The following is a 57,370-nucleotide window of genomic DNA, read 5'->3' as shown; positions in this document are numbered from 1 at the left end:
TGCCGACGGGCAGGTGGACCCGGTGGCTGTTCAGGCATACCTGGACGCCGACCCGCTTGAACCGTTTGGGTTCTCCGGTTGGGTTGGGCCCGAGCCCCACGGCGCGCCCCTGGCCAACGCGGGCATCCGGCGGGATGCGCTGATCGCCAACCGGGTGGTTGCCTGGCTGGAGGACCGCTATGCCCGAAGGTCTGCGGGCGACCCTGCAGCGCAGCGGCCGTTCCTCCTGGTGGCAAGTTTCGTCAACCCGCACGACATTGTGCTGTTTCCCGCCTGGGTGCGGCGCAACCCGATGGAGCCGTCGCCGCTGGACCCGCCATCGGTACCTCCGTCACCAACCGCCGATGAGGACCTGTCCACGAAGCCTGCCGCCCAAATTGCCTATCGGGCGAGCTACCCGACCGCGTACGGACCCCCGGCCCTGATCGAGCGGACCTACAGCGCCAACGCGCAGCAGTACCGGGACTTGTACTACCGCCTGCACGCCGAGGTGGACGGGCCACTCGATCGGGTGCGTCGGGCGGTGACCGACGGCTCGGGCAGCAACGAAGCAGCCGCCGACGCATCGGGTGGCACCGTGCTGGTGCGAACCTCCGACCACGGCGACCTGCTCGGCTCGCACGGTGGCCTGCATCAGAAGTGGTTCAACCTGTACGACGAGGCCACCAGGGTGCCGATGGCCATTGCCCGCATTGGTGTGGACGCCACGACGGGCCGCACGGTCGATGACATGCCCACGTCGCACGTCGACCTCGTGCCCACGTTGCTGGCGGCGGCGGGCATCGATCCGGTGTCGACGGCTGCTCGGTTGGCTGCAGACTTCTCTGAGGTCCACGAGCTGCCGGGGCGCGATCTGATGGGGATCGTCGACGGCACCGCCGAACCCGATCCGCAGCGTTGCGTGTACCTGATGACCCGAGACAACGTGTTGGAGGGTGACAGCGAGCTGTCGGGGTTGGCCCGTCGGCTTGGCCGCACCAAGGTTCCGGCGCCGTTGCGGATCGAGGTACCCGCCCATGTGGCGTCCAACTTTGAGGGGGTGGTGGCCCGGGTCGGGGACACCGACGCCGAGGGTGGGAAGGGCCACCTGTGGAAGCTGGTGCGCTCCTTCGACGACCCCGCCACCTGGACCGAGCCGGGAAAGCGCCACCTGGCGGCAAACGGCGCAGGTGGCCCCCGGTATCGCACCGAGCCGCTGGCCGATCAGTGGGAGCTGTACGACCTGACGGCCGATCCGATCGAGGCAAACAACCGGGCCCCCAGGCCGGGCGGCACCGACCGCCGGCCGGCAGCTGAGGATGCGGCCGTGTTTGCCCATCTGCGTCAGGTACTGAAGGCCCAGCGAGCCGCCTCGGTGCCGGAACGCAACGAGCCGTGGCCCTACGCCGAGCGGCAGCCGACGGTTCCCGCTGCGAAGCAGCCACCGCCCCCGGCGCGCCTGCTGCGTCGGGTGGTGCAACGCCTGGGGATGCATCCCGTCGATCCGGCAGGCCCGATCGACGGCGGAGTCGAGTTGCTCGGGCGCAAGGCCTTGATCGTGTGCACCAACCACGGTTGGCTGGACGTCGGCAAGCCCACCGGCCTGTTCGCCAGCGAGATGACCGTGCCCTACTACGCGTTCCAGGACGCCGGCATGAACGTCGACCTCGCCAGCCCCAAGGGCGGCCTGATCCCCGTCGACCCGCTGTCGCTCAAGCCTGTGCTTCGCAGCGAGTCCGACGACCGGTTCCTGGCCGACGACGAGCTGCGGGCTCAGGTCAACGACTCACTGGCCATCGGTGACCTCGACGTGGCCGACTTCGACCTGGTGTTCCTCGCCGGCGGCTGGGGAGCGGCGTTCGACTTCGGCTTCTCCAAGCCGCTCGCCGAGGCGATGACCACGGCCAACGCGCTGGGCAAGGTGATCGGGGGCGTGTGCCACGGTCCGCTGGGGTTGATCAACGCCAAGGCGGCCGACGGTACGCCGTTGGTGACAGGCCGCCGGGTCTCGTCGGTGACCGACAAGCAGGTGTCCGAGCTTGGCATCACCTCGACCCCGCATCATCCTGAGACCGAGCTGCGACGCGTGGGAGCCCGATTCGAATCTGAGACCCGATTTCGGGACCCGTTGTCCAACCATTGGGTGGTCGACGGCAACCTGGTGACCGGCCAGAACCAAAATGCCGGGCCGATGGTGGCCCGCGAGATGATGAGCCTGCTCCTGGCGGCACCGGGTGCCGACGCCTGAAACCGGGTTCCCGGGTGGTTGCTACTCCTCAGCGTTCAGCGACGCCAGTACTTCCTTGCAACTGGGGCACACCGGGTAGCGATCGGGGTCGCGGCTGGGCGTCCACTTCTTGCCGCAGAGCGCCGTGATGGGTTCGCCGGTGACGTAGGCCCGGCTGGCGTCGGCCTTGGACACGATATGGGCGTAGCGGTCGTGGTCACCGTCGTCGGTGGAGGGGGTGACGTCGGTGCGTGGCGCCTCGGTCTCGACCGGTACAAGCGTTGGCGCCGCTGGGCCGGACGACCTTGTGGGCAAAGCAGACATGGTTGGCATCAACGCCCACGCTATCGAGTGGGCGTCTGGTCGGTTGGTTGCAGCGGGACGTTGAACGTCGCCCGCTGTTCCGCATTCAGTTGCGGGTCCGCCTGACCCGGTGCGCCGGCTCCCAGCGGTTCCGCCTTCCACCTATCAGGCGTGGTGGGCAGCGAGCGACCCCACGTGGATGTGGGGCTGCGGCTTGATGTCCGCGGTCAGGCCCGGCGGCTGGTGCTTCGGCGCAGTCGGTCGAGTTTCGGCAGTTGTCGAGCGGCTCGGCGGACTGTCTTGGATACCGTCGGCCGAAGCAGGCGGCTGACGGTCGAATCGACTCTGGGCATCACGGTGTCGCCAACGGAAATCTCACCCGGCTGCGTGACCAGCGCCCCGATCGCTGCCAGTCCGGCACGTTCAGCATTGAGCCGCTGTAGCACATCGAGGTCACGAGCAAGCCCCGGCTGCGGTCGCGTCACCATGACGCAGCGGCCGATGTGTCGACGCACGTCCAAGGTGACACCACCGATCACGAGCGATTGCCCCACCCAGCCGTCCTCGGTGCTCTCGGTGCTCTCGCCCACGGTGCCGTCCTGGTCGAGCACCACGTTGGCGCGGAACCTCCGTGGGTCCTGTCCGGCCAGCGTGGTTGTACTGATGAGCGACACCCGGGTGCGTTTGCTGTCGTGGAACGCCCCCGGAGGGCCGGTCCATTGCATCCAGTTGCAGCTCGACTCGTCAAGGTCGTCGAGTGGTGCCTCGAAGGTCCCGCCGGAGTTGTGGTCGGCGGCGCGCAAACGAACCCGGCGTCCAAGCCAGTCCGACAGTTCATCGTCGCTCCGCAGCACGTCGTCGCCAAGGTGCACCTCGGCGCTGCCGTCCTCGGCGAGTCGACCCGCTGCCAACAGCAGCGTTGCTTCCCGGCGGGCTGTGAGCACCCTGCCGGTTGCCACGTCCTCGATGCCCCAGGAACGATCACCCACCAGACCAAGTTCGGTGACCGCTGAGGTTTGCAGGCGCTCGCCGCCCAGCGACTTGATGGGGTACCGCCACAGCTCCACGATGCGCATCCGCGCATTCTCCCATGGGCGTCGACATGGAGTCGTGTATCGGCGGTCGTGCAGCAGCGGTCGTGCACAGGTCCTGGTGCATCGGCGGCCGCCGGCCGGCTCGCTGCCTACGATGCGGACATGGAAGACGACGGGGCCAACTCGAAGACGGAGCTGAGTGACCAGCGCAAGGTGGCGCTGCTGTCTGGAGCGGACGACTGGCACACCGAAGCCGTCCCTGAGCTCGGCTTGGAAGCGGTGATGATGGCCGACGGCCCACACGGCCTGCGCAAGGTGATGAGCGCGTCGCTGGCCGACCTCCAGGCCAGCGAACCGGCGACCTGTTTCCCGACCGGAAGCGCGCTCGCCGCCACCTGGGATCGCGTCCTGGCGGGCGACGTGGGGCGGGCGATCGGCCGGGAGGCTGTGGCCGAGGGAGTCGGTGTGGTGCTTGGCCCGGCCGTGAACCTGAAACGTCATCCGGCAGCAGGCCGGAACTTTGAGTACTTCTCCGAGGACCCGTTCCTGGCCGGGGAGTTGGCGGTGGCCTGGATCGACGGCGTGCAGGGGGAAGGGGTGGGGGCCTCGCTGAAGCACTTCGCCGTCAACAACCAGGAGGCCAACCGCATGGTGGTCGACGCCGTCGTCGACCCGGCGACGTTGCGAGAGTTGTACTTGGGCGCGTTCGAGGCGGCTGTTCGTCGCAGCCGACCCTGGACGGTCATGTCGGCCTACAACCTGCTGAACGGCGTGTACTGCTCGGAAGACCCATGGTTGCTCAGCGAGTTGCTTCGAGATCAGTGGGGCTTCGACGGGCTGGTGGTGACCGACTGGGGAGCCAACGACGATCGGGTGGCCGGTATCCGCGCCGGTCAAGACCTGGAGATGCCCGGCGGCCACGGCACCCACGACGCGGCGGTACTGGCGGCGCTGGCCGATGGATCACTCCATCGAGCCGACCTCGACGGGTGCGTGCGCCGGGTACTTGCCCTGCTGGAGCGCGCTGACGGCGCACGGTCAGGTCGACCGGGCAGTGCCATGGCATCGCCCCGGCCGGGCGCGGATCCCGACGCCCTTCACCGCGAACATCACCAACTGGCTCGCCGGGCGGCAGCGGCGGGAACGGTGCTGTTGACCAACGACGGCACATTGCCGCTGGCACCCTCGGGGCACGTGGCGCTGATCGGGGAGTTCGCGGCGCATCCCCGGTTTCAGGGTGGGGGCAGCTCGCAGGTGAAGGCCACCCGCAGCGACAACCTGCACGCCGAACTACGCACGCATGTCGACGCGGCTGGAGGTCGGGTGCAGTACGCGCCCGGCTATGTGCTGCGTGCCCGTGACGACCGCCCGGGAGAGCCCGCCCGACGGGTCGACGAGGCCGTGTCGATCGCCCGGGGTGCCGAGGTGGCGGTCGTGGTGGTCGGGCTGCCCGACGCCGTCGAGTCCGAGGGCTTTGACCGCGATCATCTCCACCTTCCCGAATCCCACAACATCCTGGTTCGGGCCGTGTGCGCGGCCAACCCCAACACGGTGGTGATCGTGGTGGCGGGGTCGCCGGTGACGATGGACTGGGTCGATCAACCGGCGGCCATCATCCACGGTTACCTCGGAGGTCAGGCGGCCGGTGGTGCATTGGCCGACGTGCTGGTGGGCGCCGCCGAACCGGGCGGGCGCCTCGCCGAAACCTTCCCGGTGCGCTCGGCTGACGTGGCATCCGACCGGTGGTTTCCGGGGGAGCCGCATCAGGTGACCTATCGGGAGGGTCCCTACATCGGCTACCGCTGGTTCGACGCCTCCGGCGCCACACCGTTGTTCCCCTTCGGCCATGGTCTCAGCTACGCCGAGATCACTCTTGGAGTGCCGACCCTGAGTGCCCAGCACGTTGATGCCGGCGTGCTACTTGGTGGCACCGACGTAGTGGCTCCCGCAGAGGTGCCGCCTCCGGGCGCCGGGCCGGTTGCATTCACGGTGACGGTCCCGCTCACCAACGCCGGCGATCGGGCGGGGAGCGAGGTGGTGCAGGTGTATCTGGAATCGCCGGATACCGGTCGCCCCGCCGCGCACCGCCACCTTGTGGGGTTCGCCAAGGTGAACCTCGAACCAAACTCGACCAGGGAGGCGACGGTGGATGTGCACGCCCGGGCGCTGTGCCATTGGCACCCTGCCGACAGGGGCTGGGCGGTCTCGGCAGGCACCTGGGGTGTGGCGGTGGGGTGCTCCTCCGGCAACCTTCCCCATGGTCTGATGGTTGAGGTGGCCTCGTCGTGGTCGGCCCCCGAGCCCGACCCCGCCCTCGATCCATACCGAAACCCTCGACCCGACGACTGGGACCCGGGTGTTGCGGCGTTCGAAGCGTTGCTTGGCCGGTCGGTACCCGAGCCCACCCCGGTGCGGCCGTTCACCCGCAACACCACCCTGGGCGAGCTGGGGGAGACCCGCCTTGGTCGCCCGTTGCTGGCCCTTGTCCGGGCGATCGTTGCCCACACCACTGGTGGCGCTCATGATGAGGGTGGCCTGGGGGCGATGATCGACCGGTCGTTGGGCGAACTGCCGCTCCGCAACCTGGCGGTGATGAGCCAGGGGCGGGTGCCGATGTCGGCGATCAACCGCTTGATCGCGCTGGCCAATCGGATGCCCGGTCACCCAGCCGGTCACCCACCCGGCCGCCCGCCGGGGCGCAGTGTTGGGTTCACTCGGCCAGGCAGGAGAAGATAGGCCCATGACCGATACACCCTGGCAGGGCGATGCCTCCTCGCTCGTGGACGCGTTCCGAGCGGGCGAGCGCTCGCCCGTCGAGGAAACCGAGGCGACGCTGGCGGCCATCGGCAACTCCAAGCTGAACAGCTTTTCCTTTGTTGACCCTGAGCGCGCGCTGGAGGCTGCCAAGTCGGCCGACGTCAGCCTGCCCTTCGGTGGCGTGCCGACCGGCATCAAGGAACTGGAACAGGTGAAGGGGTGGCCTGACACCGGTGCCTCGTTGGCGTTCGCCAACCGGGTGGCCACGGTGAACAGCAACTCGAACAAACTGCTGTTCAATCGCGGTGGCGTGGTCCCGGTGGGGCTGACCACCGCCAGCGAGTTCGGCGGCCTCAACGTCAGCATCACCAAGCTGAACGGCGTGACACACAACCCGTGGCGTCACGGTCGCACGGTGGGTGGCTCGTCCGGCGGCGCAGCGGCCTCGGTGGCCGGTGGGCTGGTCAGCCTGGCTACCGGTGGCGATGGCGGCGGGTCCATTCGTATCCCCGCCGGCTACACCGGCCTGCTGGGGATGAAAGGCACTTTTGGCCGCATCACCCGCGGCCCGGTGGCGTTCAGCCGTCCCAACACCGTGGTGCAGGGCAACCTGTCCAGATCGGTTCGCGACGCGGCTCGCTTCTACGACGTCTGCGCGGGCGTCGACCCCTACGATCCCACCAGCCTGCCGTCGGCGGGCGACTGGGAGGCCAACCTGGGCACCCATGATCTGGCAGGTCTCCGCGTGGCCGTGGTTCCCAACCTGGGCGGCGTCACCCTCGAGGACGGAGTGGAGCAGCGCATCCGCGACGAGGCGGCAGCTCTCATCGCCGACAACAACATGGTGCAGGTGAACGTCGACGTTCGTCCGCCCAACCTGGCTGCCCAATGGATGATGGGCAACCTGTCCACCCTGCTGGTCGAACTGGGGGACATGTGGCCCAAGTGTGCCAAGGACCTCACCGATGAGGTGGCGATCGGCCTGTACCTCAGCCAGTCGATGTACAACCTGCGCACCGCGGCGGTCGCTGAGGAGATGCGGGTCGAGGCCAACCAGGCGATGGCTCGGGCCTTCGAGCAGGTCGACCTGATCATCGCAGCGTCCAACCCCGGCCCGGCGTTCCCGGCCGAGTCGTCGATGAGCAGCACCGAGAACAACCTGATCGAGAAGGCCAAGTCCAGCACCGCGGCCAAGGGGGCGCTTCGCACCGCCCTGTTTGGCACCAAGCTGGCGTCCACGTTTGCCCCCAAGCTGCCGAGCAACCTGTTGGGCCGGGTCTCGGAGAAGTTCCCCGAGATGGTCAACATGGGCGCGCTCACCATCATCGCCAACATCTACGGCAACCCCGCTGTGTCGATCCCGGCCGGGACGGTGGGCGGGCTGCCGGTGGGCATGCAGGTTCTGGCCCGCCACCATGAGGACCCGCTGCTCTTCGACGTGGCCCTCGCCGTCGAGCGGGAGCGTCCTTGGCCCATGGTGGCACCGGCGGTCACCGACGCCGCGTAACCTCGGCGCTCCTCTGAGGCTTCACCGGCCATCTCCTGAGTGGGTGCGCCGAAAGGTGAGTTGATGAGCCCGTGCTTGGGCAGTGATTTCAGTTGGTTGGTCGTGGTGTCGACACCTTGTAGGTGAGCGTGCCGCGCACGGCGAGGTTGCCGGACTCGTCGGCCACCACGGCTTCGCAGAACACGATCGACCGGCCTCGTCGTGTGACCCACCCGTGGGCGATGGCATCGCTGCCGAGGATGCCGCCGAGGTAGGAAAGGCTCAGGTTGAGGGTCAGCATGACCGGCACCTTCTCGTAGGCGCAGGCGATCGCAGGCACCACCACGGTGTCCACCAGCGTCGCGAGCGCGCCGCCGTGCATCATGCCCGCAGGTTGGCGTATCTCGGGCCTCCACGGCACCCGCATGCGGGCATAGTCGGCTCGTACCTCCTCCAGTTGGAGGCCGACCAACTGGGCGAAGTTGGCGCCCCCCATGTGGCCGGGGAATGTTCCCCACTTCTCGGTGGCCTCGGATGGGAGCGCCGCAAAGTCGGTCGGGTTGGGAATGCCGGTGAAGGTCACGGACCAACGGTACCGCTGGGTCCCACCGGTTGGGTGGGTTGAACCTCCCCGGACGTCGCCTCCCGCTCTCGGCGTGTGAGGTCGGCCACCTCACTGAACACTCCCGTGATGGCCCCACCAACCCCGGGAACAGTGCTCCGCTGTGTGGCTTATGCCGCATTCGGCATAATGCGGCAAACACCACCGTTGGAAGCGGGGAAGGATTCTCGTTCTGCCAACTGCTGGTGGCATCTGGCGGACGGGTGGTGTGTGTCAGACCGATGCGTGCCTTTCGCCGGCGGGTAGGTCGCGATTCGCGCCGGTGCGATGTCGGGCTCTCCCAAGATTTATCCTGTGTTCAGCTCGTGTTTACCTGGGGGGAACCCAACTGTTAACTCGCCTCCGTACCGTTCGTCTCGTCCAGAAGATCCCCGCCCAACATCCGGCGGAACGACTACAGAGGCGACGAATTGAAGCAAGGAATCGGTCCGACAACCCTCCGACTTGCGGCCTTGGCGCTCACCGGCGGCCTGGTGGTGAGTGCCTGCAGCCCAAGCAACAGCGGAACGGGTGCGGGCGTCGCCGGAGGTGAGATCACCATCTCGGGGTCGTCCACGGTGGAACCAATTTCAGTGCGAGTCGGTGAGATGTTCGCCAAGAGCGGTGGGGTGCTTCCGTCGGTGGAAGGCCCGGGGACGGGCGACGGCTTTAAGAAGTTCTGCGCCGGTGAGACGGACATTTCGGACGCCTCACGGGCGATCAAAGACGAGGAGCAGGCTGCCTGCGCCAAGGCCGGGATCACCTTCACCGAACTGCGGATCGCCAACGATGCCATCACGGTGCTGACCAACGAGAAGAACGACTCGGTCGCATGCCTCACCTTCGAGGACCTCTACGGGCTGGTGGGGCCACAAGCCGAGGGCGTGAAGACGTGGTCCGACGCCAAGGCCAAGGGCGCCACCTCGAAGCTTCCCAACATTCCGCTGGACATCTTTGCCCCCGGAACCGAGTCGGGTACCTACGACTCCTTCTACGAACTGGCCATCAAGGACATCGCCGAGGCCAAAGGTGTACCGGAGAACGAGCAGATCCGTCCCGACTACGGCGGACTGCCCAATGACAACGAGATCATCTCCGGGCTCCAGTCGGTCGACTCCGGATTCGGTTGGGTGGGCTTCGCCTTTGCCGAAGCGTCGTCCGGCGCGCGGGAATTGAAGGTCGACGGTGGTGAGGGATGCGTCGCCCCGTCGGCTGCGACCGTCGCCGACGGCACGTACCCGCTGGCCAGGCCGCTGTTCATCTACATCAACAACGAGAAGCTGGCCGACGCCCCCGACCTGGCCGACTTCGTCGACTTCTACCTGTCTGACCAGGGTATGAGCGCTGTCTCCGAGGTGGGTTATGTGCCCCTGGCACCAGCGGATCTGCAAGCGACCCGAGCTGTGTGGCAGGACGCCAAAGCCGGGATTGCCAAGGATGCGCCGGCCAAGGATGGGGTTGCCAAGGATAGGGTTGCCAAGACCGCGACCGACACGCCGTGAGCGTCCAGTTCTCTCTCGACGACCTGGCGGGGTCCAGGCGCCGCAACCGGGTTGAAGCGGCGGTGAAGGCGGTCGTCGGCTCGGCGGCCTCGCTCAGCATCGTGATCAGCCTGGCGATCCTGGCCGTGCTGGTCGTGCGCTCGGTTGGCTTCCTGGCCCACGTGAACTGGTCGTCGCTGGCGAGTTCGTTGGGCTGGTTTCCGCGCAGCAACCGCTTTGACCTGGTCACGCTGCTGTTGGGTTCGCTCTGGGTGACCGGGATTGCGCTGATGGTGGCCACACCGATCGGGGTCGGCGCCGCCGTCTACCTCGCGGAGTACTGCTCGGCGCGGGTGCGTCGGTGGCTGAAGCCCTCGGTGGAGATCCTGGCCGGCCTGCCGTCGGTGGTTGTGGCCTACTTCATCCTCCAGGTGATCTACCAGACCGCGCTCGAAGGTGTGCTTGACAGCAAGTACACACTGTTCGCCGCAGGGGTGGGTGTGGGCATCCTCACCATCCCGATCATCGCCTCGGTCACCGAGGACGCACTTTCCGCGGTGCCCAACTCGCTGAGGGAGGCCAGCGTGGGCTTGGGCGCCCGGAAGGCGGGCACCACCGTGCGGGTGGTGCTGCCGGCCGCCGTTTCGGGGGTCACTGCGGCGCTCATCGTCGGCGCCAGCCGGGCGCTGGGCGAAACCATGTTGGTCACGTTGGTGGCCGGGGGCGCCAACGGGTCTGCCAGGGCGCTGGGCCCGGCGTCCGCATCGGGCGGCATCACCATGACGTCGGCCATGGCAAACCTGGCGGCCGGGTCGGACTCGGTGGCGGTGGGAACCGGGGTGACCCTCAACCCGGTCAACTCGCTCTACGTCGTTGGTCTGGTGTTGTTCCTGGTCACGTTGGGCCTCAACTTCGTCGGCGACCGGCTCGTGCGCCGGTTTCGCCAGAGCTACTAGGGGCAGACGTCATGACGATCGCGTTCTCACGCCGCCGCCAACGCGAGGCCACGGTGGATGCCGTGCGCCAGGCCATCACCCGAGGCAAGGTCGACACCGCCGGGCTGGTGTTCAAGGGCCTGGTGACCGGATGCCTGCTCATCATCATGGGCCTGCTGATCTGGCTGTTCGCCGACGTGGCCATCGAATCCAAGCCGTACGTGTCCAACCGGGGCTTCTTGGGGTTCCTCGGCGGAACCCTGTCCAGCGAACCGGCCACCTATGGGGTGTCGCAGGGCATCATCGGCTCGGTCTGGATCCTCATTTTCGTCGCACTCCTGACCTTCCCCGTTGGCGTGGCAGCGGGGATCTACCTGGAGGAGTACGCCCGGGACACCCGCTTTACCCGGATGGTCAACCTGATCATCCGCAACCTCGCCGGCGTGCCGTCGGTGGTCTACGGCATCCTCGGACTGGCTGTGTTCAAGGAACTGCTGGGCGGCGCCGGTTCGTCCGACGCCGCGTGGTGGCAGTTCACGGGCGGACCCACGCTGATCAGCGCCGGGCTGACGATGGCCATCCTGGTGATGCCCATCGTCATCATCACCTCGGCGGAGGCCATCCGGGCGGTGCCCAAGAGCCTCCGCGAGGCCGGCTTTGGTGTGGGTGCAACCCACTCCGAAGTGATCCGCAGCCACGTCCTGCCCTACGCGGCGCCCGGGATTCTGACCGGTACCGTCCTCTCGTTCTCGCGGGCGATCGGCGAGGCTGCACCGCTACTGATGGTGGGTGCCATCACCGGGCTGTTGCCCACCTACGACAACGTCCCGGATCAGCTCACCGGCAACTTCACGGCCCTTCCGATGTTGATCTACGGCACCCTGAAACGACCCGAATCGCAGGGTTGGCCCGCTGTGACCGCCACGGTGATCGTGGTGCTCATGGTGGTGCTGCTCATTGCCAACGCAGGGTCGATTCTGGCCCGCAATCATTTCGAGAGGAAGCGTCAATGATCTTCACAACTCCGCGCCCCACCAAAGGCCCCAATCCGGGGGTCTCCCCGAACCCTGTCGGGCCCGCAACCGACACCTCAGTTCCCGACCGTGCCGTAGCCGACGCCGTCGACGCCGCCGCACGTCCTGGGGAGCTCGACCACCTGCCGGATCTGCTCACCTCCCCGGTCTTCGAGGTGTCGGAGTTGTCGGTGTACTACGGCGTGTTCCGGGCGGTCAGCGACGTGTCGATGACCATCAGAAGCGGTGAGATCACTGCGTTCATCGGACCGTCGGGCTGCGGGAAGAGCACCGTGCTGCGCTGCTTCAACCGCATGAACGACCTGATCGAAGGGGCACGGGTCACCGGCGCCGTCAATTTCCGCGGTGTCGACCTGTACGACCCGGCGGTCAACCCGGTGGAGGTTCGCCGTCGGGTGGGCATGGTGTTTCAGAAACCCAACCCGTTTCCCAAGTCGATCTACGCCAACGTGGCATACGGGCCCAAGGTGGGCGGCGCCAGGAAGGCCGACCTCGACGAGATCGTGGAGACCAGCCTGACCAAGGCCGCGCTGTGGGATGAGGTGAAGGACCGCTTGGGCGATTTGGCCCTCGGGCTGTCGGGAGGCCAGCAACAGCGCCTCTGTATCGCTCGGGCCATCGCATCGGGACCGGAGGTGGTGTTGATGGACGAGCCGTGCTCCGCTCTCGACCCCATCGCCACCGCACGCATCGAGGAACTCATGCGTGAGCTTCAGAGCGAGTACACGATCGTCATCGTCACCCACAACATGGCCCAGGCCGCGCGCGTCAGCGACAAGACCGCGTTCTTCTCCACAGAACCGACCGACGTGGGCGATCGCCGCACCGGCATCCAGGTGGAGTTCGGCGATACGGAGAAGATCTTCTCCAATCCGTCCGACGAACGCACCGAGAACTACATCACGGGTAGGTTCGGATGAGTGGCCGGATGGATGAGCCGGGCGCAGGTGGGATACTTGCGGGTGTGGTGGAACCGCACGATATTCGCAAGTCGTTTCACGATGACCTGGACGACATCACCACCCGGTTGGTGGGCATGGCTGCGGTGGTGACCGAGACGATCCCCCGGGCCACCGAAACTCTGCTGGCCATCGACCTGGCCGAGGCGCAGGCCATCATCGACGACGACGACATCCTCGACAGCCTGATGTTGGAGTTGGAGGAGGCCTGCTACCGGGTACTGGCGCTGCAACAGCCGATGGCCGGCGACATGCGGGCCATCGTGGCGGCCATCCGCATGGTGTCGGAGATCGAGCGGTCGGGCGATCTGGCCGTCAACATCGCCAAGGCCACCCGGCGTCTGTACGGCATCACGATCACCCCTCGGTTGCGCGGCTTGATCGCCTCGATGGGCGAGGAGGCCACACGGCTCTACAGGCTGGCCATCCAGGCCTACGCCGAGGCCGACGCGCCGATGGCGGCGGCGCTGGACGACCTCGACGACCGGCTCGATTCTTTGCATCGCGACTACATCGCCGAGATTTTCGCCGCCCATGACGAGGAATGCCTGACCTTGCAGGAGGGCGTGCAGTTGGCGCTGATCGGCCGCTATTACGAACGTATCGGTGACCATGCGGTCAATATCGGTGAACGGGTCCGTTACATGGTGACCGGTTGGATGCCCGAGCAGAAGGGCGCTGCACGAGCCGCTCAGCGATCTGCGGGCGCGGTCGACGGGCCGTGAACCCGGGCTGCTGGGTGGCGTTGGCCATCCTGGCGGTGGTGTGTGCATACCTGGTGGGTGCGTTGCTGCGCACCAGATCGCTGCTTGCGGCGTCGCAGCAGCGAGCATTGCTGCCGACGAACGAGTCGCAGCCGGGGACCACAGACGAACGGTTGGGTCTTCAACGGGTGATCGATGCGCTGCCGGTGGCGGCGATCATCGTTGATGCCTCGGGCATTGTTCGCGTGAGCAACGCCGCTGGTGAACACCTGCTGGCGCCGCGTATCGAGTCCGCGTTTGTTGGGCGGGCGGTGCGGGGGGCCTTGGCGGAGGCAACGGAGGGGCGCCGGGTGAGACGCACCGAGGAACTGATCGGACCACCACTTGAGCGCTACCTCATCACGGCGGTTCCCCTTGATGGTGGCGGCGCGATGGCCGTGGTGCAGGACGACTCCGACGTGGCCCGCACCGAGGCGGTGCGGCGCGATTTTGTGGCCAACATCTCCCACGAGTTGAAGACGCCGGTCGGGGCGGTCGCTTTGCTGGCCGAGATGATGGCCGACGAGCCCGACCCGGCCACCGCCCGCCGCTTCGCCGCTCGAATCGAGGCCGAGGTGACACGACTGGGTAGTTCGGTCGACGACCTGCTGGAGCTCACGCAAATTGAGTTCGGGCTACCCGACGGCTCGGTTGTCGTCGCACTCGATGAGGTGATCGACGAGGTGCTCGCCCGCATCGCCTCGGTGGCAGAGGAACGCGAGCTTTCGGTTTGCGGTCCGGCCGAGCGGTCGGGGCTGTTGGTGCGGGGCGACCATCGCCAGTTGGGCTCGGCGCTGTTCAACCTGGTGGACAACGCGGTGAAGTACTCGGCCGACGGTGGGGATGTGGCGGTCGACGTTTACCGAAGCCACCCCGGCGACATCGTCGTCGAGGTGTCCGACTCGGGCATCGGCATTCCGGGCGTCGACCTCGAGCGGATCTTCGAGCGTTTCTACCGGGTGGACCGCTCGCGCGGACGGGACACCGGAGGCACCGGGCTGGGCCTGGCCATCGTGCGCCACGTCACCCAGAACCACGGCGGTTCGGTGGAGGTGACCTCCACCGAGGGTGTTGGCACCACCTTTACCGTGAGGTTGCCGGCGGTCCGAGCGGAGCGCCCATGAGCAGAGCGGAGCGCGCGAGCCAGGCGGTGATCCTGGTTGTGGAGGACGAGGAGTCCTACGTCGACGCGCTGACCGTTGGGTTGGGACGTGAGGGCTTTGAGGTGGTGGTTGCCCGAACCGGTGCTGAGGCCCTGACGCGTTTTTCCGAGGTCAACCCCGACCTGGTTCTGCTCGACGTGATGTTGCCCAACGTGTCGGGTCTGGACGTGTGCAGGGAGATCCGGGCGTCCTCGAACGTGCCGATCATCATGGTGACGGCCAAGAGTTCGGAGATCGACACGGTGGTCGGGTTGGAGGTGGGTGCCGACGACTACGTGACCAAGCCCTACCGTCTTCGGGAGTTGGTGGCCCGCATCGGTGCGGTGATGCGTCGACGTTCGCCGACCCCGGTCGATGGCGAGCGTGACACGGACGGCGCGATGCATGATCCTCTGGCCGACCGTCTGGTCGGCGGGGACGTCACCGTCGACCTCGACCGTCATGAGGTGACCGTGCGGGGAGAGCCGGTGAACCTGCCGCTGAAGGAGTTCGACCTGCTGACCGTGCTGCTTGAGAACCCGGGCCGGGTGCTGTCGAGGGCGACCCTGATCGATCGGGTGTGGGGCGGGGACTACGTGGGTGACACCAAGACCCTCGATGTGCACATCAAACGTCTACGCAGCCGGGTGGAACCCAACCCGTCGACCCCGGAGCGCATCGTCACCGTGCGTGGCGTCGGCTACAAGTTCCAGTCGGTGAGCTGAGCTCAAAATCGGCGAAACGGAGGGACTGCTCACGCGGTATTCCGTCATCCCAGCCTTGTGTGGCCCGGTTAGCCGTGCTGCCAGATGCGCTGTTTGATCGTGCGCTGGCCTGGCAGCGCCAGGTTGTCGAGCACGTCGATCTCTTCGGGCGTCAGGCTCCATCCGAGCGCGCCTGCGTTCTGGGTGGCCTGCTCAGCGTTCTTGGCGCCGGGGATGGGCACGGCGCCCTTGGCGATCAGCCAGGCGAGCGACACCTGGGCCGGGGAGCGATCGTGGGGTTCGCCGATGCGGGCCAGTTCGGCGGTGATCCGGTCGACCTGTTCCATCGGGTGGGCGGAGAACGTGCGCGACTTCGGTGGCGGGTTGGACGCTGAGTATTTGCCGGTGAGGCGACCCTGCCCAATGGGGGAGTAGGCCAGCGGCACGACGCCAAGGCGTCGGCAGGCTTCGATCAGCCCGGTGGTTTCCGGGCGGCGCCGCAGCAGCGAAAATTCGATCTGGTTGGAGGCCAGCGGCACACCGCGGGCGGCCAACTGGGCGTGCATCGAGCCCATCTCCCCCACCGAGTAGTTGGAGACGCCGACGGCGTCGCACAGCTTGGCCTCCACCACCTCGGCCAGCGCGTCGGCCAGCGCCGAGTGCGAGCGGAGGCTGACCGGCCCGTGCAGTTGGTACAGGTCCACCCGGTCGACGCCGAGGCGCTCGAGTGAACCCTCCAGCGCAGTGCGCAGGGCGGTGCGCACGTTGAGTTTCCAGGGGGACGGCATGAACTTGGTGGCCAGGATTGCCCGTTCGCGCCGGGCCTGGTCGTTGGCCAGCAGGCGGCCGATGATGCGCTCGCTCTCCCCACCGCCGTACACCTCGGCGGTGTCAAACAAGGTGACGCCCGCCTCCATTGACGCATCGAATGCTTCGGAGATCGTCTGCTCGGTCAGGTTGGTGTCGTAGCCGCCCATGCCCCAGGTGCTCATGTCGCCCCACGCCCAGGTGCCGACGCCGAGGGGGGCGCACGACCGGGACGATCCAGGAAAGGTGATCTGGGCCTGGGCGGACGGCTGGGAGGGGGGTTGCGTGGCGGGCATGGCCCAACGCTACCCAGAAGACCTGCGGGTCCGGTTCCGTGGGTCGGCTCTGTGGGGGCTACCCGGTCGAGGCCGCCTTCCAGAACGCCCGGTAGCTGGGGTAGGTGATCTCGGGGGTGATCCACCCGGCTGCCTCAAGCTCGGCGTGGTAGCGCGGCAGGTTGCGCCACGGCACGCCCATGTCGGTGTGATGGGCCAGGTGCCAGCCGGTGTTGTAGGGCGTGATCCAGCAGTCGGCAGTTCGACTCTGGTGGATGTGGTGGGTGGTGCGACGTCGGTCCTTCGACCGCTCCATGCCGCCGTGCTCGGCGATGGCCCGGAGCCGATTCAGCACCCGCCACAGCGTCATCCATGGCCCCAGCCACAACACCGGGTACGCCCACCATGCGCCGGTGGCAAGCGCGGTGACCACCCAGATCGCAGCCTGAACACCCAGGATCGAGCCGCCGATGCGGCGGCCCTCTGCGCTGCGCATCGACCGTAGGAGGGGCTTCAGGTTCTTCCAGCCCGAACTGCCCAGCGCATCGCGGGTCAGCTTGCGCCGCAATGACGCCCGGCTGATCGGGTAGCCGGCGTACAGCGCGATGTCGGGCTCGTCGGGACCGAACTCGTCCCGGTGGTGAGCGAAGTGGCTGCGGCGATACAGGGAGAACGGCACGAACCCGGGGCAGGCCAGCAGCCAGTTGCCGACGACGTCATTGGCTTGGCGGTTGCGAAACAACAGCCGATGAGCGGCCTCGTGGGCCAGGATCGCCAACCGGGCGAACATCGGGCCCATGAACACGAAGAGCGCTGCGAAACCCACGGGAGCGTCCCACCAGAACGCCGCTACCCAGGCGCCGACGATGACGGCCCACAGGCCCATGACGGTGCCGATGTTGCGGTAGGAAGCGACTCGGCGGAGGTCGTCGCGCAGCGGAGGCTTGGCTTTGCCCGACGCTGCCAGCCGGTCGGTGGGAAGGACGTCGGGTAGGGCCGAAGCCGGAGGCACCATTGAGTGGACCGGCCCGGCGGTCGCTCCGCCGGAGTCGGTGGGTGGCGCGGTCTCCATGGAGCAATGTTACGGGTACCGTAGGGAGATGCCGCTCATCGGAATGTACGTGCCCAGCCCCTGGGAACCGATCGCCACCCAGGTGGCCCAGTATGAGTCCAGCGGAGGTGAGGAGGGCGGCGAGATGGAGGGGGCGCCATGCGTGATCCTCACCACGCGTGGCCACAAGTCGGGCAACCTGCGCAAGACGCCCTTGATTCGGGTGGAACACGACGGCAGCTACGCGGTCGTCGCCTCGATGGGTGGGGCGCCGAACCATCCCGAGTGGTACCACAACCTGGCCGATGAGGCCGAGGCGACCATCCAGGACGGAGCCGAGGTGCACGAGTTGGTTGCCCGGGAGAGCGGTGGGAAGGAGAAGGCCACCTGGTGGAAACGGGCCACCGACGTGTGGCCGGCCTACGACGACTATCAGGCCTCGACCGACCGGGTGATTCCGCTGGTGCTCTTGGAGCGTGTCCAATGACGATCAAGGTGATCCAGTGGGCAACCGGCACGGTGGGCGAGCATGCCGTTCGGGGCATCGTCGCCCATCCACAGCTGGAGCTGGCAGGGCTGTGGGTGCACTCGGAATCCAAAGAGGGCATCGACGCCGGTGGGCTGGTGGGCATCGAACCCACCGGCGTGATCGCCACCCGCGATGCCGACGAGCTGCTGGCCTCCGACGCCGAGGTGGTCTGTTACACCGCCAACAGTGATCTTCGCCCCGACGGGGTCATCGACGACCTGGAACGCATGCTGCGCCTGGGCAAGAACGTGGTCAACACGTCGCACGTGCCGCTGCTGTTCCCCGAGTCGGCCGGGCCCGGCGTGGCCGACAGGCTGCGGGCCGCCGCCATCGAGGGTGGCGCCACCCTGTACACCTCGGGCATCGACCCGGGGTTTGGCAACGTGGGCGTCACCATTGGCGCTCTGGCGTTATGCAAGCAGGTGGACACGGTGCGAATGGTTGAAATCGTCAACTACGCCACCTGGAACAACCCGTTCACCATGTTTGAGATCATGGGGTTCGGTAAGGCCGACGAGGCCGAGTCGCTGCTGCTGGCCCAGGGCACCACGTCGATCGCATGGGGCCCGGTGATCGAGCTGGTGGCCCAGGCGGTCGGCCTGAGCTTCGATGAGATCGTCGAGCGCCACGAGGTGATCCACGCGGACGAGCCCATCGAGATCGCGTCGGGCTCCGTGCCCGTCGGAGGCATCTCCGGCATGCGCTTCGAGGTGGTCGGCATGATCGACGGTGTCGAGCGCATCGTGTTGGAGCACGTCACCCGGCTGCGAGACGAGGACCGGCCCGACTGGCCCCAGGGCTCGGGCTATCGCATCGAGATCACCGGCGACCCCAACGTCACCCTCGAGTTGGGGTTGAGCTCGCCCAACGGCGACCACAACTTTGCCGGATGCCTGGCCACCGCCATGCACGTGCTGAACGCCGTCCCGGCCGTGGTGGCCGCCGAGCCCGGTTTGGTGACCATGCTCGATCTGCCGGTGTACTCGGCGGATGCCACCGGAGGAGCGACGGGCGGAGCATCGCGGTGAGCATTGACGCCGGCATCCAGGTGGGCGTCGTCTACCCGCAGATTGAATTGAACGGCGACCCCGAAGCGGTGCGGTCGCTCGCCGACGCTGTTGAGGCCCAGGGTTACCGGCACCTGGTGGCCTATGACCACGTGCTGGGCGCCGATCACGCGAACCGAGAGCCAGAGCTCACCGGCCCCTACGACGAGGATGATCCATTTCACGATCCGTTCGTGTTGTTTGCCTATCTGGCCGGTCGCAGCGAGACGCTGGAGTTTGCGTCCGGCATCCTGATCCTGCCCCAACGTCAAACGGCCCTGGTGGCCAAGCAGGCCGCCGACCTGGCGGTGCTCTCGGGTGATCGATTTCGCATGGGCGTGGGCGTTGGTTGGAACCCGGTGGAGTACGACGCGCTCGGCGAGGACTTCTCCACCCGGGGCAGGCGGGCCGACGAGCAGATCGGCCTGCTGCGTCGCTACTGGAGCGAGCGCACCGTCAGTTTTGCGGGGCGTTTCGACCGGGTGGACCGTGCCGGCATCCTGCCCCGCCCGCTTCAGCCGGTGCCGGTGTGGATCGGCGGCTTCGGAGACGCGTCGCTGCGTCGAGCGGTGGCGCTTGGTGACGGGTTCATCTTCGGTGGGCCACGCATCGGTGTGCAGCGGTCGTGGGAGCGGTTGAAGGACCTGCTCCATGAGGCCGGGCGACCGCTGGACGGGTTTGGTGCCGAGTACCTGATCCTGTCGAACAAGGGCCCAGGAGACGTGGCTGCCAAGGTGCAGCAGTGGCGTGCCTCGGGCGGGACCCACGCCGGTATCGTCACCATGGGGCTCGGGTTGGATTCCACCGAGGCCCACATCGATTATCTGGGCTTGGTCGCCGCCGCGCTGAGCTAGTTCGACCCCGCTGTCGGGGGTTCGCAGCGGACGCCGGGGGGCACGCTGTCAAGGTTTGGGTTCTCGCTGCGGGAGCGCTTGGTCTCCCAAAAGCCGGGCGTCCGGGCCAACGTGACGAAGGCGTCCCAGGCCTCGACGGCCGCGTCGCCGGTGGGCACGTTGGACATCACCGGACCGAAGAGTCCAACCCGCTCGCCGTCGGTGTCGTCAAAGGCGATCAGGGGTGTGCCGACGTCCTCCCCGGTGAGGTCCAACGCCGCGTCCATTGACGCTCGGATGGCGTCGTCGTAGGTCTCGTCGTCAAGAGCCGCCGCCAAGGCTGGGTCGAGCCCCAGCGCTTCCAGATCGTCGGCCACGTGGAAGTCGATGCTCTCCTCGTGATGGATGTGGGTGCCGAAGCGGGTGTAGAGCTCGCCGACGCGATCCTCGTGCCCGGCCTCTCGCACGGCTTCGACCACCCGGAGCAGGTTGCGGCTCCACAGGGTGGGCTCGTACAGCCTGTGGTCGGGGTCGGGGTTGTTCTTGAAGAACAGGCTGATCGAGCGCCACGTGATCTCCAGGTCGCGCTTGGGGACCACGGTCTCCACCCAGCGCGACGTGAGCCAGCACCAGGGGCAGGCGGGGTCAAACCAGAAATCGATCTTCACGGGGAGTCCTTCGGGAATGGGAACAACGGTCAGTGCCTGTGAAGTGTGCCTTGCCCGAGCGGCCTGCACCCACCCGGGGGTCGTGATCCTGCGGTCCACCTCGTCGAGCCAGGCGGCGAAGAGGTTGTGTGCGGCGGACGCGAGTTCGTCTTCGGCGTCGCGAAGTTGCGTGGCGAACTCGGACTGGGTGACCCCGGCCCGGTCGAGCACCGGGCCGACGAGTGACTGTGCCCAGTCGATGGCCGTGTCGGCGTCGGTTTCGGGGTGAAATTGCACGCCAAGTGCCGAACCGATGCGAAATGCCTGCTGGTAGTCGTCGGTTCGCGCCATCAGGGTGGCGTCCGGAGGCAGTTCGAAGGTGTCGCCGTGCACGGCGAACACCCGGGGTCCTGCCTTGGCAACCACCGGGTCGACCTGTCCGGCGTCGGTCAGGTGCAGGTTGAGGACCCCGGCCTCCAACCGGCCCTCGGCCCGGTATGCCCGCCCACCGGTGGCGTCGGCCAACAGTTGCGAGCCGAGGCAGATGCCCAACAGCGGCACCTGGGCGCCAACCACCTGTGCGATCCAACACTTCTCATCGATCAGCCACGGGTGGGCGAACTCCTCGTAGGCGCCCATCGAGCCACCGAGCACGATCACGCCGTCCACCTGGTTGTCGGCTTCGCCGCCGGCATCATCACGGTCTGCGACGACGGGGAACGGGTCACCATTCGCGGGCCGGACGGTGGTCACCCGGTGCTCGACCAGGTGGGGGGCCAGACGCCCGACCGAGGCCGCTGCCTCGTGCTCGACCACGATCAGGTGCACGGCTCAGCCCGTGTAGGCGGAGGTCTGGGAGTCCACCGCGGTCTGAATATCGCCCATCACCAGGCTGATGTCCACCAGGTGCAGGCCCCACTGGGGCGACAGGTCGCCACCGATGTTGTCGGCCCGCGGGTCGGCAGGGTCGCCGTTGACGGTGATCTCCAGCCAGTCGGCGGAGTCGTTGGAGGCGCAGGCGCCGCTGGTGAGGCCGGGCAGCGTGACGAACGGGGTGTCGACCACGCCCACCTTGGGATCCACCCATGAGTTCTCCACAGTGGGAGTTGCGGGCGGTCCGGCCTGACCGCCGGCCAGGATGGTGGCGCTCCGATCGGCGGGAAAGAAGCCGTGCAGGTTGGTTGATCCGCTCGCCAGCTTGGCCGGGCTGACGCATCCGGCCCGCATGCCCGCCTCGGTCGTTCGGCCGAAGATGGCATCGTCGGGTGGTGGGGCGGTGGAACGGAAGGTGGACCACGTCACGACACAGCCGGCCTCGTCGGCCTTGGAGCACAGCGCGATGTGCTTGAAGTCGCCCCCGACGAGCTTGCCCTTCGGGACCGCAACGGAGCCTCCGGCGAGGTAGGCCGACACCAGGTGTGAGCGCACGTCGTCGTTGGGGTCGACCTCCTCCTCAATCAGACGCTTGAGCATGCCTGCGCCCTGGGAGTGGCCGATCAGCACCACGCCCCGGCCGTCGTTGGCCTGCGCCATGTAGCTCTTCCAGGCGTCCAATATGTCGTCGTATGCGATGTCCCAAGCATCGGGCGACGCCTTGCCGGTCAGCCCTGCCAAGGTGACCTGGCGGTAGACGGGCGCAAAGACCCGGCATTGCTCGCCCAAACGGGCGACCTGATTGCGGGCTGCGTAGCCCTCCTGCTCGGGCGAAGGGTTGAGGTCGCTGTTGGAGCCCGGGTCGGCGCTGATGGTGGGGTAGACGTAGAAGCAGTCGACCGGCGCGTTCTTCGCCGGAGTCCAGGGGATCACCTTGGTTGACCCGTCGGCGTTGACCTGGGTGGCGTCCATGTCGTCGTCGCACAGGTCGTCGGCGTCTGGATGGCACAGCCAGTTGTTGGTGCCCGCATACTGCTGAGGCGTGTACTTGGAGTACCGCTTCAACGTGCCCGCGTCGACGCTGCCATCGGTTGTGGCGGTTGTGGCGGTTGTGGCGGTTGTGGCGGTTGTGGCGGTTGTGGCGGTTGAGTTCGCGGTCTCGTTCGCCGAGTCGTCGCCGGCGCACCCGGAGGCGATCAGTGCAAGAGCTGCGATGACGGGGAGGAATCGCTTGATCATCGGATGATCCTACGGGCCCGGGCGGTGGCCCGAGAGTGCGTCTGCCAGGGCGAGGAGCCGCTGGGGTCGCAGCCGGAACCAGGCCCGACGGCCCCGCTGCTCGCGCTCGAGGATGCCGCCCGCCACCAACTGGCTGGTGATGGCTGACCGTCGGCTGGGAACGCCCCAAGGGCTCGGTGAGGTCGCAGGCACAATCCTCGCCCCCCGGAGCCGATCAACATCTCTAGGAATCTGGGCAGTTCCCATGCGTCTGCAACTCGCACTCGACGTCACTGACCTGGACGCGGCCATCGGCTTCTACGGCCGCATGTTTGACGCCGAACCGGCTCGGGTTCGGCCGGGCTACGCCAACTTCGTCATCGGGTACCCGTCGCTCAAGCTGGTGCTGTTCGAGGCCGTTGACGACACCGAGTGCTGCTACGCCGCCACGACCGAGACCTGGGTGGACGGCCCCGACGGGCTGGCGTGGGAGTACTACGTGCGCGCGGGAGATAGCGAGGTGTTGACGAACCGGGTGGTCGGTGACGGCGAATCAGCGTGTTGGGCCCCGGCCTCGGCAGAGCACCTGACACCACGACCGTTGGTGCTTACCAGCGCACCTCGGACCGGGACTGCTCGGACTGGGGCTGCCCGGACCCGGACTGCCCGGACTGGGGCTGACCGCCCTCAGACTGGTTTTCGACGCTGAGCGTGACCGTGCCATGGGAGATGTCGCAGTGGTGCTCGAAAAGTTCGCGGACGTGTTCCGAGATCGAGTGCTGGGCCTCGGCGTCGACCACCACCAGATGAACCGAGGCGGCATCCAGCTCGGAGCTGAGCGTCCAGACACGTAGGTCGCGCACGTCGACCACGCCCTCGAAGCGGCGAAGCGTTTGCTCCAACTCGCCCACGTCGAGATCGGGTGGGGTGTCCCTCAGCAGGATTCGCATGGCGTGGCGGCCAAGCCGGTGGGCCCGCGGGACCAGCCACAGGGCCAGGGCCACGCCGACCACGGAGTCGGCCCATGCCCATCCCAGCACGTCGAGCATGAGCGCAGCGACGATGACGCCCATCGTGTCGAGCGTGTCGGCCAGCACCTCCAGGGAGTCGCCGGAGAGGTTGAGCGACACCCGGTCGCCCTCCCGGAGCAACACGAAGGTGGCGAGGTTGACCAGCAGCCCGGCGGTCGCCACCACAAGCATGCCCAACCCTCGAACGCCGGACTCGCCAAAGAGCCGTCCGATGCCGTCGACCACGACGTAGACGGCCACGGCGGCGAGGGCCACCGACGTGATGAACGCCGCCGCCATCTCCAAGCGGTACGGCCCCAAGACGCGCGAGGTGGCCGAGGGATCGATCCGATGGCGTCGTCGCTGACGTTCGACGAGGCCGATCGCTGAGAGGGCCATGCCCATGCCGACCACGTCGGCGAGCATGTGGCCCGCGCCGGCCCACAGGGCCAGCGAGTCGGTGAGGATGGCGGCGACCACCTCGGCCACCAGGAAGACCGCCGACAGCCCGAACGCCACCACCAGTCGATTGCGGTGTCGCCTGGATGACTTGTCCAGCGGCACGACGGAACCCGGGTCGCCGTGGTTCGTCAACGCTGAGCCCGTTGTCCCGCCCGCATCATGGGTCAGACGGTACAGCCTTCGCGGGCATGGTGAGGTTGGCGGCGTCGACCAGCTCGGCCATCGACGTGGCACATCCGATGTCGGTGGTGGCGGGAACCAGGATGACCTCGTCGACGGCGCCGGTGGCTGCCAGCGCCTCGATGCGCTCCCTCAGCACGCTGTCGTCGTGCAACTGCGTGGCCTCTGCGGTCGCCGAGGAGAAGCGGCGGCCGAACACGGCCAGGTACGCGGCGGTGAACGAGGCGAGCGTGGCGGCGGCATCGTGGCCGAGCGATGCAAAGCACGCCACCTTGAACTTCGGACGGACGGCCGTTCCGGCGGTCGTCCAGGCGTCGGCCGTGCGCCTCGCGCCGTCGAGCACCGCGTCGACGTCGAGGTTGAAGTCGAACCAGCTGTTGCCGTCGGCCCACCGGGCCGCACGGGCCAGCGCCTTGGGGCCGCTTGCGCTTGCGAACAGCCGCGGCCCACCGGGTTGGAACACCGGTGGGCCCAGCGGGGGAGCGCCTTCCAGTACGGTCTCGCCCGCCCACCACCGCCGCAGCTCGGCAACCTGGTCGTCGAGGCGCTGATGGCGTCCGGCCCAGGGCGCGCCCAGGGCGTCGTAGTCCTCCCGGCGCCCACCAACGCCAAGCCCGAGCTCCACCCGCCCGTCGGTCAGGACGTCCAGGGTGGCCACCTGCTTGGCGAGCAACGCGGTGGCGTGCCACGGGGCCACCGCCAGGTTGAGGAAGATCGTGGCGCGGTCGCACCGGCCGGCTGCCGCGCCCAGCGTCGTGATCATCTCAGGGTTGTGGAAGGTCATGCGTTCACCACAGCTGACCGAGCTGAAAGGGCCGTCATCGATCAGGTCGCACCAGTTGACCAGCGTGGATCGGTCCCAGCCCGTCGCCATGGTGGGCAGCGCCAGGCCCACGGTCATCGTTGGGCGTTGGGCGGAGGAGGCGACGGCGGAGGCCGCGGCGCCGATGTCGCCCGAACCGGGGTCGGGTTGGGTGGAAGCCATGGGCTGATCGTAGATGTGGTCGTAGCCTGAACGAGATGAGGGCCGACGATCTCCGCGAGCCGGCGTCTGAAAACGACCCCGCCGACGAGGGCGGCGACGCGCCGTGCTGGGCCCACCTGTTTGCTGGCGAGGACCCGATTGACGAGGACGTGATCGTCGGCGACGACGACCCGTCAGCGGGCGGCGGCTGAGGAGCCACCTTCGGAGGTGGGCGCAGAGGTGAGCGCCCGTCGAATCAGCCAGGCGGTGACCTCGTCGACTGCGGGCTCGAGCAGGCCCACCTCATCGGCCGCGACCCAGCGCAGCTCGTGGCTCTCGGCATTGCGTCGCTCGACCGCACCCTCGGGGGCGAGCACCAGGAACCTCAGGTCGAGGTGATCGTGGCAGCCGTCCTGTGGGTGACTGATCGTGTGGGCGTCGACGTCGATGGCTGGGAGCAGGATTCTCAGGCCGTCGATGCCCGACTCCTCGCTGGCCTCCCGGAGCGCCACCGAGGCCAGGTTGGTGTTGCCGTCGGCGTGACCGCCCATCTGGAGCCAGCGGCCCACCTTGGCGTGCAGCATCATCAGCGCCCGGGTGCCGTCGGCGCTGACGATGACGGCCGAACCGGTGAGGTGCGCCTCGGCGCAGCTGCGGTGGGCAGCATCGGGATGTTCGTCGATGAAGACCAAAATGTTGCGGCGGTGTGCAATCGCATCCGGCCGGTCCACCAGCGTGGCGTGGAGCTGGGTCCGGGTGACGTCGAGGTCGGAGGACTCGTCGAGTGCACCTGGGGGAGGGGCACTCAGCAACGAGCCCGGGTCGGAGGGGCTGGTCATGGGCTGAGTATCATGCCTTGTGCGGGTTGCGGAGGTGGCCATCGTGCCGACTGAGCAGAGAAGTGCCGACGCACGCGGGGCGGAGTTGGCCGGCCGGGCCATGGTGCCGACCACCGATGACGGTGGGCGCGGTGGAAGTGGCCGCATGGCCGCGCTGAGATCGCGCCTCGTCACGTGGGCCGGCGATCCCCTGTTTTGGGTCGGTTTGGCGGCCGCTGTGTTTGGCGTGGCGGCGAGGGCCTGGGTGATCGACGGGCCGATGGGCATTCCCGATCTGGATGCGGCCACCGTGGCAACCCAGGCCAATCAGTTTCTGGACGGCCGCCTGGGTGTGTTCTTCTTGAACCAGCCCTACGGCGGCACGCCCGAAGTGGCCCTGGTGGCCGGTGCCTTCGCCATCGGCGGCTCCAACGTGTTCATGCTCAAGCTGGTGCCGTTGGTGCTGCACGTGGTGGCGGTGGTGCTGTGCTGGAGGGTGGCCCGCAGGATCACCGAAGACCGCCTGGCCCGCCTCCTGGCGCCCTGCATCGCCTGGGTCTTTCCGGCCGGGATGGTGTGGAATTCCACCAAAGAGCGTGGCTTCTACGGAATTGCCATCGTGTTGGCTGCGCTCACGATGCTGCTGGCACTGCGTATCGACCAGGAGGACGCCGGGCCGGTCGACGTCATGGCGCTGGGGCTGGTGGCCGGGGTCGGCTGGTGGACCACGCCGCTGTTGGCACCGGTAGCGCTGGCCGCGGGCGGATGGGTGATCGCACGGTCGAAGCCGGCGCGCCGTCGGCTCCCAATCCTGATCAGCTCGACCGTGGTCGGGGCCGCCCCGTGGCTGGTGTGGAACGTCACCAACCGCTGGGAATCGCTGACCGGCGGTCGACTGAAGGGCCTCGATTGGTTGGATGGCGCCTCGGCATGGCTCCGCAGCCTCGGCCTGCTGAGCGGAACCGCCACTCCATGGGACCTGGACCGCAACCTGTTGCCGTGGTGGTTGGGTGCAGCGCTGCTGGGCCTCGCGCTGGCGGTGGCGTGGCGGCGAACCCGTCATGCGGTCGGATGGTTTCTGCCGGGAATTGTGATCGTGAGCGGGCTGACAGCCCCACTCAACCTGGTCCTGGCACTCAGCCCGGGTGCCCCTCGGTACCTGTACCCGTTGGTCCCGACGCTGGCCGTGGTGATCGCCGTGCTGGTGCCTCATCGGCGGCGCGGTGGCGACGCGTTGTGGGCCGTGGGGGTGGTGGCGTTGCTTGCGTCGACGACGGTGTGGGGCCTGCAAGGTATGGAGTCGTTGGCGAAGTACGACGTGCCCAACAGCTTCATCGCATCACCAGGCATCGAGCGGGTGGTGCGGTACTTGGAGAAGCGTGGCCACACGGTCGTCACCACCGACACCGCCGGCATGCAGATCCACTTTCTCTCCGGCGGCAAGATCATTGCCTCGTCCTTTGGTGCACCTCGGGTGGTGGAGTTCGAGCAGTTGGCATTGGCAGTGCCCGAAACCACCTTCGTGCTGGAGGACGGGGGGTTGAAGAACGCCAAGCGGCTGCAGGGCTGGGCCTATTTCAGTGGCACGCCGATTGCAGAGGAGGTGCACATCGGCAGCTATTGGGTGATCAGCTTCGATCAGCGGGTGACACCTCGCGAGGCGGGTCTGGTGGTGTACGGCGGCCGTCCGCCACCCGAGGCCGGTGGCGACGACGCGCCCCAGTAGCGCACAGGGGGTAGAACAGTGCCGAGGCCCGTCGGGCCGACACCACCAAGGGGTAGGCATGCAACTGGGAATGATCGGACTGGGCCGGATGGGGGCCGCCATGGTGCGGCGACTGATGAGCGCCGGTCACGAGTGCGTTGTGTACAACCTGGATCCTGAACCGGTGGAGGCGTTGGCGGCGGAGGGGGCCACCCCGTCGTCCTCCCTCGGCGAGTTCGTGTCGCTGCTGAAGCCCCGGCGGGTGGTGTGGGTGATGGTGCCTGCGGGAGCGGTGTCCGGAGTCGTCGACGAGCTGACCTCGCTGCTTGAAGCCGACGACATCGTGATCGACGGCGGCAACAGCTATTACCGGGACGATATGGCTCGGGCGGCCGACCTGGCCGATCAGGGCATTGCGTACGTCGATGCCGGCACGTCGGGGGGAGTCTTTGGTGAACAGCGTGGCTATTGCCTCATGGTCGGCGGCACCGACGATGCCGTGGGCCATATCGAGCCGATCCTGGCCGACCTGGCCCCCGGGGTGGAGGGGGTCGACCGGACACCGGGACGCACAGGAGAGCCCAGCCAGGCCGAACGCGGCTACCTGCACTGCGGCCCCCCGGGAGCCGGACACTTTGTGAAGATGGTGCACAACGGCATCGAGTACGGGCTGATGGCGGCCTACGCCGAAGGTTTCAACCTGTTGCATCACGCCAACATCGGCGCCCAGGAGGTGGACCTGGACGCCGAGACCACGCCGCTGCGTGAACCCGACGCCTATCGGTTCGACCTCGACGTACCCGAGATCGCCGAACTGTGGCGTCGGGGCAGCGTGATCCCGTCGTGGCTGCTGGACCTGACCGCCGCGTCCCTGGTTGAGGCCCCCACGCTGGACGGCTTTGCCGGGCGCGTGTCCGACTCGGGTGAGGGCCGCTGGACGGTGCTGTCCGCGGTGGAGACCGGTGTGCCCACGCCGGTGCTGTCGGCGGCGCTTTATGAGCGCTTCGCCAGCCGGGGCCGGGACGACTTTGCCAACAAGGTGCTCTCCGCCATGCGATATCAGTTCGGTGGTCACCACGAGAAGACCGATGACGGCACGGGGGTAGGGGCGTGAACGTGACCGAAGCCCCAGGCGGGCGGGGTCCGGCGGCCGCCGGGCTCACGGCGTGTGGCACAGCCGAGCATTCCGACGCCATCATCCTGTTTGGCCCCACGGGCGACCTGGCCCGCAAGAAGCTGTTTCCGGCGTTGTACGACCTGGCGTTGGCGGGCCGACTCAACGTGCCGATCGTCGGGGTGGCCAGCAGCGACTGGACGCTGGAGCAGTTGTGCGATCGGGTGCGGTCCTCACTGGAGGAGGAGGTGGACGGCGCGCTCGACCACGACGCGGTGGGTTGCATCGTCGACCGGCTGAGCTATGTGTCGGGGAACTACGGCGATGCCGACACGTTCGGCCGGGTCTCCGCAGCGTTGGACGGTGCAACCGCCCCGTTGGCCTACCTGGCCATCCCCCCCAGCCTCTTTGAAACCGTCGTGAAAGGCCTGGACGACATCGGGGCCAACCAGGCGGGACGGGTGGTTGTCGAGAAGCCGTTCGGCCGAGACCTGGCGAGCGCCCGGGAGCTCAATGCCACGCTGAACTCGTCCTACGACGACGAGCAGATCTTCCGCATCGACCATTTTCTGGGCAAGGAGCCCACGTTGGATCTGCTGGTGTTTCGCATGGCCAACGCCATGTTCCATCCCGCATGGGACCGCCACCACATCGCCAGCGTGCAGATCACGATGGCCGAGGACTTCGGTGTCGAGGGCCGGGGACGGTTCTATGAGGAGGTGGGCACCATCCGCGATGTAGTGCAGAATCACCTGCTTCAGGTTCTGGCCCTGGTTGCGATGGAGCCACCGATCGACACCAGCGCCCGGGAGTTGGCCGAAGAGAAGATGAAGGTGATGCGGGCGATGCGGACCGTTGATCCCAACGACGTGGTGCGGGGTCAGTACGACGGCTACCGGGGCGAGGACGGCGTGGCGGGGGATTCCCAGGTGGAGACCTATGTAGCGCTGCGCGCCTGGGTGGATTCGTGGCGCTGGGCGGGGGTGCCGTTCTACATCCGAGCCGGTAAGGCCATGGCGGTCACCGCCACCGAGGTGGTGGTGGAGTTCCAGAACCCCGCTCAGATGTTCTACGCCGATCCACAGGCCATACGTCCCCACTCCAACCACCTGCGGTTCCGCATGAAGCCGGGGGAGGGTGTGTCGCTGCTGGTGTCGGTGAAGGGCCCCGGCGAGTCGATCGTGTCGCAGGCGGTTGACATGCGCTACGAGTACGACTCGACGCGTGATGGCCCGCATCAGGAGGCCTACGCCCGGCTGATCGGGGATGCGCTGCGTGGGGATCAAACGCTGTTCGCACGGGCCCAGTCGGTGGAGGAGGCCTGGCGGGTGGTCGACCCGGTGGTTGCCTCCGCCCCGGCCGCCCTGCCCTATGCGGTGGGGAGTTGGGGGCCTGAACTGCATGAGGATCTGCGACCCGACGACCTGACGCGTCTCATGGCGGCCACGCCCGACGGTGGCTGGCATCACCCCCTGCTGCCCGACGGTGGTGTGAGTGATGTTGGTGTCGGGTGATGGCTGATTTGGAGGCGGTGGCCGCCGGTCCCGAACGGTTTGCCGTCCTGGCAGCCGAGACGACCGCCAGGATGTTGTCCCGTGCCGTCTCCCAGCGAGGTCGGGCGTCCGTGGGGTTCTCGGGTGGTTCGACGGTGGGCCCGGTGTTCGACGCGTTGGTGGCGCTGGCCACCCAACCGCCAACCGCCGACCTGTACGTCGATTGGGAACGCGTGTCGGTGGGCCAGGTGGACGAGCGGGTGGTGGCCCCTGCGCACCCCGATCGCAATGCAGCCGTGCTCTTGACCCGTCTCGTCGATGCCTTGCCGGTTCGACCGGCGTCGGTGGCGCTGCTGCCGGTGGAGGACGTCGAGGTGACGGACGCCGTCGGGGGCGGGCGTTGGCGTGACGAGGCCCGTCGTCGGCTCGTGCAGCTCGCCGGGGCTGAGACCCGCTTCGATGTGCTCCAGTTGGGGCTCGGCCCGGATGGACACACCGCCTCCTTGGTTCCGGGTGACCCGGTGCTGGACGTCGTCGATCGACCTGTGGCGCTGACCGGGCCGTACCAGGGCCACCGCCGCCTGACCCTGACCTATCCGGTGCTGAACGCGGCCAGGGCCCGGGTGTGGTGGGTTGTCTCTGGACAGGATCACACCAAGGCCCGGGCACTGCACTCGCTGGTGACGGGCGACGTCTCCGTGCCCGCCGGTCGGGTTGAGCGCGCCTCGACCGTCATCGTGACCGATGGCGATCCACCCGGCGGGTCGGATCGAACGTGACACCGCCGAGTGCACGATGAATGCTTCATGAGCGGGGCAACCGTCCGGTTGGACGCGTGGGTCTGGGCGGTGCGGATGGCCAAGACCCGCACCGCGGCAACCGACGCGGTCAAGGCGGGGCGGGTACGCCTGGACGGCGCTGCCGTGAAGGCGTCCACCAAGGTGTCGGTTGGCGACCGGGTGGAGGTGCGCAGGGGCGCCTGGCGTCTGGAGGTGGAGGTGGAGGTGGTCGAACTGCGCTCCAAACGCGTGGGCGCCCCGCTGGCCGAGGCAAGCTACCGGGTGCTGGCCGAGGATCGGCCGGAGCCCGCCGGGACGGCGGCCGCGTGGGCTCAACGCGATCCTGGCGCAGGGCGTCCGACCAAGCGGGACAGGCGGCAGATCGACCGATGGCGCCACGAGATCGGCGAGGTGTGAATCCGAGGTGGGCGGCGGCTCCGTGGTCGATGACCCTGGTTGGAGCCCAGACGGGGATCGTCACCAGATGGCGGCGGTCAGCCCCAGCCCCAATGCTGCGGCCGTCATGGTGAGCAGCAGGTTGGATGCCGCCACGGCCAGCGCCGCCGGCCAGCGATCGGCTTCGGCCAGCCGAATCGTCTCGACCGACGCGGTGGAGAAGGTGGTGAGCGCGCCGCAAAACCCGGTGCCCATGACGGCGACCGGGACCGCTCCCAATGTGCCGTAGCGGCTTGCTCCCACGATCACCCCGAGCATCAACCCACCGATCACGTTGACCGCCAGCGTGCCCAACGGCCAGGCGGTCAGTTCGTCGTCGCCAAAGCGTCGCTCCTGCACCCAGCGGTCGGTGACGAAGCGAAGGGGGGCGCCGAGTGCTCCGCCAATCCCAACCGCCAACCAGACCATCCTACGAGCGTAGGACGATGCCCGGTTCTACGCTCGTCGGTGATGACCCCGAACGAGCCCGCAGTTTCACCCGGCCTGCCCGTCGTCGACGCGGCGATCGACCCGGACCTGCTGGAGCGCCCGGATCAGGTACTGCGCCGGGAGGTGTGGCCCGGCCTCGAGGTGATGGTGGCGGTGAGCCTGGGCGGGGCCTTGGGGGCATTGGGAAGATACGGCCTGGCCCAGGCGGTGGCGACCGACGGCCTGGGTGTCCCCTGGGCGACGCTGATCGCCAACGTGGGCGGCAGCCTGTTGCTGGGTGTGCTCACCGCGGTTGCAATCGCACGGTTCCCCGACCATCAATATCTCCGGCCGTTTCTAGGGGTGGGCGTACTGGGCAGCTTCACCACCTACTCCACCTTCGCCGTCGAGCTCGACACCCGGCTGGGCCAGACTCACCTGGCCACTGCGTTGGGCTATGGGCTGCTCAGCGTGATGCTGGGGGTCGCCGCCGCTGCCGTCGGGTTGTGGCTGGGACGGACCGCCGTGCGTGACGAATGAGGCCTGCTGCACCGACGCACGACCGACATCGGTGGATGTGGTTCAGATGGCAAGGAGCGTGCGGAGGCCGACTCCCGCCTCCATGTCGGCAACCGCTTCTCCCAGTTCCTGTAACGGCCGCCTGGCGGTGATGAGGGCCTCCAGGTCGAGCCGGCCGGATCGATGCAGTTCGATGATCATGGGGACGTCGCGAAGTGAGTTCACCCCGCCGAGTAGGCAGCCCATCAGCCGTTTGCCGGAGACGGCGAAGAACGTCGGCGACAACTGGATCGACTCGTCGATCGGTCCTGCCCCCACCAGCACGGTGGTGCCGCCGTTGCGCGTGGCGGCCAGAGCGGTCTCCACCACCGCCGCCGACCCGACGGCCTCAAAGGCACAATCGACTCCGATGTTGTTGGTGACCCGCTGCACGGTCGAGATCACGTCGGCGCTTCGAGGGTCGACCAGGTCGGTTGCGCCAACATCGGAAGCCAGATCCAGTCGGTGAGGCTGCGGGTCGGAGACGACGATGCGCGATGCCCCGGCGATGCGGGCGCCCGCCACCACCGACATGCCGACGCCACCCAGTCCCAGCACCGCCACCGTGTCGCCCGGGCGCACCCGAGCGGTGTTGAACACGGCGCCCAGCCCGGTTTGGACGGCGCATCCGATGACGGCGGCGACGTCCAGCGGAACGTCGTCGGGCACCACGATCACCGCGTTTTGGTCGGCCAACACCCGTTGGGCGAAACCCCCGACGCCCAAGCCCCGGTAGACAACCTCCCCATGGAGCGAGAGGGCCGTAGAGCCGTCGGGGAAGGCGTTGGTCAGCAACGAAATCGAGTTGACGCAATGGCTCGCCTGATCGCGCACGCACCAGTAGCAGGTGCCGCACGGGGGGATGGGCGTGAGTACCACCGCATCGCCGACGGCCAGGCGGGTGACGCCGGAGCCCAGCTCGGCAACCCGCCCTGCAGCTTCGTGACCCAGCACGATCGGCAGCGGTGCCGGATGCACTCCGGTCAGCAGCGACAGGTCGCTATGACACAATCCGCACCACTCGACGTCGACGGTCACCTGGCCGGGTCCGGGACCCGCCACCTCCAGATCGTCGGTCATCGTCACCGGTTCGCCGGCTGTCTCCAACAGTGCTGCTCTCATCGGCACCTCCCCGTTGGGAAGTGTGCCACGCCGACCTGGCCGGGTTGGCCTACCCCGCTCGCAGAATCACCTGCGGCTGGTCGCCGTCCAGGATGGAGACCGTTTCGTCCAGGTGATACCCGGCAGGATGTTCGAAATCGATCAGACCGGCGGGTTCGAGCAAACGATTCTTGACGATGTGGCGCACCAGCGCGCCCTTGAGCAGCTTGTTCCAGTGCGACACGGTGCGTCCGGAGGCGTCGAGGAACCGCACGGTGATCCGTCGATGGCTGGGCACCTCCGCAGGGGTCCATGCGGCCGAATGCTCACCGGGCAGCAGATCCCAGATCACGGCGCCACGAAGGTGGTCGGCGAGCGCTGCGGTGAGGTGGGGCCGCCACCAGGTGGACAGCCGGCCCATCGGAGCGAGGGCGTCGCCGGGGCCGAGGCGGTGATCGGGCATCGGGTCGCCCAGCGCCGAGACGCCGGACAGGCCGTTGAAGACCAGCACCGAGCCACGGGCTCGCCGCCGGGCGGTCTCGTCCAGCGTCGGATAGTCCAGCTCTCGAAACAACACGCCGGAGAATCGATCCACCACACGGCGGGTCGGTGCGTCGCCAAGGCCGGCGGCTGCCACCACCTGCGCCCGGCGGGCATCAAGGTCGGCGAGGGCCGAAACTCCTGGGGCCCAGGGCCGTCCGGTGCCCCCATCGGTGGTTCCGCGGCTGTGGGGGAGGAGGATCGAGAGTTTGCGCACGGCCATGGGTGTAGGTCGGCGGGGCTGCGGTGGGCAAGTCCTGTGACCGGGTGGGACCGAAGGGCCTGCGGCGGACAGGTCAGCCGAAGCTGCGCCGCAGTGCTGCCTTGTCCACCTTGCCCATCGTGTTGCGCGGCAGGGCATCGGTCAGGTGAACCTGCCGGGGGAGCTTGTAGGCCGATAACCGTTCCCGGGCCGGTGCCACCAACTGTTCGCAGAACTCGTCGGACGGGGCGGGGCCGGTGTCGGGCACGACGATGGCGGTGACCTGCTGGCCCCAGTGGTCGTCTGGCAGGCCGATGACCGCCACCTCGGCCACCCCGGGTTGGCCTTCCAAGACGGCTTCCACCTCGGCGGGGTACACGTTGAGCCCTCCCGAGATGATCAGGTCCTTGGAGCGTCCAACCAGGTGGAGGTAGCCGTCAGCATCGAAGCGACCCAGGTCGCCGGTGCGAAACCAGGGCTGTTGGGCCGGCCCTTCCGCATGGTCGTCATCGGCCGCCGACGCTCGATCCGCCGGGTCGGGTGGGCGACCCCAGTAGTGCTCAAACACGCTTGGCCCGCGCACCTCCACCATGCCGACCTCCGTCGCCCGCCCCGGCCGGTCGGCATCGTCAAACGACCCCAGACGCACCTCCACCCCGGGCAGGGGCAGTCCCACCGACCCGGGCTTGCGGATGCCGTCGATTGGGTTGGAGGCGAGCATCAGGGTTTCGGTCATGCCGTAGCGCTCCACGACCTCAAGGCCGGTGCGGTCGGCGATGTGTTGAAACGTGACCGCCGGAAGTGGGGCCGACCCGGAGATGAGCAATCTGACGGATGCGCATGTTGCGCGGTCAAAGCCGGAGTCCTCCAAGAGGCGCACGAAGTGGGTGGGTACCCCCATGAACATCGTGGCCTTCCGAAGCCCGTCGATCACCTCGGTGGCATCAAATCGGTCGATCCACCGCATCGACGAGCCAGACGCCAGCACGCAGCCCACGGCCACGAACAGGCCGTGGGCATGATGGATGGGCAGAGCGTGCACCAGCACATCGTGTTCGGTGAACCGCCACGCGTCCACCAGTGCATGGGCGTTGGCGCTCAGCGCCGCGCCGGTGATCGGCACGCCCTTGGGGCGACCGGTGGTGCCCGAGGTGTAGAGCATGGCGGCGATTTGGTCTGGGCCTGGCGTGGGGTTGGGCCAATCGCCTGGTTGGGGCTCTGGTGCCCCAGCGGGTGCCGCTCCCACCATGTCGCAGAGTGCGCGGTTGCCGTCGATCACCACCCGCGGCTCGGCATCGTCGATCACCTGATTCAGCTCGGTGGTCGTGGCCGTTGGTGCCACAGGGGTCCAGACGGCGCCGAGGCGGAGCGCCGCAAGGTAGGCGATGAGCATCTCGACCGACTTCGGCGCCCGAACCACCACCCGTTCGCCCGGGGTGGCGCCCACCCCGGCGAGCCGTTGGGCGCTCGCTCCGGCCCAGCCCCAGACGTCGGCGTAGGTCAGCGCCGCGCCGGATCCGTGGGCCGAAAGGAGGGGCCGATGGCCGAACCGTTCGACGGTCGCCGCGACAACCTCGACGAAGTGAGGCGTGGCGTTTGATGTCGGAGGCCGGTGCGTCGCACTCACAGGAGCTGTCCCGTCAACTCGTCAGCGAAGGGCGAGGCAGGCCGGGCAACCGGGTGCCCGAGGGCTGATCAAGGTGGTGTGCGGTGTCGATGGCGGCCGTCTCCTGACCTCGTCGGATGGTGGTTGCAACCTACCGCCGGAGGAAGTCCGCCGAAGCGGGCGTCATTGCTGAAATGGCCGTCGCCCGGCTGGCGGAGCGTGAAGGGCCGTGCCCCGCCGGACCGCTCAAGGTTCGCACCTCTAGCCTGCTTGTCATGGCCCTCGACAGCTCGACCGCATCCGGTGCGTCTCAGCCCGACGTCACCGCGTCACCGGCGCCGACCTCGCGATCCCTCGGATCGACGGCAACGTCGATCGCGGCCGACGCCGCCGTCGTGGTGGCCTTTGTGCTGATGGGACGAAACAATCACGACGAAGGCCTTACTCCGGCCTCCGTCCTCGGTGTGGCGGCACCGTTTCTGATCGCGCTGTGCGCGGCGTGGGTTGTGATGCTCCTGGCGACACGCCGCACGGTTGCAACGACCGGCCGAACCCTCTCGGTGCAACGGCTGTGGCCCGCAGGCATCGCATTGTGGGTCACGACGGCGGTCGGTGGTCTGGTGCTTCGCAACCTGGTCTTTGGAGACGGCACCGCTGCAAGCTTTGTGGTGGTGACCTGCGTGGTGTTGGGAGTTGGCATGCTGGGCTGGCGGGCGGTATGGACGGCGGCCACTCGGGCACGTTGACCGCCGACCGTGGTTGCCGGTCGCCTGAGCGGTTTCACCTACGCTGAGGCGGGTGAGAGGTGTCGGCTCCGAGCCGTTGGAGGAGTTCGTTGCGCGGATGGCCGAACGGGTGGCCGACCCGGGCCGCACCGCTGCGGTTCGTGCGACCGGCATGCTCGACTCTCAAACCGAGGCGGCGTTCGATCGAATCGCCCTGATGGCATCCCGACTTCTCGAGGCTCCCTTCGGGTTTGTGACCTTCGTCGACGAGCAGCGTTCGTTTTGGAAGGCCTGCGCTGGTGTGGACGTCGCCGATCCGGCCGGGCGGCAGAGCTCCGTGTCGGAATCGTTCTGCCAATACGTCATCGGGCTGGGCGAAGCGTTGTTGGTGGACGACGTCCGTCTGGACGAACGCACGATGCACAACCCGTCCATCGAATCGATGGGGGTGGCGGCCTGGGCCGGAGTGCCGTTGCGTTCTCCAGAGGGCGAGGTGCTGGGCACGGTGTGCGTGGTGGACACCGACGTTCGCCGTTGGAACGACGATGATGCCCGCCTGCTCGACGAGTTGTCCGCCCTGACCACGGAACTCCTGGCTGCCCGGCGCGCTCACGAAGATGCCAGTCAGGCCAGAGCGGCACTGATCGACGTGGCCGAACACGTACGGTCGCGTGGCTGGCTCGACGTGTTGGCTCACCTCACCCGGCGGCTGAGCGGCGCCAAGTCGGTTGACGAGGTGGCCGAGGCCATCGATTCCAACGGTGCTGCCGTGGTGGGGGCCGACCGGTTGGTGGTTGGCCATCTGGAGGCCGAGTCGGGTCTGATCGTTTTGGTCGGACACGACGCTGGCCGGGGCGGCGAGCGGCTCGACCCAACGCAGGCGGGCTCAGCCCCATTTGCGTTGGCGCTGAGGTCGGGAAAAACGGTTGCGGTCGGGAGTAGCGCGCAACGGGTCGACGAATACCCCGATGGGGTGATGCTCGCCGATTCGTTGGGCGCCGAGGCCACGGCCACGGTGCCGTTGCGCACATCGGAAGGCAGCATCCTGGGGGTGTTGATCGCGTGTTGGAGCGATGAGATGTCACCGGGCGTGATGCCCCTCTCGCAGTTGGAGGTGATGGCCGAGGTGTGTGCCCAGAGCATTGCTCGTGCACGTCTGGCCGACGACCGACGGGCACTGGTGGCGTCGCTCCAGACGGCACTGCTCAGTCCGCCGCCCCCGGTGGCAGGGGTGGACCTTGCCGTGCGATACGTGCCGGCCCTCGACTCGCTGGGGTTCGGTGGCGACTGGTACGACGTCGTCCCGCTCGATGGGCACCGTGTGGCGGTGATCGTGGGGGACGTGGTCGGTCACAATGCCGCGGCGGCCGCCCGCATGTCGCAGGTGCGCACCGTGATCGCGACCCTGGCCCAGACCGGCATGCCCATCTCGGAGCTGTTCGCAGGTTGCGACAAGGTGCTGGCACCCCGGTCTCAGTCGACGATGGCAACCGTGGCGGTGGTGGTGGTCAACACGGCCCAACGCACCCTGACCTCGACGCTGGCCGGCCATCCGACACCCTTGTTGGCCTCCCCGGATGGATCGGTTGACGTGCTCGCAGCCAGCCTACGCCCGCCGCTGGGCGTCGGATCGTCCCTCAGCAGGCCGGAGACCGTGTCCTATTCCCCGGGCTCAGTGCTGCTCGCCTACACCGACGGTCTCGCCGAAACCCGCGACGGCGATGTGGACACCGACCTGCTGGCACTGTCGGCACGGTTTGGGCGACTGTCTCATCTGCCCCCGGAGCAACAGGCCGACCGGCTGTTGGCCGAAACCTCGCACGGGTTGGGGCACCGCGACGACGTGGCACTGGTCGTTGCCCGTTTGCTGTAAAAGCGCTTGCGGTTCTAGCGCGAGATTGCAGCCCGAATGTTGGTGAGGAGGTCGTCCTCGGCGTCGTGGTACACGGTGGTGATGCCGGTGCCCCGCTGATGGGCTGCGGCGATCCAATCCATCACGCGGTGGCAGTCGTCCTCGGTGCGCACCCGGGTGATCGAACCCAACTGGGTGGTGGGGTTCTTGGGGTCCATGCACACCGCCAGGGGCAGTACGTCCTGACATTCCAACATGATCTTCATCGTGCCGGGGTAGAGCGGCTGGAGGTGCATGCTGGGACCTTCGTGGTCCTCGCCTCGGAAGCCCTGCCAGGCGTTGCGCACGCGTGCGGCGAAGTTGGCAGCCAAGGACAGATCCTGTGAACCGCTGGCGGCCATGGCCAGCAACTGTCCGCCCTGTGCCAGGTAACGGCTGAGGTCGGCTCGCATCAGCATGTTGGAGGCCCGCACCAGTTCGGGGTCGATCCGTGCGCGCCGTCGAGAGTGGGTTTGCGGCAGCGAGAGAAAGGTGCGTGCCATGTTGGCCACCACGCTGAGTGCGGGGATGCCGAATGCCTGCCGGGTGGTGACCATGCGGCTCACCATGATGTTGAAATGCTCTGCAAGGTCCTCCTGTGCCAGTTCCTCCTCGAGGACGCCGTAGGTGCGTCCGTCGCACATTGCCGTGGTCAATCCGGCAAGTACCACGGCAATGTCCACGATGTCGCCGTGGTTGGTGATCAGCGCCAGGTTGCGCCCGTCCAGCATCAGGCGCTGGTAGATGTCGGCGATCATGTCGGCGCGCATCGGGTTGGCAAACGGGGCGGCGATCTGCGTGTCGAAAATTGGTGATGCGGTGCGGGCGTAAAGCTTCACCGTCTCGATGCCCTGCGGCTCCGGATCGACATACGTCGCCTGCGGATGGTGGAACGGCACGTCCGGATCGAATTCCAGGGGGCTCAACACCGAACTCTGATCCACTCTGGCCAGACCCGAAACGGTGTCGAAGTACTCCTTCGGGTCCTCCGCCTGCAGGAGCGCGCGGGCCCATGCCTCGGGGTCGTCGCCGTGTTCGCCTCCGCCCGGTTCCTCCTCCGGTTGTCGTCGCTCCCGGGCCTCGCCCCAGGCTTCTTCCAGCCGCTCTCGAAATCGGCCTGGTCGGCGGTCTGGGATGTCGTCCGGTTTCTCGCCGGGCACGGTGTTGGTCGGCACGGTGTTGGTCGGCACGGTGTTGGTCGGCACGGTGTTGGTCGGCACGGTGTTGGTCGGCTGAGCCTCCATCGGCTGGTCTTCCTCGGGCACTGCTTCCTCGCATGTGTCGGCGTTCGGGTGGGAATCAGTCTGGTCGAGGGCTGGGCCATCGATGGTGACCGAGGGCCGGTCGATGTCGCCGTTGCTGCCGGGGCCCCGGGTGTGTGGTTGAGACGTGGTCATCGGGGTTCTGACCTCGGTCGGCGCCGGGAGGTCACATCTCAGGCGTGTGTAGCGGCCATCACATCTGCTCGGCGGAGCTACCAGGTGTCGATGTTGGGTCGTCGACGAGAGGCGGCTGTTCGGCCGGTCGAAGTACCGAGCAGCGCTGTGATGATCCAGCGCCGGGTGTCCGCCGGGTCGATCACATCGTCGATCTCAAACTGTGCCGCCACGTTGGCCGCCCTCCCGTTTGTGTAGGCCAGCTCCACCATCGAATCGAACAGACGCTGTCTGGCTTCGGCATCGCGCTCGGCATCGAGTTCGGCCCTGAACCCCAGACGCACCGCACCTTCCAGGCCCATGCCGCCCAGCTCGCCGGTTGGCCAGGCCACGACGAACTCCGGTGCTTTGAAGCTGCCGGCCGCCATGGCCTGCGCGCCAAGGCCATAGGCCTTTCGCAGGATGACGGTGGCGCACGGCACCGACAGGTTGGCGCCGGTCACGAACAGGCGGCTCATGTGGCGGACCGCGGCGGCGGCCTCCGAGGCGGGACCAACCATGAACCCGGGGGTATCGCACAAAAACAGCACCGGCAGGCCGTGGGCGTCGCACATCTGGAGGAATCGCGCCGCCTTGTCGGCCCCCTCGGTGTCGATGGCGCCGCCGAGGTGTGCCGGATCGTTGGCCAGGATCGCCACTGGGCGGCCGTCGATACGGGCCAGCGAGGTGATCATGCCGGGAGCGAAACCAGCTCTGAGTTCCAGGTGGCTGTCGGTGTCCACCAGGGTTTCCACCACGGCGCGGACGTTGTAGACCTGAAGGCGGTTCTCCGGGATCAGGTGGCGGAGGTCCCGCTGGTCGGCCGCCGAGTTGGCGGCCCCGTCGGTTGTTGCACTGTCGGTTGTTGCACTGTCGGTTGTTGCACTGTCGGTTGTTGTACCGGCTGAGCCGCGGGCGGTTGCGTCGGCGTCCTGGAAGTACGTCAGGTAGCGCCTGGCGACATCCACCGCCTCGGCGTCGTCGCCCACCCGAATGTCCACCACCCCATTGGCATGCTGGGTGTCGATGGGACCGATGTCCTCGGGAGCGAACTCGCCCAGGCCGCCGCCGGAGATCATGGCGGGTCCGCCCATGCCGATGTTGGCGTCCTCGGTGGCGATGATCACGTCGCAGCAGCCGAGCAGTGCGGCGTTTCCGGCGAAGCATCGGCCCGAGGCGATGCCTACCAGCGGAACGGTGCCGGACAGGCGTCCGAACAGATAAAACGCCATCGTGTCGAGACCCGACACCACGGTGGTGTCGGTATCGCCGGGCCGTCCCCCGCCACCCTCGGCGAACAGCACCACCGGCAGCCGTTGGCGCTCGGCCAGCTCGAAGAGCCGGTCCTTTTTCCGGTGGTTCTGGTGGCCCTGCGTGCCGGCGAGCACCGTGTAGTCGTACGACATCACCACCACGCGTGCCCGCTCCGGCCCAACCCGGTCGACGCCGATCGTTGCGATGCCGCCGATCAGGCCGTCCGCCGGGGTGTGGGCGATCAGGTCGTCCTCGCTGCGGCGTCGACGCTGGGCGGCAATCACCAGCGGGCCGTACTCGATGAACGACCCGTCGTCGATGAGGTCCTCGACGTTTTCCCTGGCGGTTCGCCGACCCCTGCTGTGAACCTTCCTCACCGCGTCGGGCCTCCCCGCATCCAACCCGGCGCGGTGCCGAGACAACACCCGATCGAGGTCGTCCCGGATGAGGGCGAGGTCCACGTGCGTCGGCGTCACCTCCGGTTCGTCGATCGAAGCGACGAACCGAAGCTCCATCACGTTGGTGCCGGCGGAGATCTGGGCGCCCACATCGATCGACACCGACATCACCATGGCGGCGGCCGGAGCCACCAGGTCGTGGTGCATCTTCATCGACTCGATGACCGCAAGCACCATGCCCTTTGCCACCCGGTCGCCGGGTCCGACCCGCACCTCCAGCACCCGGCCCTGGACCGGCGAGGTGATCATCGAACGGTCGACGCGAGCGCCGGAATCGCTCCCGGCCCGGGCGTCGGAATCGGAATTGGCGTCGGGCTCACCCATCACCCGAGCCTGTCACGGTCTGATGGCCGACGGGACAGCTCAATGGTTCCGAATACTGAACCCCACAGTTGATCCGCCGGTTGATCCGCCGGTTGATCCGCTGTTGGGGTTGTTGCGGGCCCAGGTGGTGCCACCCAGGCCGGCGGCCACCGACGCCACGATGGCCAGGCCCAGGCCTGATCCGGGTGCCGCCCGAGCGGCTTTCGAACGGTGGAATCGTTCGAAGACAAAGGGCAGGTCCTCGGGCGGTATGCCGGGTCCGTGGTCGGTGACCTCGATCAACACCGTGCCGTGAGCCGATTCGTCCGGGCCGCCCCCGTCGACTGGCGCCGATCGAACCGTCAGCGTTGGAGAAGCCGACCCGGCGTTGCTGAACTTCAAGGCGTTGTCCACCAGGTTGGCCATGGCCCGTTCCACCTGGGCCGGGGATCCCCACGCGGTGACCGCGTCGGCTTCGACCAGCACCTCGCGCCCGGTGCGACGTCGTGCGCGCCGCGCCACCCGTTCGGCCAGTCGGGCCAGGTCGAGCTCCGCCGGGATGGTGGCGTCGTGACGGTCGGTTGCCAGCTCGACGATTTCGTTGGTCAGCTTCGACAGCTCGGTGACCTCGGCGTCAAGGTCGGCCAGCAGCGGAGCGCGCTCGGCCTCGGGCAACTCGGGGTACCTGGCCAGCACCTCCAGGTTGAGCCGAAGGCTGGTCAGGGGAGTTCGTAGCTCGTGCCCGGCGTCCTCCACCAGCGCCCGCTGCTGGGCACGGCTGGCCTCGAGCTCGGTCACCATCGTCGAAAAGCTGCCGGCGAGCTGACCGACCTCGTCCGACCCGGCGGCGGGAAGCGGCTCCGACAGCTGGCCGGTGGCGGCGAGTTCCCTGGTGGCCAGCCTCAGCCGATCGAGCGAGCCGGTCGCCCGGCGGGTCAGCCACCACCCCAGCGCAGCGGCGGCCGCCACCACCAGTGCGCCGACCAGCGCCGACCGACGTCGGAGGTCACCGGTGACCGATCGCACCTCGTCGAGCGATCGCTCCGCCACGATGGCTCCCGTGCCGGGGAGCGGCACGGTGAGCGCTCGAACTTCGCCGGATTCAACGCTCCGGGTGCTGAACACCCCGGTGGTGGCTCGGCCCGGACGGCGGGGGTCCCCAGCGCCCTCCAGCCGTGCGAGTGCGCGGTCGCCGTCGGTGATCGAGTTGACCTCGAAACCGAACGACGACGAAACCTCGCCCCGATCCGACAGCAGCGCCACACCCACGGGACCCAGCTGAAGCCCCTGCGGCGGAGCCGGTCGGGGTCGTGACGGTCGACCGCGACCGGGGACGAGCGTCTCCGCCCTGGTGGCCGCGTCGACCAACGAACGATCCACCTCCTGGTCCAGGCGGTTGCCGATCAACGTCGACGAGGTGAAGGTCACCACGCTCACGGCCAACGCCACCAGCGCTGCCGAGAGCAAGGCCAACTTCAGGCGCAGGCTCATCGTGGGTTCATCGGGCCTGTGGCGACAGCACGTAACCCACGCCGCGCACGGTGTGGATCAGCCGGGATTCGCCGTGGGCCTCGGTCTTGCGGCGAAGGTAACGCACGTAGACGGCCAGGTTGTTGGAGTCGCCGTAGTCGTAGCCCCACACCTGTTCGTAGAGGGCGCCGTGTCCCAGCACGATCTCGGTGTTGCGGGCCAGCATGGCCAGCAGGTCGAACTCGGTGCGTGACAACTCAAGCTCGCGGTCGCCCCGCCACGCCCGCCGGGCGGATTCGTTCAGCCGGAGGTCCGCCACCTCCAGTTCGTCCTGGCTGCTTTCGGGCTCGTCGGCTGATCGGCGACGAAGCAGCGCCCGTAGTCGGGCGAGCAGCTCGTCGAGGGCGTAGGGCTTGGGCAGGTAGTCATCCGCGCCTGCGTCCAGCCCCCGAACCCGGTCGCCCACGCCGTCCCGGGCGGTCAACATCAGGATCGGCGTGGCGTCGCCGCGTTGACGGAGTGCGGTGGCTACACCGACGCCGTCCAGGTGCGGCAACATCAGGTCGAGCACCACCACGTCGGCCCTGCGGTGCGTCTGGGCCTCGAGCGCGGCTCGGCCGTCGGCGACGGTCGACACGTCGTATCCCTCCAGCCGAAGGGCACGGTCGAGGGCTTCGCGCGCGGCCCGGTCGTCCTCGACCACCAGCACCGAGACGGTCGAGTTGTGGGTCGGTTGGTCGGGCATCGGCCCAGTCTCACCGATCGACGGGCGATCATGGGGCTGCATCGCTGTGTCCCATGGGATTCCCATGTGCTTCTCATCTCGTTCTCATCTTGGACGGCCACACTGGAAGTTGCCAGGGGTCCAGGTCGAGATCGATCGTCCGCAGCGCCCAACAGTCCAGGAGGAGCATCCATGCAACCCGGTTCAGACAGCCACGACCACGACCTTGATGAGCCCGCATCCGGTGCGGGTCCCGAGACGGGTCGGCGCGGATTTACCAAGGGGCGGATGGCCGTCGGCATGGTGGGAGGAGCGAGCTTGTTGGCGTTGGGCGCCGTGTTGGGCGGTCCGGTGGCGGGCGCACTGACCGGTGGTACCGAACCGTCGGCGGCCTCGTCGCCAACCACCAGCGCCAAGGCGGGGTCGGACGAAAAGAGCGATGCCGACGCAACCGCAGACCACCCCGGTGATGCCGATGGGGACGCCGATGCGGGGGGTCCGGGTCGGTGCGAGGGCGATCGCGGTGGCCCACACGGTCGGGGTCCGGGTGCCGATCGAGGTCCGGGCGGCCGCGATGGTAGGGGTGGCTTCTTGAAGGCACTGGTGGACGACGGCACGCTCACCGATGATCAGGCGACGGCGTTGCGAAAGCTGTTCGTCGAGCATCGCCCGGAGCGTCCAGCCGAAGCTGACCGACCTGCGGCCGGCGACCGGCCGACGGAGGCCGAGCGCACCAAGGCCAGGGAGGCGCGTGAGGCCGCACGCACCAAGGCGCTGGATGAGACGCTGAGCGCCGCGGTTGACGCCGGGACGATCGATCAGAAGGAGGCCGACGCCGTCCGCTCCAAGGCCGAGGATCTCAAAGCCCAGCGGCCCGAACGGCCGGAGAAGTCAGGCGATGATGCGGACGCCGGGAAGGGCTCCGCCACGGATGGGTCTGGTGGCTGACCCTCCTCGCCGGGCACCGGTGACGGGGTTCGGCGGGTGCCGGGGCGTCGCGTAACCTGGCTTCATGGCCAACGTCACCATCTATCACAACCCCAATTGAGGCTCCTCCAACAATGCCGTGAGCATTGCTGAGGAACTTGGAGTGGACTACGTCGCGGTGAACTACCGAAAGGAGCCGCCTGATGAGGCGACCCTTCGCGACATTCTCGGCAAGCTGGAGGACGAGCCGACCGCTTTGGTGCGGCGCGACGCGCTCTTCAAGAAGCTGGAGTTGACCGACGCCGACGTGTCGACCGTCGATCAGATCGTCGAGACGATTCTGGCCAACAAGATGATCATGCAACGACCCGTGGTGGTCGTTGGCGACACCGCCATCATCGGTCGTCCCAAGGAGCGCATCCGCGAGTTGCTCGGCGGCTGATCCTGGTGAGCCAGGGCCATGGCTGGACGAGTTGATCGCAAGCGGCGGTCACCTGCGATGCGGGCCCCGGCGGCTGCTTCGGATGTCAGGTGTGGTCGAAGTCTTCGGGGAACGGATCGTTGGGCTCGTCGTCGGCGGTGGCTGCGCCCTCGTCGTGTGCGATCCATGGACGGGTGCCCCGGCGTGAAACCTCGCCGGGCAGCGTCGGCGGTGGCGCGGCGGGCGGAAGCGGTGATTCAACGGCGGGCAGTTCGGTGGCCTCGACCGGAGCTGGACCCTCCACCTGACCCTGCCCGGTGATGGTCTTCATCTCACCGGTGAGGTGACGCACCTCGCCGGTGGACTGGCGGACCCCGCCGGTGGCCAGTTGTTGGATCTCGGAGGTGTCGTTGCGCTGGTCCACCAGCTTGGGGCGCGACGTTTCGCCGGCGGCCGGACGTGCCGGTACCTCGGAAATCGGTGTGTCTCCGGTGCGTCGCGGTCGCCGGGCTGGAGGGGCACCTCCGGGCGGTGGCACGTCCGAACCGTCGCTGCTCAATGGTTCGATCGCCCGCTGGGCACCAAGGCCGCCACGCTGCCCGGCGATCAACTGCGCCTTCTTCTGGTAGGCGGTAAAGCTGTGGTTACCCATCATCAACTCGGCCGCCACCGCGGCGAGCAGGCCTGGAACCACAAAGCCGGGTCGTCCGGTGGTCTCGGCCACGAACATCACCGAAGCCAGCGGCACCCGGTATCCGGCGCCGAGCACGGCGGCGATGCCGATCACCGGAAACAAGGTGCTGTTGTTTGACCCGATCAACTCGCCCGTCAGGCGGCCCAGCAGCGCGCCTGCCACGACGAGTGGTACGAACAGGCCACCTGGGATCCCCCCTGCGACCGCCGCCGCCGTTCCCAGGTTTCTGGCCACCAGGATCACCACCAAGGCCCAAATCGCACGGTTGTCCTCCAGCGCCCAATTCACCAGGCCGTAGCCGGGGCCGAGCACGCCGGACGTGTCGGCGGCCATACGCACCGCGACGCTGGTGCCCGAGATGACCACGCCGGCCAGCAGCAGGCGCCGCCAGTCGGGTCCCCGGGTCGACAATCGCTTGGCAAGCGCGATAGCGGAAGCACCCCATCGGGCGACCAGCCCGGCCAAGGCGCCCACCAGCAGCGCGATGGCCAACTGCGGCACCATCACATCGGCCGGACCGGTGACGGGAAACAGCGGTTCGTTTCCGAGGATGATCGAGAAGGTCACGTAGCCCGTCGACGCACCGATCAGAGCCGGCAGCAGGGAACTGTGGGCAAGGTCACCCTGGTACGGGGATTCGATGGCGAAGATGGCGCCTGTGGCCGGCGCGCGGAACACTGCGGCAACGCCGCCGGCCGCCCCCGCCACCAGCAACAGGCGATGATCGATCCGTCCGAAGAGCCTGGGCAGACGGCGTTGCACGGTGGAGCCGGCCGACGCCCCCAGATAGATCGCCGGACCCTCCAATCCCAGCATGTTGCCAGTGCCCAGGGCAACGATGCTGGCAATGACGCGCCCACGAAAGGGTTTGCCGCCCAGGACACCGCCTTCCTGGTGAAAGCGCTTGAAGTACTCGTCCGACGTCGAAGGCGACGCTCCGCCTCCGATCGTTCGCATGATCACGTGAGCTGCGAGCATCCCGGCTGGGGGGATGATCGCCGCGGTCCACAGCGGGAAATCTCGAAAGAGTTCCAGCAGCGTGAAAACGCTCCAGTCGAAGACGACTGCGGCCAGACCTGCCAGGGCGCCGACCAGCGCCGACACCAGAAGTACCTCGCGGGTGGCGCGTCCGAGTTCCTTCAGCTCCTCCGGATCGGGGGTCGAGGGCAGGAATCTCCACACGTGGTCCGACGGTACAGGCTGGCGGGCTTGCTTCGGTGGTCGGGAGGGAGTGCCGACCGACCCATCGCAGCCCTAGCGTGTCGGTGTGACGCGACGCGGTGATGAACCACGAGCCAATGTGGAGGTTGATACGTCGGCGTGGCCGGTGGTGGACCTGGTCGTGAACGATGCGCAGAGTGCCGTGGTGGCGCCGTTCGTTGGCCTGCGTGATCGACCCCTGCGCGAGCGCGGCGGCGCCGATTGGCCACATGGTCGGTTTCTGGTCGAGGGCGACGTCGTGGTGGCGCGGGCGCTTGCAGCGGGCCACCGGTTGTTGAGCCTGCTGATCGAGCAGGGTCGACGCCGGCCCCTGCCCGACGGCGTGGCAGCGGCCCGAGCCGCCGGAGCGCAGGTGATCGGTGCGGGTCCGGGCCTGGTGCTGGCCATTACCGGCTCGGCGACGCACAGCGGGTGCCTGGGCCTGTTTGCCCGCCCGGCGCCCGCCGATCCCGCCGACGTGGTGGTCGATCGCCGGAGCGTTGTGGTGACCGAGGGTGTCGCCAACCCGGTCAACCTGGGTCTGATCGCCCGCAGCGCGGTTGCGATGGGGGCGGAGGCTCTGCTGTTGGATCCGAGCAGCGCTGATCCGCTGTATCGTCGGTCCTCCCGGGTGTCGATGGGCGAGGTGTTCGCCGTGCCCCACGCGCGGGTGGAGCAGCTGCCGGGTGGTCTCGAGCCGCTGACCGCGGCCGGCTTTGAAGTGTGGGCGTTGACGCCGGAGCGTGACGCCGTCGATATCGCGCACCTGCAGGTGGGCCCGGATGCCCCCGTGGCGTTGTTGGTGGGCTCGGAGGGCCCCGGGTTGAGCGCTGCGTCGCTGGCGGCGGCCCAGCGACGGGTTCGCATCCCGGTGTCTGGCGGGGTCGACTCGCTCAACGTCGGTGCAGCCGCTGCCGTTGCGGCCTACGCGCTCGGGCGTGCCAGGACGCATGCACCGGAGGCCGAGACAGGTGGCACAGGCCGACGTGAGGGTTGATTCCGTGGCATACCCGAACCCGAACCCGACCCTTGCAGCGGCGCTGGACCGCGGCCCGATCGTTGCCGACGGTGGGCTGTCCACCGTCTTGGACCAACTCGGGACCCCGGCGTCCGGGCCGTTGTGGACCGGTGAGGTGCTGGCCTCCCGGCCCGACCAGGTGCGACGGGCCCATCGGGCCATGTTGGACGCCGGGGCGCAGGTGATACTGGCCTCCGGGTATCAGGTGAGCGGTCGCACCGCGCTGCTGTCAGGACGGTCCGCAGCGACCGCCGATCGGTTGCTCGTTGAGGCGAACCGGCTGGTGCGCGAGGCCCGGGATGGTTGGGCGGCCAATGCTGAAACGTCATCGGCAGCCTCGCCGGCGCCTATCTCGGCCACTGCGACGGCATCTGTCCCGGCCGCCTCGACGGCGTCTGTCTCGGCGGGGTGCGCCGGTCGAGCCTGGGTCGCTGCCTCCATCGGACCGTTCGGTGCGGCGCTGGCCGACGGTTCGGAGTATCAGGGTGAGTACGGGCTCACGGTGGCGGCGCTGACCGCGTTCCATCGGGAGCGTTTGGACGTACTCGCCGCCGCTCAGGCGAGCCCGCCGACCTCGGTCGACGTGTGGTGGTTCGAGACCGTGCCTGATCCGGACGAGGTGGCGGCGCTGGTTGCGGGGCTGGCGCCGGTGTTGGCCGAACTGGATGTTGCCCGTCTGCCGGTGCCGGAGGTGATCGTGACCATGACGGTGGGGCGTGATGGGCGGGTGCCCACCGGCGCGCCCATCGATGAGGCCTTGGCGCCGATGCTGCGGCTCGACCCAACCGACCCGGCACGGCCTGTGGCGTTGGGGGTCAACTGCTGTGCGCCCCAGGATGTGGCTCCGGCGCTCGACCGCCTGGCCATGTCCACCGATCTGTCATTGGTGGCCAAACCAAACCTGGGCGGCACGTGGGATCACGTCGCCGGTGCATTTGTTGGTGCTGTTTCAGACGGGAGTTCATCGGCCGGTCACCGGCCCCTGGAGGCGTGGCTCGATCTTGGTGCGCGGCTGATCGGGGGGTGCTGTGGCACCGGGACCTTCCAGTTGTCACGCATTGCGGCCCAACTCGCCAACCTCGGGCCCGCCGAAGGACACGAAACACGCTGAGGTTTCCGACCTGAATGGAAGCGGATCTGGTGCGGTGGAGATCGACGTGATGGTGCCTGCCACGAGGTCCCACAACCCAACTGCGCCCGTCAGCTTCTAACTTGGGGCCATGGCGTCACCCGAGATCACACCAGAGAGCGGCGAGACAGGCGACGGACCCAGAGCGGGCACTGCAAGTTTTCTGGTGTTGGCCAACCGATTGCCGGTCCGGCGGGTGACCGGCGTCGACGGCACCGGTTGGGAAACCAGTCCGGGTGGATTGGTCACCGCGTTGGCCCCGTTGCTGGCCGGGCGCACCGACGCCCAATGGTTGGGATGGTCCGGCACCACGGGCACCGACGAGGACGGCTCGATCGAGGTTGACGGCATCTCCCTGGTGCCGGTGCCGTTGTCGCGGGGCGAGGTGGAGCTCTTCTACGAGGGCTTTGCCAACCGCACGTTGTGGCCGTTGTACCACGACTCCATCGTGCGTTCGGAGTACCACCGCACCTGGTGGGATGCCTACCGCACCGTCAACCGTCGTTTCGCCAAGGCGGCCGCAATGTGGGCGGCACCGGGGGCAGCGGTGTGGGTGCACGACTACCACCTGCAGCTCGTTCCTGGCATGCTGCGGGAGCTCCGGCCCGATCTTCGCATCGGGTTCTTTCTGCACATCCCGTTTCCACCCGTCGAGTTGTTTCTGCAGCTCCCCTGGAGGCGCACGATCACCGAGGGCCTGCTGGGCGCCGACGTGGTTGGGTTTCAGACCGAGGGCGGTGCGGCCAACTTTCGTCGCCTGGCCGGGCTGGTGACCGAAGCAGAGGTGAACGACCACGAGGTGACCATGCGGGGCCGGTCCGTGCGTGTGGAGACCTTTGGTATCGGCGTGGATACCAAGACGCTGGAGTCCATGGCGGCCGACCCGCAGATGCAGGCCCGTGCGAAGGAGGTCAGGGAGAGCCTGGGCAATCCGGAGCGCGTGCTGTTGGGGGTGGACCGTCTGGATTACACCAAGGGACTGGCTCGCCGGCTTCGCGCCTTTCGGGAGCTGTTGGAGGAGGGCCGCCTCACCGTGGGCCGACACGTGCTCGTTCAGGTGGCCGAGCCAACGCGGGAGAACGTCCGGGATTACGCCGATTTCCGCGACCGAATCGACCGCATGGTGGGGGAGATCAACGGTGATTACGGCGAGGTGGGCGCCGTGCCGATGCACTATCTGCACCGGCACCACGACCTGGAGGAGTTGGTGGCGTTGTACCTGGCCGCCGACGTGATGTTGGTGACGGCGGTGCGCGACGGCATGAACCTGGTGTGCAAGGAGTATGTGGCCACCCGGACCGATGACTCCGGCGTCCTGGTCCTGTCGGAGTTTGCCGGTGCCGCCGAGACGATGGTGGATGCGCTGCTGGTGAATCCCTACGACATCGACGGGTTGAAACTGGCGATCGAGCAGGCGGTCACGATGGGGCCCGACGCGCAGGCCCGTCGCATGTCGGCGCTGCGCGAGGCCGTCGTGGCCAGCGACGTCCATCGCTGGGCCGATGCCTGGTTGGACGCGCTCGGCGTGGCACGTTGAGCGAGCAACACGCGCCGATGAACATCGCTGAGCTCGGGCGGGGCCTGGAGCCCTCCTTGAGGAGGGCGCTCGTCCGGGTCGCCTCGGTGGAAACCTTGCTGGTCGCCTGCGACTACGACGGCACCCTGGCACCGATCGTGGACGATCCGGCCGAGGCCCGCCCGCAGCCTCGGGCCATGGAGGTGCTCGGTGAGTTGGCCGGCACCGCCGGGACCTGGGCCAGCCTGGTGTCGGGCCGGTCCTTGCAGCAGCTCATCGAGCTGTCCGGCCCGCCGGCGACCGTTGGACTGGTGGGCAGCCACGGCGCCGAACATCTGGCGCCGCTTGGTTCGGACGGACGAGTCGGGTCGGATCCAGCGGTGGCCTCTGGTGATCCGGGCGTCAGCGGTCACCATGACGCCGAATCCGCAGCGTTGCTGGAGGCGCTGATCGCCGATGTTGCCGATGAGGTGTCGCGTCTGCCGGGCAGTCGGCTGGAACCCAAACCGGTGGGGGTGGCGTTCCACTATCGCCAGGCCGACCAGAGCGTTGCAGCGAAAACCGCCGACGCCTTGATCGAACGGCTCTCGGCCCGCCCGGGGGTTCACGTTCGGGTGGGAAAGATGGTGGCGGAGTTTGCCGTGGACGGGGCGGACAAGGGGCAGGCGCTGCTGCGGCTCATCGGCCAGACCGGGCCCGATGCCACCGTGTTCGTGGGCGATGACGTAACCGATGAGGATGGCTTTGCCGTGCTCGGCGAAGGTGATCTTGGTATCAAGGTCGGCGCCGGTGAGACGGCCGCGTCGCATCGGGTTGCATCGCCCGCCGACGTGGTGGAGGTGCTGTCGGTACTGGCGCAGTTGCGCCGTGCCGGCGCCGGAATCGAGTAGGTGTTGGGGCCGATCGTCGGGCTGTTTGGAGTGGCCGGTACGTGGTGACGGTGGGCCTGATCCTGGCTTTCGCGGTGGCCGCCGGTCGCTGGTTGCGTCCCCCGGAGTCCACCGTGGCGGCGGTCGACTGGGTGATCATCAACCTGGCGTTGCCGGCGGTGGTGTTACACACGATCCCGCAGTTGCAGCTCACCACCGATGCAGTGGTGCCCGTGGTCACGGCGTGGTGCATGGTGTTCGTCGGCGCCGCGGCGGTGTGGGTGGTGGCACGGCGGGCCGGGTGGTCGCGGGAGGTCACCGGCGCGTTGTTGTTGGTGGTGCCGTTGGGCAATACCAGCTTTCTTGGATTTCCTGCCGTGGAGGCGCTGCTGGGCACCGATGCGCTACCGACCGCCGTGCTTTACGACCAACTGGGGACCTTCCTGGCGTTGACCACCTACGGCGCGGTTGTGGCCGCCCGATATGGCGCAGGCAGCGCCGACGGACCCGGTGTGGTCCTGCGGCGGGTGCTCGTCTTCCCGCCGTTCGTGGCGCTCATGGTGGGCTTTGGGCTTCGAGGGGTGATGTTGCCGGAGGCGATCGTCGGCTCGTTGGAGTTGCTGTCGGTCACCCTCACCCCGCTGGCCATGGTGTCGATCGGCCTGCGGCTGGCAGGTCGACGACTCCAAACACCGACGGCGCCGGTTGCCTTCGGGCTGGCGGTTCGCCTGGCGTTCATGCCGGCGCTCGTGCTGGCGGCGGCCGCGTTGTTCAACGGCTCGGGTCCGGCCTGGGATGCCTCGGTGCTGGAGGCGGGCATGCCTCCGATGGTCACCGCCGGCATTGTGGCAACCGCCTCCGGCCTGGACGACGACACCGTCGTATCCATGGTGGGCATCGGCCTGGTGCTCGCCTTGGCGACGGTGCCGCTCTGGGCGTTGGTTCTTGGCCCGTGATCAGCGACACGCTTCACTGCGCGGGTCCGCAGGTGGTCGTGGCCGCTTGCGTGTGACGTCAAACGAGGAGGAGTAAACCTGATGGTTACACTTCAGCGCGTGAATGTCACCGACCCGGACGTCGCGGCGCCTCGGCGCCTCCAACCGGCTGAGGCCGACGCACTGCTGGGTGCGGCCATCCTCACCGATGAGGGCCGCCAGAACCCGTACGACGCGTATCGCCTCATCCGGGAACAGCTGGGGCACTATCGGTCGGCCCTTGGATCGATCATCGTGGCCGATTACGAGGGGTGCCTCGAGGTTCTGCGCAACCCGGCGTTGGGTCGACCGGAGCCCGACATGGAGCTGTCGCCCGGATTGAGTGGGCGTGAGCGCCGCGACGAGGAGCGTCGAGGCTCGATGCTGTTCGCCAACCCTCCGGATCACACCCGGCTTCGCAGCTTGGTCAGCCGTACGTTCACGCCCAGAAGGATCGAGGCGATGCGGCCGCGGATCGAGACGCTGTTGGCCCCGATCCTCGACGAGATGGCCGACCTTGGCACCTTGGATGTGCTGGAGGTGTTGGGGGCCCGTCTTCCGGCAGCGGTGATTTCGGAGTTGCTTGGTGTGCCACCCGAGCTGCACGAGACCCTGGCCCCGCACGTGCGCGCCAGTACGGCGTTCATCGATGCCGCGGCCGACGATGAGGCCATCGCCACCGCCGAGGCCGGCGTGGCGGTGATGGGGGAGGTGTTTGAGCAACTCATCGCCGATAAGCGCCGCGCACCCGACGACGGTCTCATGAGCGCGCTGATTCAGGTGGAGGAGGCAGGCGACCGGTTGAGCCATGACGAACTGCTGGCAAACACAGGGCTGATGTACGCGGCCGGGTTCGAGACCACCACCAACCTGATCGGCAACGGGTTGTTTGCCCTCCTGAGCCACCCGGACGAACTCCAGCGGCTTCGCGCGGACTCGTCGCTGATGCCGTCGGCGATCTGGGAGTTGCTGCGCTGGGACTCGCCGGTGCAGCTCAACGTGCGGGCCGCCCTGCGCGACGTCGAGATACTCGGGGAATCGGTCGGATATGGCCAGATTTACACGGTGCTTCAGGGAAGCGGCAACCGGGATGAGGCGGCGTACCCCGTTGCCGACGGTTTGGATGTTGGCCGATTTGTCGACCGGTCCACCCCGCCTCCGCTCAGCTTCGGATGGGGCCCGCACCATTGTCTGGGCGCGGCGTTGGCCCGAGCCGAGGGTGAGATCGTGTTCGGCGGGCTCTTGGACCGGTTCGCCTCGCTGGAGCTGCTCGAGGCGCCCAGCTTTCGGTCCAGCTTCACCCTGCGTGGGCTGACATCACTCAACGTCGCCTGTCGGAGTCGATGAGCTGGTCGCCGGTTGGGCCCTGCCTCGGCGCCCTTCACCAAACGGGTCCGGCGTAACCGAAACGTCATTAATGGACATAGTTCAGTAGTCAACGCGACGCGGTCGCGCTACGGTCGTTCAACGTCGTTGAACCGCACCTTGCGGTGAGGCGTTGTGGCCAGGTGAGGGAATCGTGGTCCGGAAGGTGCCCGGCGCAACGGAGCGCGTGTGGCCCCGGAGTGCCCACAGGCAGTCCCCTCTGGTCTTGGGGTTGACCCCCCGTATCAGCAACCAACCGAGAGGATCAGTTCATGAGTCAGAACCGGATATTGCAGCCCGGTTCTTGAACGGCGTGTAGGCCACTGGTTTGGGTGGGTGCTGCCTCTGGTGTGAGGTTGAATGGTGTTTGTCTGGTTTTGGGGCGCGGTGAGGCAGAAGGTTGTGGTGTGGTCGGGTTGTCCGGGCTGAGTCTGGGTGTGTGGGTGCCTGGCCGGGTCAGGCGAACGCGGGCAGGGCCCGGATGCGTGTGAGGGCTTCGATGAACGCGTCGGCCCAGGCGTGGGATCGTGGGAGCCGCAACTCGAGGCCGCCGGCGTGGTTGACAACTCGTGCTGCGACATTGAAGAACGCGAGGCGGAGCCGTTTCCCACGGCACCGTTTGAACGTCGGGGGCAGCCCGAGGTGACGGACCCAGCGGGCGGTGTTGTGAGCAAGCACAGAGGCGTGCCACCACAACCAGTTCCCGAAGAAGTTCTTCACCGGCGCGTGGATCAGCCCAAAGTCTTCCTTGAGTTGCCGGATGGTGTCCTCGGGGATCCCGCCACGAAGCCGATGGTGGGCCTCGACCTCTGCTGGGGGTGCGAACAGGGCGGGAAGGTTCGTGACAATCGCATGGAACCTCCAACCGTCAAGATCATCAAAGGACAACTGGTCACCGGCGCTGGTGCGTTGACGGCGCACGATCATCCGCAACATGCGCCGGGTCTTGCCTTGCCCCATCACGAAAGGTGTTTCTGCGACCTCGGAACCCCGCTTGGCCTCGCCGGCCAACGCTGGCACCCATTGCGTGTCAGGGTTGGTGGCCAACGCCCGGACTTTCGCTTTCACGTTGGACCGTTGTGGCGCGGTCACGGAGAACACCCCACCCAGCGCCTCGACGGTGTCGAACACGGCGTGTTGGTAGCCGGCGGAATCGACACGGACCCACAGGTTCGTTGTTTCCCGGACCGGGCCGGGGATCGCCGACACACACTCTCGAATGAACCCGGCGTTGTCCCGGCCCGGATGGGCATTCCCAGACCGGGCACGGATCGCGAGCACGTCACCGGTCTCACCACACACCCCGATCAGCGGTGACAAGCCAACCTCGCCCCGGTAGGAGAACTTCGAACCTTCCTTGTCCGGCCCGTAGGTGTCGACCAGCGTGGCATCGGGATCAACCGTGACCATCCCACCAGAAGGTCCCGCACCCGACGCCCACGCCCGAGCCAACATCGTCCGGTTCACCGCCGCGGCTTTCTGGACCCGACCAAAATCGGCTCCGCCACAAAACCGGAACATCGTCGCGTGTGAGGGCAACACGTGAGCGCCCCGCAACTGTTGGGTCGGCCCATCCAACAGGGACCGGTCCGACAAGAAATCGCCTCCGGCCAACAGGATCTCGACCAACGCCCGATAGCACTCCCCGCCGGTGTAGCCGCCAGGCCCGATCGGCCGCAACCGGCGCCCATCGGCGACACCGACCAGGTTCAGGTTGTCCAACATCGGTCCCCACAACGCCACCCCGCCCACCCCGGTCACCTTGTCATCGCTCACCTTGACCTTCACCGAAGCACTCCGGCGGCGGGGCTGTCCGATCAGTTCCCCGGCATCAAACAACGCGCCTGTAGCATTCACCTGGCAGGTGCTCCTCTCGCTAGTCGAATAGAGCTGTTCGTACTCTCCATTCTTCCAGCCAGCAGGGGCACCTGCCGCGTCAAACCACCAACAACCCGCTACCCGGCTGCAATATCCGGGTCAGAACCGACGATTTGGAAGGTTCGCCATCGCTGCGGCGGCCTTGGTGATGCTGCCAATGGCCGCTTGCGGCGGCGATGGCGACAGCGGCGGATCGAGTGGTGGAACCGCCGAGGGGGCACTGGCCGATGCCGACCTCAGCGGCGTGTCGATCACCGTCGGCTCGAAGGACTTCGACGAACAGAAGGTCCTGGGCAATATTTTGGCGGATGCCTACGAGGCGGCCGGCGCCAAGGTGGACCGCAAGATCGACCTCGGAGGCACCAACGTGGTGCGCAAGGCGCTGTTGTCCGGCGACATCGACAGCTACGCCGAATACAACGGCACCGGCTGGGCCGAGCACCTGAAGCAGGAGGATCCCTCCGATAATGGTGAGGAACTGACCGAGAAGGTTCGAAAGATGGATCTTGAGGAGAACGACATTGTCTGGGTTGGCCGTGCACCGTTCAACAACACCTACGGCTTCGTCACCGGGCCGGATTTGACCAAGAAGAACGGTGGGCCCTTCACGTTTGACTCGATGGCCAAATACCTGAAGGAAAACCCCGACGCCAAGGTGTGCATGGAGGCGGAGTTCCCCAGCCGCTCGGATGGGCTGGTCCTGTGGGAGGAGGCCACCGGCTACAAGATCCCCAAGAGCCAGCAGGAGATTTTGGACACCGGCCTCATCTACACCGAAACCAAGGATGGCAACTGCGACTTTGGCGAGTCATACACGACCGACGGTCGCATCTCCGGGCTGGGTCTGACCCTGGTGGAGGACCCCGGCGTGATGATCATCTACAACATCTCGATCAACGTGCGTAAGGACGTCTACGAAGAGGCCCCCGAGGCGTTCGACACGATCGCCGAGGCCGTGCTCGCTCCGCTGGACCAGAAGACCATGACCGCGCTCAACAACAGCGTGTCCACCGAGGGTGAGGATCCCGCCGACGTGGCCGAGCAGTACCTGGTTGATCAAGGCCTGATCAAGGGTTAGC

Annotated in this window: 51 protein-coding genes and 1 pseudogene (1 of these 52 cut by a window edge); 32 read left to right on the top strand and 20 right to left on the bottom strand. The window is 67.6% G+C overall.

The window, feature by feature from the left end:
* Together MPARV_RS0104795 and MPARV_RS25990 are read left to right on the top strand one after the other, a co-directional pair.
* Positions 1-1,462, top strand: a pseudogene (locus tag MPARV_RS0104795) (sulfatase-like hydrolase/transferase) (its annotated part extends 431 nt beyond the left edge of the window); the annotation flags it as partial.
* Between the two features lie 6 nt (positions 1,463-1,468).
* Positions 1,469-2,227: a type 1 glutamine amidotransferase domain-containing protein gene (locus MPARV_RS25990; RefSeq protein ID WP_420886230.1), complete on the top strand. Its 759-nt coding sequence runs from the start codon at positions 1,469-1,471 to the stop codon at positions 2,225-2,227.
* 21 nt (positions 2,228-2,248) lie between these two features.
* On the opposite strand, the gene MPARV_RS0104790 is transcribed toward MPARV_RS25990, so the two are convergent.
* Together MPARV_RS0104790 and MPARV_RS0104785 are read right to left on the bottom strand one after the other, a co-directional pair.
* Entirely contained in the window at positions 2,249-2,539 is a 291-nt protein-coding gene (locus MPARV_RS0104790) for a DUF3039 domain-containing protein (RefSeq protein ID WP_020377431.1), read from the bottom strand.
* A gap of 197 nt (positions 2,540-2,736) precedes the next feature.
* On the bottom strand, positions 2,737-3,585 hold the full coding sequence (locus tag MPARV_RS0104785; RefSeq protein ID WP_012230183.1) for an MOSC domain-containing protein: 849 nt from the start codon (positions 3,583-3,585) through the stop codon (positions 2,737-2,739).
* A 120-nt stretch (positions 3,586-3,705) separates the two neighbouring features.
* On the opposite strand from MPARV_RS0104785, the gene MPARV_RS0104780 reads away from it, so the two are divergent.
* Positions 3,706-6,279, top strand: a complete 2,574-nt coding sequence (locus MPARV_RS0104780) for a glycoside hydrolase family 3 C-terminal domain-containing protein (RefSeq protein WP_157789460.1) — start codon at positions 3,706-3,708, stop codon at positions 6,277-6,279.
* Positions 6,280-6,283: 4 nt separating this feature from the next.
* Positions 6,284-7,807: an amidase gene (locus MPARV_RS25295; RefSeq protein ID WP_020377429.1), complete on the top strand. Its 1,524-nt coding sequence runs from the start codon at positions 6,284-6,286 to the stop codon at positions 7,805-7,807.
* 88 nt (positions 7,808-7,895) lie between these two features.
* On the opposite strand, the gene MPARV_RS22225 is transcribed toward MPARV_RS25295, so the two are convergent.
* The gene (locus tag MPARV_RS22225) at positions 7,896-8,369 is read right to left on the bottom strand and encodes a PaaI family thioesterase (RefSeq protein ID WP_020377428.1); all 474 of its coding nucleotides are present in this window, start codon (positions 8,367-8,369) and stop codon (positions 7,896-7,898) included.
* Positions 8,370-8,818: 449 nt separating this feature from the next.
* Here MPARV_RS22225 and MPARV_RS0104760 point away from each other — a divergent pair, with 449 nt between their 5' ends.
* From MPARV_RS0104760 to MPARV_RS0104730, 7 genes are read left to right on the top strand one after another with little or no spacing between them, the layout of a single operon-like run.
* Positions 8,819-9,889 carry a substrate-binding domain-containing protein gene (locus MPARV_RS0104760; protein ID WP_020377426.1) on the top strand — a complete coding sequence of 357 codons (1,071 nt, stop codon included), beginning with the start codon at positions 8,819-8,821 and terminating at the stop codon, positions 9,887-9,889.
* Entirely contained in the window at positions 9,886-10,824 is a 939-nt protein-coding gene (locus MPARV_RS0104755; RefSeq protein WP_020377425.1) for a PstC family ABC transporter permease, read from the top strand. Before MPARV_RS0104760 ends, MPARV_RS0104755 begins: the two co-directional genes overlap by 4 nt.
* A gap of 11 nt (positions 10,825-10,835) precedes the next feature.
* Positions 10,836-11,816 (top strand): phosphate ABC transporter permease PstA, encoded by a 981-nt coding sequence (gene pstA, locus MPARV_RS0104750; protein ID WP_012227063.1) that lies wholly within the window; start codon positions 10,836-10,838, stop codon positions 11,814-11,816.
* The gene (gene pstB / locus MPARV_RS0104745; protein ID WP_020377424.1) at positions 11,813-12,757 is read left to right on the top strand and encodes a phosphate ABC transporter ATP-binding protein PstB; all 945 of its coding nucleotides are present in this window, start codon (positions 11,813-11,815) and stop codon (positions 12,755-12,757) included. The genes pstA and pstB overlap by 4 nt, the downstream gene beginning before the upstream one ends.
* Positions 12,758-12,765: 8 nt before the next feature.
* Entirely contained in the window at positions 12,766-13,521 is a 756-nt protein-coding gene (phoU, locus tag MPARV_RS0104740; protein ID WP_051011886.1) for a phosphate signaling complex protein PhoU, read from the top strand.
* Positions 13,518-14,663, top strand: a complete 1,146-nt coding sequence (locus MPARV_RS0104735; RefSeq protein ID WP_012227060.1) for a sensor histidine kinase — start codon at positions 13,518-13,520, stop codon at positions 14,661-14,663. The genes phoU and MPARV_RS0104735 overlap by 4 nt, the downstream gene beginning before the upstream one ends.
* Positions 14,660-15,406 (top strand): response regulator transcription factor, encoded by a 747-nt coding sequence (locus tag MPARV_RS0104730; protein WP_012227059.1) that lies wholly within the window; start codon positions 14,660-14,662, stop codon positions 15,404-15,406. The genes MPARV_RS0104735 and MPARV_RS0104730 overlap by 4 nt, the downstream gene beginning before the upstream one ends.
* A 68-nt stretch (positions 15,407-15,474) precedes the next feature.
* Here MPARV_RS0104730 and MPARV_RS0104725 read toward each other — a convergent pair whose 3' ends face one another.
* Positions 15,475-16,488, bottom strand: a complete 1,014-nt coding sequence (locus MPARV_RS0104725; protein WP_012227058.1) for an aldo/keto reductase — start codon at positions 16,486-16,488, stop codon at positions 15,475-15,477.
* 58 nt (positions 16,489-16,546) lie between these two features.
* Positions 16,547-17,539, bottom strand: coding sequence for a fatty acid desaturase family protein (locus tag MPARV_RS0104720; RefSeq protein ID WP_012227057.1), 993 nt, complete (start codon positions 17,537-17,539; stop codon positions 16,547-16,549).
* Positions 17,540-17,567: 28 nt separating this feature from the next.
* Between MPARV_RS0104720 and MPARV_RS0104715 the strand changes: the two genes are divergently transcribed.
* From MPARV_RS0104715 to MPARV_RS0104705, 3 genes are read left to right on the top strand one after another with little or no spacing between them, the layout of a single operon-like run.
* Positions 17,568-18,005 carry a nitroreductase family deazaflavin-dependent oxidoreductase gene (locus tag MPARV_RS0104715; protein WP_012227055.1) on the top strand — a complete coding sequence of 146 codons (438 nt, stop codon included), beginning with the start codon at positions 17,568-17,570 and terminating at the stop codon, positions 18,003-18,005.
* Positions 18,002-19,075 (top strand): NAD(P)H-dependent amine dehydrogenase family protein, encoded by a 1,074-nt coding sequence (locus tag MPARV_RS0104710; RefSeq protein ID WP_020377421.1) that lies wholly within the window; start codon positions 18,002-18,004, stop codon positions 19,073-19,075. The genes MPARV_RS0104715 and MPARV_RS0104710 overlap by 4 nt, the downstream gene beginning before the upstream one ends.
* Positions 19,072-19,947: an LLM class F420-dependent oxidoreductase gene (locus MPARV_RS0104705; RefSeq protein ID WP_012227051.1), complete on the top strand. Its 876-nt coding sequence runs from the start codon at positions 19,072-19,074 to the stop codon at positions 19,945-19,947. Before MPARV_RS0104710 ends, MPARV_RS0104705 begins: the two co-directional genes overlap by 4 nt.
* Here MPARV_RS0104705 and MPARV_RS22220 read toward each other — a convergent pair.
* From MPARV_RS22220 to MPARV_RS0104680, 4 genes are all read right to left on the bottom strand, one after another.
* Complete coding sequence (locus MPARV_RS22220) at positions 19,944-21,401, bottom strand: mycothiol-dependent nitroreductase Rv2466c family protein (protein WP_020377420.1); 1,458 nt, start codon at positions 21,399-21,401, stop codon at positions 19,944-19,946. The genes MPARV_RS0104705 and MPARV_RS22220 overlap by 4 nt on opposite strands.
* Before the next feature lie 3 nt (positions 21,402-21,404).
* The gene (locus MPARV_RS0104695; RefSeq protein ID WP_020377419.1) at positions 21,405-22,685 is read right to left on the bottom strand and encodes a DUF3089 domain-containing protein; all 1,281 of its coding nucleotides are present in this window, start codon (positions 22,683-22,685) and stop codon (positions 21,405-21,407) included.
* A gap of 587 nt (positions 22,686-23,272) precedes the next feature.
* Positions 23,273-24,268 carry a cation diffusion facilitator family transporter gene (locus MPARV_RS0104685; RefSeq protein ID WP_020377417.1) on the bottom strand — a complete coding sequence of 332 codons (996 nt, stop codon included), beginning with the start codon at positions 24,266-24,268 and terminating at the stop codon, positions 23,273-23,275.
* 25 nt (positions 24,269-24,293) lie between these two features.
* Positions 24,294-25,301 (bottom strand): LLM class flavin-dependent oxidoreductase, encoded by a 1,008-nt coding sequence (locus MPARV_RS0104680; protein ID WP_012227043.1) that lies wholly within the window; start codon positions 25,299-25,301, stop codon positions 24,294-24,296.
* A 35-nt stretch (positions 25,302-25,336) separates the two neighbouring features.
* On the opposite strand from MPARV_RS0104680, the gene MPARV_RS24550 reads away from it, so the two are divergent.
* Entirely contained in the window at positions 25,337-25,492 is a 156-nt protein-coding gene (locus MPARV_RS24550; RefSeq protein ID WP_012227041.1) for a hypothetical protein, read from the top strand.
* On the opposite strand, the gene MPARV_RS0104670 is transcribed toward MPARV_RS24550, so the two are convergent.
* Positions 25,475-26,119: an NUDIX hydrolase gene (locus MPARV_RS0104670; protein WP_012227039.1), complete on the bottom strand. Its 645-nt coding sequence runs from the start codon at positions 26,117-26,119 to the stop codon at positions 25,475-25,477. The genes MPARV_RS24550 and MPARV_RS0104670 overlap by 18 nt on opposite strands.
* A 43-nt stretch (positions 26,120-26,162) precedes the next feature.
* Here MPARV_RS0104670 and MPARV_RS0104665 point away from each other — a divergent pair, with 43 nt between their 5' ends.
* The 5 genes from MPARV_RS0104665 to MPARV_RS0104645 are packed head-to-tail and all read left to right on the top strand — an operon-like array spanning position 26,163 to position 31,606.
* Positions 26,163-27,824, top strand: a complete 1,662-nt coding sequence (locus MPARV_RS0104665; protein ID WP_157789459.1) for a glycosyltransferase family 39 protein — start codon at positions 26,163-26,165, stop codon at positions 27,822-27,824.
* Between the two features lie 58 nt (positions 27,825-27,882).
* Positions 27,883-28,917 (top strand): phosphogluconate dehydrogenase (NAD(+)-dependent, decarboxylating), encoded by a 1,035-nt coding sequence (gene gnd / locus MPARV_RS0104660; RefSeq protein ID WP_012227022.1) that lies wholly within the window; start codon positions 27,883-27,885, stop codon positions 28,915-28,917.
* A 2-nt stretch (positions 28,918-28,919) separates the two neighbouring features.
* Positions 28,920-30,431 carry a glucose-6-phosphate dehydrogenase gene (gene zwf / locus MPARV_RS0104655; protein ID WP_081582169.1) on the top strand — a complete coding sequence of 504 codons (1,512 nt, stop codon included), beginning with the start codon at positions 28,920-28,922 and terminating at the stop codon, positions 30,429-30,431.
* Complete coding sequence (locus tag MPARV_RS0104650; protein ID WP_012227018.1) at positions 30,431-31,189, top strand: 6-phosphogluconolactonase; 759 nt, start codon at positions 30,431-30,433, stop codon at positions 31,187-31,189. Before zwf ends, MPARV_RS0104650 begins: the two co-directional genes overlap by 1 nt.
* A 27-nt stretch (positions 31,190-31,216) precedes the next feature.
* Positions 31,217-31,606 (top strand): RNA-binding S4 domain-containing protein, encoded by a 390-nt coding sequence (locus tag MPARV_RS0104645; protein ID WP_012227015.1) that lies wholly within the window; start codon positions 31,217-31,219, stop codon positions 31,604-31,606.
* A 60-nt stretch (positions 31,607-31,666) separates the two neighbouring features.
* Here the strand turns inward: MPARV_RS0104645 and MPARV_RS0104640 are convergent, their stop codons facing one another.
* Entirely contained in the window at positions 31,667-32,053 is a 387-nt protein-coding gene (locus MPARV_RS0104640) for a fluoride efflux transporter FluC (RefSeq protein WP_020377415.1), read from the bottom strand.
* Positions 32,054-32,095: 42 nt separating this feature from the next.
* On the opposite strand from MPARV_RS0104640, the gene MPARV_RS0104635 reads away from it, so the two are divergent.
* The gene (locus tag MPARV_RS0104635) at positions 32,096-32,593 is read left to right on the top strand and encodes a fluoride efflux transporter FluC (protein ID WP_012227011.1); all 498 of its coding nucleotides are present in this window, start codon (positions 32,096-32,098) and stop codon (positions 32,591-32,593) included.
* A gap of 42 nt (positions 32,594-32,635) precedes the next feature.
* Here MPARV_RS0104635 and MPARV_RS0104630 read toward each other — a convergent pair whose 3' ends face one another.
* The 3 genes from MPARV_RS0104630 to MPARV_RS0104620 all read right to left on the bottom strand — a co-directional run bounded on the left by MPARV_RS0104630 (position 32,636) and on the right by MPARV_RS0104620 (position 36,081).
* Positions 32,636-33,733, bottom strand: coding sequence for a Zn-dependent alcohol dehydrogenase (locus tag MPARV_RS0104630; RefSeq protein ID WP_012227009.1), 1,098 nt, complete (start codon positions 33,731-33,733; stop codon positions 32,636-32,638).
* Positions 33,734-33,782: 49 nt separating this feature from the next.
* Positions 33,783-34,469 (bottom strand): peroxide stress protein YaaA, encoded by a 687-nt coding sequence (gene yaaA, locus MPARV_RS0104625; RefSeq protein WP_157789458.1) that lies wholly within the window; start codon positions 34,467-34,469, stop codon positions 33,783-33,785.
* 79 nt (positions 34,470-34,548) lie between these two features.
* Positions 34,549-36,081, bottom strand: a complete 1,533-nt coding sequence (locus MPARV_RS0104620; protein ID WP_020377414.1) for an AMP-binding protein — start codon at positions 36,079-36,081, stop codon at positions 34,549-34,551.
* A gap of 254 nt (positions 36,082-36,335) precedes the next feature.
* Between MPARV_RS0104620 and MPARV_RS22215 the strand changes: the two genes are divergently transcribed.
* Both MPARV_RS22215 and MPARV_RS0104610 read left to right on the top strand, forming a co-directional pair.
* The gene (locus tag MPARV_RS22215; protein ID WP_157789457.1) at positions 36,336-36,806 is read left to right on the top strand and encodes a DUF3054 domain-containing protein; all 471 of its coding nucleotides are present in this window, start codon (positions 36,336-36,338) and stop codon (positions 36,804-36,806) included.
* 52 nt (positions 36,807-36,858) lie between these two features.
* Positions 36,859-38,658, top strand: a complete 1,800-nt coding sequence (locus MPARV_RS0104610) for a GAF domain-containing SpoIIE family protein phosphatase (RefSeq protein ID WP_020377413.1) — start codon at positions 36,859-36,861, stop codon at positions 38,656-38,658.
* 14 nt (positions 38,659-38,672) lie between these two features.
* On the opposite strand, the gene MPARV_RS0104605 is transcribed toward MPARV_RS0104610, so the two are convergent.
* The 4 genes from MPARV_RS0104605 to MPARV_RS0104590 all read right to left on the bottom strand — a co-directional run bounded on the left by MPARV_RS0104605 (position 38,673) and on the right by MPARV_RS0104590 (position 44,321).
* Complete coding sequence (locus tag MPARV_RS0104605; RefSeq protein ID WP_020377412.1) at positions 38,673-40,073, bottom strand: hypothetical protein; 1,401 nt, start codon at positions 40,071-40,073, stop codon at positions 38,673-38,675.
* A 77-nt stretch (positions 40,074-40,150) separates the two neighbouring features.
* Positions 40,151-42,127, bottom strand: coding sequence for a carboxyl transferase domain-containing protein (locus MPARV_RS0104600; protein ID WP_012226993.1), 1,977 nt, complete (start codon positions 42,125-42,127; stop codon positions 40,151-40,153).
* A gap of 39 nt (positions 42,128-42,166) precedes the next feature.
* Positions 42,167-43,597 (bottom strand): sensor histidine kinase, encoded by a 1,431-nt coding sequence (locus MPARV_RS0104595; protein ID WP_012226991.1) that lies wholly within the window; start codon positions 43,595-43,597, stop codon positions 42,167-42,169.
* Positions 43,598-43,604: 7 nt separating this feature from the next.
* Complete coding sequence (locus MPARV_RS0104590) at positions 43,605-44,321, bottom strand: response regulator transcription factor (RefSeq protein ID WP_012226989.1); 717 nt, start codon at positions 44,319-44,321, stop codon at positions 43,605-43,607.
* Positions 44,322-44,492: 171 nt separating this feature from the next.
* Between MPARV_RS0104590 and MPARV_RS0104585 the strand changes: the two genes are divergently transcribed.
* Positions 44,493-45,248, top strand: a complete 756-nt coding sequence (locus MPARV_RS0104585) for a hypothetical protein (RefSeq protein WP_012226980.1) — start codon at positions 44,493-44,495, stop codon at positions 45,246-45,248.
* A gap of 118 nt (positions 45,249-45,366) precedes the next feature.
* On the top strand, positions 45,367-45,669 hold the full coding sequence (locus MPARV_RS0104580) for an arsenate reductase family protein (RefSeq protein ID WP_020377411.1): 303 nt from the start codon (positions 45,367-45,369) through the stop codon (positions 45,667-45,669).
* Between the two features lie 85 nt (positions 45,670-45,754).
* On the opposite strand, the gene MPARV_RS0104575 is transcribed toward MPARV_RS0104580, so the two are convergent.
* A complete protein-coding gene (locus MPARV_RS0104575) occupies positions 45,755-47,524 on the bottom strand; it encodes a chloride channel protein (protein WP_012226976.1) in 1,770 nt (589 codons plus the stop codon).
* A gap of 85 nt (positions 47,525-47,609) precedes the next feature.
* On the opposite strand from MPARV_RS0104575, the gene MPARV_RS0104570 reads away from it, so the two are divergent.
* The 6 genes from MPARV_RS0104570 (at position 47,610) to MPARV_RS0104545 (ending at position 54,395) form a co-directional block, all read left to right on the top strand.
* A complete protein-coding gene (locus MPARV_RS0104570) occupies positions 47,610-48,539 on the top strand; it encodes a TrmH family RNA methyltransferase (RefSeq protein ID WP_081582078.1) in 930 nt (309 codons plus the stop codon).
* Positions 48,540-48,543: 4 nt separating this feature from the next.
* Positions 48,544-49,671, top strand: a complete 1,128-nt coding sequence (gene mmuM, locus MPARV_RS0104565) for a homocysteine S-methyltransferase (protein WP_157789456.1) — start codon at positions 48,544-48,546, stop codon at positions 49,669-49,671.
* A gap of 109 nt (positions 49,672-49,780) precedes the next feature.
* On the top strand, positions 49,781-51,226 hold the full coding sequence (locus MPARV_RS0104560) for an alpha,alpha-trehalose-phosphate synthase (UDP-forming) (protein WP_012226968.1): 1,446 nt from the start codon (positions 49,781-49,783) through the stop codon (positions 51,224-51,226).
* Between the two features lie 17 nt (positions 51,227-51,243).
* A complete protein-coding gene (otsB, locus tag MPARV_RS0104555) occupies positions 51,244-52,095 on the top strand; it encodes a trehalose-phosphatase (RefSeq protein WP_020377408.1) in 852 nt (283 codons plus the stop codon).
* Between the two features lie 41 nt (positions 52,096-52,136).
* Positions 52,137-53,030, top strand: a complete 894-nt coding sequence (locus MPARV_RS0104550; protein WP_020377407.1) for an AEC family transporter — start codon at positions 52,137-52,139, stop codon at positions 53,028-53,030.
* Positions 53,031-53,129: 99 nt separating this feature from the next.
* Positions 53,130-54,395, top strand: coding sequence for a cytochrome P450 (locus MPARV_RS0104545; RefSeq protein WP_020377406.1), 1,266 nt, complete (start codon positions 53,130-53,132; stop codon positions 54,393-54,395).
* Between the two features lie 474 nt (positions 54,396-54,869).
* Here the strand turns inward: MPARV_RS0104545 and MPARV_RS0104540 are convergent, their stop codons facing one another.
* On the bottom strand, positions 54,870-56,270 hold the full coding sequence (locus tag MPARV_RS0104540; RefSeq protein ID WP_012231233.1) for an IS1380 family transposase: 1,401 nt from the start codon (positions 56,268-56,270) through the stop codon (positions 54,870-54,872).
* Positions 56,271-56,448: 178 nt separating this feature from the next.
* Here MPARV_RS0104540 and MPARV_RS0104535 point away from each other — a divergent pair, with 178 nt between their 5' ends.
* Positions 56,449-57,369, top strand: coding sequence for a glycine betaine ABC transporter substrate-binding protein (locus MPARV_RS0104535; RefSeq protein WP_202948806.1), 921 nt, complete (start codon positions 56,449-56,451; stop codon positions 57,367-57,369).
* Position 57,370: the final 1 nt, after the last annotated feature.

Origin of the sequence: Candidatus Microthrix parvicella Bio17-1 (genome assembly GCF_000299415.1) — a bacterium.
Lineage (GTDB): Bacteria > Actinomycetota > Acidimicrobiia > Acidimicrobiales > Microtrichaceae > Microthrix > Microthrix parvicella.
The sequence above is the reverse complement of the archived record's forward strand: the minus strand, read 5'-3'. Positions and strand labels throughout refer to the sequence as shown.

Bases quoted from the DNA above. Each gene is read 5' to 3' on its own strand.
- MPARV_RS25990 (WP_420886230.1), top strand. From the start codon at position 1,469: ATGCATCCCGTCGATCCGGCAGGCCCGATCGACGGCGGAGTCGAGTTG.
- MPARV_RS0104790 (WP_020377431.1), bottom strand. From the start codon at position 2,539: ATGCCAACCATGTCTGCTTTGCCCACAAGGTCGTCCGGCCCAGCGGCG.
- MPARV_RS0104785 (WP_012230183.1), bottom strand. From the start codon at position 3,585: ATGCGCATCGTGGAGCTGTGGCGGTACCCCATCAAGTCGCTGGGCGGC.
- MPARV_RS0104780 (WP_157789460.1), top strand. From the start codon at position 3,706: ATGGAAGACGACGGGGCCAACTCGAAGACGGAGCTGAGTGACCAGCGC.
- MPARV_RS25295 (WP_020377429.1), top strand. From the start codon at position 6,284: ATGACCGATACACCCTGGCAGGGCGATGCCTCCTCGCTCGTGGACGCG.
- pstA (WP_012227063.1), top strand. From the start codon at position 10,836: ATGACGATCGCGTTCTCACGCCGCCGCCAACGCGAGGCCACGGTGGAT.
- pstB (WP_020377424.1), top strand. From the start codon at position 11,813: ATGATCTTCACAACTCCGCGCCCCACCAAAGGCCCCAATCCGGGGGTC.
- phoU (WP_051011886.1), top strand. From the start codon at position 12,766: ATGGATGAGCCGGGCGCAGGTGGGATACTTGCGGGTGTGGTGGAACCG.
- MPARV_RS0104730 (WP_012227059.1), top strand. From the start codon at position 14,660: ATGAGCAGAGCGGAGCGCGCGAGCCAGGCGGTGATCCTGGTTGTGGAG.
- MPARV_RS0104725 (WP_012227058.1), bottom strand. From the start codon at position 16,488: ATGCCCGCCACGCAACCCCCCTCCCAGCCGTCCGCCCAGGCCCAGATC.
- MPARV_RS0104720 (WP_012227057.1), bottom strand. From the start codon at position 17,539: ATGGAGACCGCGCCACCCACCGACTCCGGCGGAGCGACCGCCGGGCCG.
- MPARV_RS0104715 (WP_012227055.1), top strand. From the start codon at position 17,568: ATGCCGCTCATCGGAATGTACGTGCCCAGCCCCTGGGAACCGATCGCC.
- MPARV_RS0104710 (WP_020377421.1), top strand. From the start codon at position 18,002: ATGACGATCAAGGTGATCCAGTGGGCAACCGGCACGGTGGGCGAGCAT.
- MPARV_RS0104695 (WP_020377419.1), bottom strand. From the start codon at position 22,685: ATGATCAAGCGATTCCTCCCCGTCATCGCAGCTCTTGCACTGATCGCC.
- MPARV_RS0104680 (WP_012227043.1), bottom strand. From the start codon at position 25,301: ATGGCTTCCACCCAACCCGACCCCGGTTCGGGCGACATCGGCGCCGCG.
- MPARV_RS24550 (WP_012227041.1), top strand. From the start codon at position 25,337: ATGAGGGCCGACGATCTCCGCGAGCCGGCGTCTGAAAACGACCCCGCC.
- MPARV_RS0104670 (WP_012227039.1), bottom strand. From the start codon at position 26,119: ATGACCAGCCCCTCCGACCCGGGCTCGTTGCTGAGTGCCCCTCCCCCA.
- gnd (WP_012227022.1), top strand. From the start codon at position 27,883: ATGCAACTGGGAATGATCGGACTGGGCCGGATGGGGGCCGCCATGGTG.
- MPARV_RS0104650 (WP_012227018.1), top strand. From the start codon at position 30,431: ATGGCTGATTTGGAGGCGGTGGCCGCCGGTCCCGAACGGTTTGCCGTC.
- MPARV_RS0104645 (WP_012227015.1), top strand. From the start codon at position 31,217: ATGAGCGGGGCAACCGTCCGGTTGGACGCGTGGGTCTGGGCGGTGCGG.
- MPARV_RS0104640 (WP_020377415.1), bottom strand. From the start codon at position 32,053: ATGGTCTGGTTGGCGGTTGGGATTGGCGGAGCACTCGGCGCCCCCCTT.
- MPARV_RS0104635 (WP_012227011.1), top strand. From the start codon at position 32,096: ATGACCCCGAACGAGCCCGCAGTTTCACCCGGCCTGCCCGTCGTCGAC.
- MPARV_RS0104630 (WP_012227009.1), bottom strand. From the start codon at position 33,733: ATGAGAGCAGCACTGTTGGAGACAGCCGGCGAACCGGTGACGATGACC.
- MPARV_RS22215 (WP_157789457.1), top strand. From the start codon at position 36,336: ATGGCCCTCGACAGCTCGACCGCATCCGGTGCGTCTCAGCCCGACGTC.
- MPARV_RS0104605 (WP_020377412.1), bottom strand. From the start codon at position 40,073: ATGACCACGTCTCAACCACACACCCGGGGCCCCGGCAGCAACGGCGAC.
- MPARV_RS0104600 (WP_012226993.1), bottom strand. From the start codon at position 42,127: ATGGGTGAGCCCGACGCCAATTCCGATTCCGACGCCCGGGCCGGGAGC.
- MPARV_RS0104595 (WP_012226991.1), bottom strand. From the start codon at position 43,597: ATGAGCCTGCGCCTGAAGTTGGCCTTGCTCTCGGCAGCGCTGGTGGCG.
- MPARV_RS0104590 (WP_012226989.1), bottom strand. From the start codon at position 44,321: ATGCCCGACCAACCGACCCACAACTCGACCGTCTCGGTGCTGGTGGTC.
- MPARV_RS0104585 (WP_012226980.1), top strand. From the start codon at position 44,493: ATGCAACCCGGTTCAGACAGCCACGACCACGACCTTGATGAGCCCGCA.
- MPARV_RS0104560 (WP_012226968.1), top strand. From the start codon at position 49,781: ATGGCGTCACCCGAGATCACACCAGAGAGCGGCGAGACAGGCGACGGA.
- otsB (WP_020377408.1), top strand. From the start codon at position 51,244: ATGAACATCGCTGAGCTCGGGCGGGGCCTGGAGCCCTCCTTGAGGAGG.
- MPARV_RS0104535 (WP_202948806.1), top strand. From the start codon at position 56,449: ATGGCCGCTTGCGGCGGCGATGGCGACAGCGGCGGATCGAGTGGTGGA.